Below are 57,671 nucleotides of genomic sequence, written 5' to 3'. Positions count from 1 at the left end.
CGTATCCTGAACCCTTCCGGAGTGGCGCGTATGGCCATGTCGGCAAGCCTTCCCCGGATCGTCTTCTCAGGATCATCCACGATAAGTTCAGCGATAAACTTATCCACTGTCTCAAGATCGGCAGCAACCTCGATAATGTTCCGTTCTGGCTGTATAACGTTCTGCCTTCCAAACTGTTCCCAGAGCCTGTCCAGAAACTGAGGAATGGTCTTCTCATCCCTGACAGTGATGACCACCTTTGCGTGTTCCCTGTCGAACTCAGTATCCGAGATCTCACCTGCCTTAATAGGAGGAAGACCCCTGCGAAGAAGTATGACCATCATGAACAACGAATCTTCCGGCCTTATCCTCACTTTTATCCTGCCTATGGTTCGGGAGAATGCGAGCTCGGAGATGATATCCTTAAGGATGCTCTCATAAGATGCAGCCTCGGAAGGTTCCGTAGTTTCAACAGTGAATATCTCAAGAGGTTCCATGAGGATCACTCCGACACATAGCCTGATGCGAGGAGGGCTGCACCCACAGCACCAATAAGCTGTGAATGCGGTGGCACTATGACATCTATTTTCAGGAGGTCACCAAGGGCCTTTGGAACCCCTGCGATTAGGGATGAACCTCCGACGAGGATAAGAGGCTCCTTTACCTCTACCTCCTGCAGCTGTTGTTCGAATATCTGCTCGACAACACTATGACAAGCTGCCGCTGCAACATCTTCCGGCGAGGAACCTTTTGCAAGCGAATTGACCAGTGACTGAATACCGAAAACGATACAGTAACTGTTCATTTCAACGTTCTCACCCATGCCTTTTATAGCAAGATCCCCAAGGTCCGTGATCTCCACACCGAGACGTTTAGCGGTCATTTCAAGGAAACGACCTGATGCTCCGGCACAGATACCGCCCATGGTGAACATTCCGGGAATACCGTCCTGTACGGAAATAGCTTTATTGTCCATTCCGCCAATATCAATAACAGTAGCAGGTCCTTTTTGTTGATCTGCAAGATAGACAGCCCCTTTTGAGTTCATTGTGATCTCTTCCTGGACCAGATCTGCCTTGAAATGTTCACCTATCAGGAAACGACCATACCCGGTAGTACCGATCGCTTGGATGTCCTCCGTTTTGAGACCCGACTGATCAAGTGCCTGCTGTAATGCAGTCTCTGCACTTTCAAGGACCTTTATGGTAGGCACCCAGCCCTCACCAACGATCTCGTTGTCCTTCATAACGACCGCTTTGGTAGTGGTCGAACCGGAATCTATACCTGCAGTGATACCGGTTTGTTTCGTTCTTGCAAGCAGGTGTTTCCTTCTCGCAATGGTAGTCAGAGCTTCCAGACGAGTAAGCAGTGTCGCAGCAGTGGTACGCTCAGTGAAAGAATAGCTTATCACAGGCAGACCGGATTCCTCGAAGATATACCTCCTCAACTCATTCCTCACTATAGCAGCTTCAGCACAACGGAAACATGATGTCACGAAAACACCATCCACTTTTGCAACGCCTTCAACAACCGCTTTAGCTCTTGCCATCATAAGCCTAAGGTCAGGACTTGCCACTTCCAACCCGAACTCCATCCCTATGGTATCGAGGGTCGCAACATCCATTTCAGGATAGACAAGTTTAGCATTCAATGTACTTGCAGCTTTTTCCAGCTCGCTCTGGACACCAGCATACTCACTTCCACAGGAAACAAGAGCTATCAGTACCGGATCTCCTTTATCGCTCATTTTTCATCACTCCCGGATGGCAGGGACTTCAAGAACTCTGCTATCTTGTAAACGAAATCCTGCCCTTCTTCCTCGGTATGAGGATACTTGATCTCAAGTATGGGAATGCCCTTTTCCCTGATAAGGAACTTTGTAAGTTCATTGGTACGGGCGCAGCCCATACATCCAAAACTGATAGATGAATCGCCAACGATGATGCCAGCTTCTGCAAGCTCGATCATGGGACCGATAAGGGCCATCCTTCCGCGAACCCCTGCAGGCACTTCCACCGCAGCATATTTCAAACCGCGTTTGGGCTCTTCAGGAGTAATGTTCAAAGGAGGAGAATCAACCCCAACAGTGTTTATTATCTTTTTGATCTTCTCCATCATAGCAAGAGGTTCATGTCCGAACCTTTCCACCATATCTGAAAGGATCAGGCTGTTAGTAGGATAAATGATAACTTTTGCCAATGTAACACCTCATAATTCTGAATCAATTATCTTCTTCAATTTCGATATATCAAGTTTTTTCGGAGCCTCATGCTCTTCAAAGGGTTCGCCAGCCTCATATTTGTCCAGTGCTCTGCCGATCATGGGAAGCATATTCACCTCTTCCCTCAGGAAATGGAAGCCTGGTCTTGGACCGCCTCCTCTTCCCGCACGGCACCGAACCTCTGCACCCGGCTTAAAGCCCCTTTCCTTTACAAATATATGATTACGGTCCATTGAACGAAGAGTTTTTACCACCTTGAGCACAGCCTCTCTCGGACCATTCACCATCGTACCAAAACAGGTCTCTTTGATGGTGATGGAATCTTCCGATTCGTAAACCTTCATTGCTGCGTCCGTGGGCAGGATGCTGTCCGAACTTATGACAACTATCTTCGTGATGTTATCCTCAGTTTCTTCAGCCATCAATTATCACTCCCCTTACTTTCAATAACGTACATAATATCCCCATCCTTAAGCCCTTTAAGTTTCTCAGGTTCAAGGATATGACCAATGATATTTGTGCTCAGGAACTTCTCACCCGTAGGACCGAACATATCATCATCGTCCAGTTTCACACCAACCATACCATGCCTTTTAGCCGCCTGGTTGGTGACACCGATATCACCTGCATTTACCTTGCCTTCGGGAACGTTCTCAGGCATGATCTCCTTATATTTTTCCGCAGCCTTTTCGGCCTTGAATATATACGTGTTCTCGTAGGTCATCATGACCGGCAATGCCCCAACGGGTTTGAACTGGAGATCGATAGCATGTCTGAAGAAATCAAGCGTTTTTGGAGCCAGATCATCATAAAGTTCAATGCTAACAAGCTTTGAATCAGGAACACCGATAACTTCCACAGAACCCTGTCGCATAACATCGATGCTGTGCGGAGGATCCTGTTTCACAACAACAGCATCCTCTTCAACGTAGCCTTTCTTAACAAGCTCGATGCCAAGTGCAGAGAGCTTTTTCTCTGCGGCCTTGAAGGACAGACCTAATAGCCATATAGGTTCCGGATCGGTACTTACCATCAATTTCTGACCGGCTTCCGCCATCTGCACAAGCTCGATACCATGCGACAAATGCCCTATAACGGAATGCATGATACTTGCCGGACGGTCATCGCGGGCAATGAAGACCTTGCCGGAACCATAGCCTACCGTCCTTACCCATACTGAACCTTTGTCCCGCGGGTCAAAGCCTTCATACTTGCACATCTCCCCGTGCAAGGAACTATCCGAAATAAAAGAACTGGAAACAGAGTCCACATCGAAGGTCCCATCCCGGATCAAAGCAAAAAAGTGTTCTGCCCCCTCAGGGGTTTCCATATTAAGTTCCACTTCAACATAAGTGAATATACGGTATCCGTCCTCAAGTACTGTGGAGAGATCGGAAGTACAGATATGCTCCCCTGTCTCTTCCCACTCCAGGACAGGTTCGATGGAAAGGATACTATCCCCGCTTCCAAATTCTTTCAGGACATTGATACCACTGATCACCTTTCCAAAGGAACCGTCTTCAGGTGCACCGTATTCCGAGGAGTGATCATCCAATGCGATGATCAAATGAGTATTACCGGGATCAAGACCACCCGCACCGAAGATCACATCATATTTCTCAAGTGATACTGAGCCTTTACCAGGAACGATATCCGCCTCGAAAGGACCAAAAGCTATTGCATCCCTGGAATCCCAGCGTACACTGACACCTTCATAATCTTTAAAACGGTCTGCCCATATCCCCGAGGACACAGACCCACCATTGAGTTCTATTTTAAATTCACCTTTAGAGGTCTTAACGACATAATCGATGATAGCACCGCTTCTACCGCCCTCATCTTTCTTGAGGATACCTATGGCAGAACCTTCCCTATAAGGAGTTTCAGATGCTTGTATAGCATCCCCCAATGTAGAATTAGGGGACAGTGCTATGCGATGATCATTGACCTCTACACTAATCTCGCCGCTCAGGCCTATCGCCTCCATTACATAATATAGGAAGCTAAATGTTAAACTTATGCTTCCTGACCAACAAGCAAGCGTTCTTCTTCAGTAAGTTGAGAAAGCACCTCTGCCGGCTCACCTATAGATACGATCTTAGCGTCCCTCATCAGTGCAACGCGGTCACATATCTCATGAAGGAAGTCCATGTCGTGAGATACTATAACGAAGGTATCACCCATTTCTTCACGTGCTTTGAGTATAGACCTTGTGACCTCTATCTTTGTGATAGGGTCCATGGTACCGGTAGGTTCGTCCATGATAATGATGTTAGGTTCCTTCATCAATATCTGAGCAAGAGCAACCCTGTGCCTTTCACCTTCACTGATATCATCTGCCATCTTTGGAAGAATGGATTTTGCCTTCTCCTCGCTAAAACCAGTAGTTACAAGCGTCTTAATGGCCTTGCGTACTGCAAGCTCATAAGGCAGGTCGATACCTAGTGATTCCGTCAGGTTGTCAATGATCGTCCTGTGAGTATAAAGCCCATATTCCTGATGCAGAATACCCATATATTTAGTGGCACGTCCCCTGTTATCAGGACCCGGTTTGGTCATGTCCACCCATTCATCGCCCACACGGACCTGAATATCTCCTTTTGTAGGTGCAACGATTCCCATGAGTATCTCGGAGGTAGTTGTCTTTCCTGCACCACTTGTGCCTGCAAGACCAAATATCTCACCTTCCTTCACATTAAAAGAGATATCATTTACCGCATGTATAACGCCCCTTGTTACAGAGATATATTTCTTGACAAGGTTCTTGACATCGATTATCGGAGCACCAAGAGGAACTTTGACATTCTTCTCAATGCTGGACACCATGCCCATGAACTCTTTAGCAACCTTGCAAGGCTCACCTTCACTGATTATCGCACCATCTTCAAGGATGATAGCCTTATCTGCAAGCTTCTCGATGACCTCAGACCAGTGAGATGTGATGACCATGGTCATATTATAATCTTTCACCGCATTTTCAATAACATCATGGACGATATCGGCAGTCCTTGGATCGAGCGTACCGGTAGGTTCATCCGCAAGCAAAAGCATTGGATTTCTCACAAGCTGCCTTGCAAGAACCACCCTTTGTTTCTCCCCACCACTCAGATCACGCGCAACGTGCATCAACCTGTGAGACATACGTACATCTTCAAGAAGTTTCATAGCCCTTGACATCGCATCAGGGCCTGTATATCCGATCTCTTTCAGAGAGTTCATCACATTTGCAACTACCTGATCATCGCCATAAAGGGCGAATGTACGCTGCAACATGATGGCAATTCTCTTGGAAACGCTCCTACGCTCATGATCATGCTGGGACAAAGCTACAAAATCCGCATCAAATGCCTTCATATCCTCATGATTACAGAGACGGCAAAGCTCGCCTACTTTACTTGGCGGGTCGATATGACCACATTTATCGCATCTCGCAAGATGATAAATGATGGAACCGGAAATATTCTCGTATTCTTCAGCACCTCGCAGAGCGTGCATCAAAATTGTTTTTCCAGCACCACTGCGCCCCAGAATTCCAATAACCTCACCTTCATTGATGTTAAGATTGATATTCTTCAGAACATTAACGCCGTCGTAAGTGATAGTTAGATCTTTGACCTCGATGAACAATGACATTTGCTTTCCTCCGATATGGTTAGCGTAAGTATCCATTTTTATATATAGATATATTGATTTTCAATATTACTTAATGGTTTTGTATATAAATATCAAAACCAAATTAACTTCATTTTGTGCATAACATCACTAAGAAATAATCCCTAGTAGATACACAGAGTTACATAATGCAGTACATAAATATAACGTATTGCCGTATCAGCGTTAACATTAAAAAACAGATACCATCGACTCAAAAGGTGATCAACCGCCAGATGATCGGGATTCAATCCCCGTCAATGAGGTCAACTACTTCTTTAATATAATTGATAATAACGTTTGCAGACTTCATCAACTTTTCCGGGCGTTCATCCCCCTGTTGCATGGTCATCACCCCGACATCAGCTGCCCTGAGAGCAAGAATATCATTCATCCCATCGCCCACCATGAGAACTTTTTCATACTTGCCCTTCAGCTCAAGGATGATCCGCTCTTTTTCACGGGTGGTGGCAATATCAAATACCCTATCCATAGGAATAGCAAGACATTTTGCAAGCTGCTTGAGATTGCGCATACTGTCACCCGAAGCAATATAGATATCAGCCCCGCGCTCTTCAAGTTTTTCGATGGTATCTTTTGTATCGTGGAACAAACGTCCCCCCGTACTCAATACATAAGGGACCGAATAATCGTTCCTGTCCACTATGATCCCGGCTGCGACATAGAAGATATTCGGACAACGTGTTTTTACCCTGTCAACGACCTGAAGTATATCAGATATCCTCAGTTCGCTTCCTTTGATGATATCATAAGCTTCATCAACAGAGAACGGATCGCTGGCACAACTGATAGCAATAGTTACACCATACTCATCGATAAAGTCACTAACACGCATGCTATGATCGGCACCCATTACCACGCTGGGCTCGGTATGAAGAACGATAAGTGCCCGTCCCTTTCGTTGTGCAACAAGTCCGGTACTATCTATGCCCGTAATGATCTGACCGGACCCCATATCCTTTGCAACGCGATACATATGCAATAGAGTTCCAGCACTATCGAAGACCACAGCTACGTTCTTTTGCATATGATATGATTCAGCGTGCCAGATTATTAAACTTGTGTTCTCTAAAAAAGAAGAGGAAGAAGGCTGAAGAACGAAGAACGAAAGGAGCTTTCATTGGACTATAACTATCTGGGAAGGGCCTTCAACGACGATCTCAGGACTTCCTTTGTACTCGATCACCTTTCCGGTCACTAACACGTGTTTTCCCTCATACAGTATATCAGGGTCCTGTGAAAAACGATCCCAATCATCGCTCCAGATCACCACAGTGAAATAACCCTCATAAGGATTATGAAAATTAAGGAATACTATCCCCGAATCATCTTTTTTTGTGGTCCGTACTATCGTGCCTTCAACTGTAACGACCTGGTCGATGTAGCGTCCTGCTTCCAGATATGAGATAGTGACAGTATCACTTGTCATGGCAGGAACCGACCAGAGCCCGACACCATTCTCTTTTGCCATTATCTCCGCACTGTCAAAAATGTCCTGATAATAAATATCCGGCCTATAGGCCTTTGAGAAAGCAAGTCCTGAAAGGACAAGTTCTTTGTTCACCATTTCACCCTCCACCCAGACATACCTCAAAAGTCTGCCATAATGATCGGTCTCACTGACATCCTTTTCGAGCCCGACGACCTTGCCAAGGACCCTTTGCACCATATATTGCTTTGCTTCGGAATAATAAGGTTCTCCGACCTCAGGAGTATCAACTCCTATAAGCCTGACTCTTTCACCTGAAGAGATCACGATCGTATCACCATCTATAACTTCTGTCACATTCACGAACTCAAGGGCATGAGATGATGAATCCGTCCCATACTCCACACAACCTGAAGATCCGACAAGACATACAATGACCAAAAACAGAGCCATACATTTATTCATGAAGTGAAGATTATAACAGAACATTATAAAATTTTCTGAATAACATCCTATAAATGAATAAAAATATGGGACATTTTATATAGAAGAGTATCAAGATGAATGTGATAGATAATATTTGTCTTCAAACCAGTCAATTTTCGAATGGATGGGATTCAGATTGCAGGATAATGCTTTACCAAGAATTTTGGTCGTGGATGATGACCGGAAAAATGTAGAACTGATGGAAGCGTTCCTCTCGCCCGACTATGAGATGATCCCTGCATACCGGGGAAAAGAAGCACTTGATATCCTTGAAAAAGAGGAGATCGATCTTGTTCTACTTGATGTGATGATGCCGGATATGAAAGGTTATGAAGTGTGTGTTAAACTCAAAGAAAATGAGAATACTCAATTCATACCCATCATCATTGTTTCAGCCCTTTCCAGAAGAAAGGACCGCATCCAGGGAATTGAAGCCGGAGCAGATGAATTCCTGACAAAGCCGATCGATCAGATCGAACTGAAAACAAGGGTCAAATCCCTGTTGAGACTCAAAGAACTTTACGATAAGAACATCGCGGAAAAGGATCTTGCCAAAAAATATCTTGAAACCGCCGAGGTCATGCTCACAGTGATAGACCCTGACCATAAGCTCAAGCTGATCAACAAGAAAGGTTGTAAGGTCATAGGTTGCGGGGAAGTGGACCTTATAGGAACTGATTTCTTCAAAACGCTTATACCGGAAAGATTTAGAGAAAAAGAGATCTCAGACTTTGATACCTTTATCTCTGGAAAAGTGGACGGCCTTGATAATTTTGAATCCCCACTGCTAAGACCGGATGGAGAAGAAAGGATCATAAATTGGCACAACACCCTGTTAAAAGACAAGAATAGAAAAATAACAGGGATGTTATCTTCCGGGGAAGATATTACTGAGAAAAAGAGAGCAGAAGAAGCACTTGCGAAGGCTGAAGAGACACATGAAAAAGAGATACACCATCGTATAAAGAACAATCTTCAGATAATCGCCAGTCTGCTGGACCTTGAGGCCAGCAATTTCACAGACCCCCGGGTGATAGATGCGTTTGAAGAAAGCAGGAACCGCGTCCATTCGATATCCATTGCACATGAAGAACTGTACCGTTCAAGAGATATGACAAACGTTGCTTTCCGGGATTATGTGAATGACGTTACAAATTATCTGTACCAGATGAATGACCTGCAGGGAAAAGATATTGAACTAAATATGGATATCGATGATATCCTTTTGAACGTTGACAGAGCCATCCACCTTGGGCTTATTCTTAATGAACTTATTGTGAACTCTTTCAAATATGCATTCCCGGAAGGAAAAGGGAACATATCCATTGCATTCCACAAAAAGGAAGAGCAGTTCACCTTCATTGTTGCCGATGATGGGATAGGTGTCCCGAAAGGGATAGAGATAGGCAAAACAAATACATTAGGCATGCAACTGGTGAACGAACTGGTGGACCAGATCGGTGGAAATGTACATCTTAACAGAAGTAATGGAACAGAAATAACTATCACATTCAAAGATAGATAAAATGCCCAAGTGAGATGAAATGAAGCTCAAATTTACGATAATCAGCATTCTTCTGATATGCACCCTTGTGTCTCCTGCATTCGGAGCTCTTGGAGAAAAGGAGTATCCGAGATTCTTTGACGAACCGTGGGACCATTCACCAATAACAGTGTATATAGATGATGTGAATACCCCCCCCCACTACAGCCATACATATCGAACAGCAATTGTGGATGCAACGAAATATTGGGAAAACGGCGGGAACGGTAAACTGTATTATAACCCCGATTTCGAGATAGTTGATAACCCTAATGCAGATATTTACGTCATGTGGGTCGAGACCATGGAAGAGGTCACCGGTGCAGCGGATGGTGTTGCAGGATACTGCAGACCGGAGATAGCTGCCGGCAGATTCGTTCGTGCCAGTATCGTTCTGGAAGTTGGCGATAAAAGAGGATTTTCCTGGCAGCAATATGGAAATGCGAACATGGAACAGATCGCCATACATGAGTTCGGACATGCCCTTGGGCTTGACCATAGCAATGACAAAAAGGACATAATGTATCCCTCGTATGAACAGAGGGAGAATGTGAATCCCTTGCTTCTGGAAAAGACGTATCCCATAATAATTGCAATTGTATTGATAGCCATAGGTGTTCTGGGATATTTGGGAACAGGCTGGCTGCGCTATCACAACAAAGCAAAGATCCTTGAGGATAAACACTTTAAAAAGTGATTGCAGAACATTGGAATATATCCGTAGGATATGCATTTAAATAGTTTTGAAACGTCCATGTCCATGAATTTCTTTGTTCGTAAGATTGATATATAGAATAAAGATTTATAACCACACATTCATCCATTAATAAAAAACATTACGTTTTTACGATTACAGGAGGATTATAAATGAAACAGCAGGTAGAGGTTAAAGAACTTAAAGAAGGTAAATACGTCCTTGCCGATGATGAACCATGTGTCATCAAGAGCATACAAAAATCAAAGCCAGGTAAGCACGGATCAGCAAAAGCAAGGATCGAGGCAGTTGGCATATTCGATGGCCAGAAACGTTCCATCATAAGCTCAGTTTCCGCTAAGACCTACGTACCTATCGTCGAGCGTAAGAGTGCACAGGTATTATCCATTTCCGGCAACATCGCACAGCTCATGGATATGGAAACCTACACTACATTCGAACTTACCATCGCTGATGAATACAAGGAAAGAGTAGCTGAAGGTAAAGATATCACATACATTGAAGCTATGGGCAAGATGAAGATAGACCTTAGATAAACCTTCAGGGATATTATGTTTTACCAGCCTGGCATGATGGATGCACTGGCAGATTACGATTCTGCCAGTTATGTCATATTTGGAGTACCATTTGACCGCACATCATCGTTCAGGGCTGGAAGCAGATGGGCTCCTGATGCAATAAGGAGCGCCACTGCAAATTTTGAAAGTTATAACTCTTTTTTTGATATTGATATTTCAGAGGTTCATGCCCACGATGCAGGAAATTTCGAAGCAGGAGCTCTTGTGGACGATGTCCTTGATGAGCTTTATCTCGATGTCCTTAACATCGTTGATGATGGAAAGATCCCGATAATGATGGGAGGGGAACACTCACTGACATTGCCATGTGTGAAAGCCTGTGCAAAACATGCAGGAGAGGATCTCGGAATCGTTGTACTGGATGCACATTTTGACCTTCGGGATGAGTTCGAGGGAATGAAGTACAATCATGCATGTATTTCCCGCCATATTCTCGAAGAGGTCACTGAGAACTATGTCAGCATAGGCATTCGAAGCGGTCCAAAGGAAGAATGGGACTATGCCAAAGAGAACAACGTCCGTTATTATACTCCCGAAGATGTTACAGAGAAGGGGATAAAGGGACTCACTGAGGAGATCAAGGAATATCTTGATTGTGAGAATATCTACATCTCCCTTGACATGGATGCACTTGACCCCGCGTTTGCACCTGGACTGGGAACACCTGAACCATTTGGACTTTCATCGGTACAAGTGAGGGACATCATAAGGAAATTAGCACCCATTGCCAGAGGTTTTGATGTGGTGGAGATATCTCCGGAATATGATAATGGGCAGACTGCAATACTTGGCGCAAAATATATTCGCGAATTCATCGCCGCACATGCTGCCTCAATGAGATGAAACGTTCATGGTTAAGTTTATACACACGTCTAACAATCATATGCTCAGATACCATGAACGAAGAAGTAATAGTCGAATGTCCTGTATGCTCACCTGAAGAGCCAGTAGAGCACGAGATAATGAGACCGGGACAGAATCCCGTTGTACAATGCCAGGAATGTGGAGCAGTCCACTCAACTATAATTGAAGAGAAAAAGCCTATCGTTACAAAAGTAATTGTTAGTAAGGATGATATTTCATTTACACTTCACACAGCTATCGACTCAGAGGATATGCTATATATCGATGATGAACTTGTGGTCGATGATGAGAACTCTGACGAAGTATATCCCATAATTGTCACTGCAATTGAATCCGAAGGTCGCCGTGTGGACCGCCAGGAAGTCGAGAAGATCGATGTAGTCTGGGGACGTGCCACAGATGAGGTTACTGCAAAGATATCATTGAAGGTAAGGAACGGCTCAACATCTCTGGAAAAGAAAGTCCCGGGAGAATTTGAGTTCGCTGTAGGTGGAGACTATAACGCCGGCGGAAAGAATTTCCACATCACCAGGATAAAGATAAGAGATGGTGGATTCCGATCCAGAAAGGGAGATAGTGTTGCTGCCAAGTATATCAAACGCATCTATTCAATAGAAAAGCGCAGGACAGGATGGGGAGAAGGGAAAACCTCATGGAGCCAAAGGGACAAGAGATATTAATAAGAGCACTGGAATTGAACGGGACTGGCGAGAGAGTGCGAAATGCCATGAGAAAGGTCCCTCGACACCTTTTTGTTTCTGAGGATATGCAAAGTGTTGCTTATGCAGACACTCCATTACCCATCGGACATGATCAGACGATCTCCGCACCTCATATGGTTGCCATAATGTGCGATCTTCTGGAAATTACCGAAGGTATGACCATTCTGGAGATTGGAAGCGGATCTGGATATAATGCTGCTGTGATGGCTGAACTTGTAGGTAAGAACGGGAAGATCTACACAATAGAGCGAATTCCGGAACTTGCCGAGCTTGCCAGAAGCAATCTTGAAAGAGCAGGATATTCAAACGTCACTGTAATACATGATGACGGTTCCTGCGGCCTACCTGAACACGCCCCATACGAACGCATCACAGTGACTTCTGCGGCCCCCGAGGTACCACAGCCGCTCAGGGAACAGTTATCGAAGAATGGGATAATGGTGGCCCCAGTAGGAACACGGCATCAAAACCTTGTCATCGTAAGGAAAGACAACGAAGGCAACATCAGTTATAGAACATGGGGGGAGGTCATATTTGTACCCCTTATTGGAAAATACGGCTTTTGAACTATGGATAATGCAGCCCCACATAATATTTCTTGAATAAAAATATATACACCCTCCTTCGTATATAGCACTATATAGAAAGGTGTGGAAAGGAGAGATAGATATAGAAACACGAAAGGTACAGCAGACAGGCGGGTCCACATACATCGTATCACTCCCAAAAAAATGGGCTGAAAGGGCTGGAATAAAGACCGGGTCACAGGTGACACTTCTACCACGATCGGACGGTTCACTTACGATTGCACCTATGGAAGATGGAACGCCCGTCCAGAAAAAGAATGTGATAGATGTTAGCAACCACGCTGGAGACGAGCTTATACGTACCCTTATTGCTGCATACCTGTCCGGATCTGATCTTATTGAACTTCGTGCAAACAGGATACATGCGGAACAGAAGAAAACCATCCGAAATGTTTGTTATAAGCTGATCGGACCTGAGATAATCGAAGAAACCGCTAAAACGGTACTAATTCAGGACCTTTTGAACCCGAACGAAGTATCCATTAAAAAGAGTGTTCGCCGAATATTCCTCATCTCCAATTCCATGCTAAAGGATGCCATACAGGCATTAAAGACACATGACCACGACCTCGCCATTGATGTGGTAGAGCGTGATGATGAAGTTGACCGTTTATTCCTGTTGATATCAAAGCAGTTCAGAGCAGTGCTACGTGGAAAGCGCGTCCCTGATGCATCCGAGACAACGATCGATGAGTATCACGATCTGAGACTCGCTGCAAGTTCTCTTGAGCGTATTGCTGACCACGCTGCAAAGATAGCAGCGATAGTACCGACATTGGAGATCCAGATCCCTGCTGAAACAATGGACCTTATAGAGACCTCAACAGAAGCCTCAAGTAAAATGGTAGAGGATGCTATCGAGGCATTGTACACCCAGAACACGGAACTTGCAAATATGGTCATCTCAAGGGCAGATGATACAAAGGTAAAGATCAATGCGCTTGATGCATCCCTTTTAACTCTTGAGTCACCTGAATCCATTGTTGCACTTGGTACTGTGGCAGACAGTCTTGACAGGATAGGGGATTATGGATCCAATATTGCAGAACTTGCAATCAATCTATCAATGGCACTAATTCAAAACAAATAAAATCCAGAATGATTATTTATTATGACATATTTAATAATCCATAATTAGAATAATGATACTCAGGCTATTATTTATAAGACATGAGTAATATCAAACCGTATATATTTGAATGGAATTCCCGTATCACATCGGAGGGAACTTATGGGCGTAATGGGATCATTTAAGAAATTCTTCAAAAGGCTGTTTAACAAAAAGAATGCACGAATCGGTATTTATGGTCCGCCCAATGCAGGAAAGACCACACTTGCAAACCGGATACTCAGAGACTGGACAGGCGATGCCATGGGCTCAGTATCCCACATTGCCCACGAAACCCGCCGTGCAAGACGACGAGAAGGAGTTACCATCCAATCAAACGGTGGATCGATAAGTCTTGACATCATTGATACACCCGGACTTGCAACAAAGATCGATTTCCATGAGTTCATGGAACTTGGAATGAATGAAGCAGAATCCAAAAGAAGAGCAAAGGAAGCGACCGAAGGGGTCATCGAAGCAGTAAAGTGGCTGGAGAACCTTGACGGGGTCATACTGGTAATGGATGCAACTGAAGACCCATATACCCAGGTCAATGTTACGGTCATTGGGAATATGGAAGCAAGGAACTTACCATTACTTATCGTTGCCAACAAGACAGACCTTCCGGAATCCTCAGCCACTTCAATAAGAGAGGCATTTCCGCAACATCCAATGGTAGCCATATCTGCCCTTGAGGGAAAGAACATCGATACTTTCTACGATGAAGTTGCAAAAAGGTTTGGGTGATCGATATGCAGGGAATTCAAATGGACCTGGTCTCAGAGGACAGACTCGCAAAAATGCAACCTGTGGAAAAGATTAGATTTATCATTGATGAAATTAAGGATGGGAAGATCCTCGTTCTTGAAAAGGGGCTTACCCCTGAAGAAGAAGCAACGCTTATCGAAATGACGATGACACAGATCGAGCCTGATGATTTTTCAGGGATCGAGATGGAAAGTTATCCAAGCCAATCAGATACATCATTTCTTGGAAAGCTGCTCAAGAAGAACGTAGTTCGAACCCGACTTACTGTCATAGGGCCTGCCAACAAGCTGAAGACCTTGAAGAAGGACCGTGACATGATAAGTGCACTCGTCTCAAGCAAATAATCATAAGTGGGACACCTAATGGATAACGCTGAAAAAAAACAAAAAGCAATAGAAGCCACTCATTCATTGTCTTCTTATGCCATGGGGACAGATGGGGTCAACATTGTCTGCACCTATGGAAAGATATCCATCTGGTACGGACGCCAGACACCCGCTGTCATTGTAGGGCAAACCCTCATCAGCATCTCAAAGATAGACAAAACAGCAGTCCATGAAACTGAGCTCGTATGTGACTTCGATAAGATCACTGAATATGAAAGTAGTGGCTATATCCTGGTATCCTATGCGAAGACACATAATGGATATCGTGCCATGTTCAACATCCCATTTTACAGTGACAAAGCACTCTACCATCTGGCAGAGTCCATCATCGAAGATTTGAAGAAGGATGAGGTCCACCTTGACATCTACTGGAACGGTGACGATTCAGACATCGCTCGATTATCTGAGGAATTCAAGAATATCGAGGGGTGGAAAGTAAAGGATATTACATATAAAGACGAGGGCAAGCACAGAGATAGCCCTAAGATATGAAAGGAATGAATATTTATGAAAGACGTATCTTCAATAAAATGTGAGCATTTGATATCATCCATGCAACTTATGGCACACCATATCGAAAGTGTTGCCAGCGATCTTGACAAGGAAAGTATCAGAGATCTGATATCAACCCTCCTTGATGCGGACGGTATATTCGTGATGGGTGCGGGAAGATCAGGTCTTGTAGGAAAGGCATTTGCAATGCGCCTGATGCACCTTGGTTTAAAGTCATACGTGGTCGGAGAATCCACCACCCCTGCAGTTCGCCCAGAAGATGTAGTTGTCACAATATCGGGATCAGGAGAAACCAGATCGATATCCAATCTTGGAAAGATAACAAAGGATATCGGAGCAAAGCTCATAACAATCACATCCAACAGCGATTCCACACTCGGCAATCTTTCAGATGTCACCATGGAAATAAAGGGAAGGACAAAGGATGATACTGGCGGATACCTTGAAAGACATATGCGTGGAGACTATTCTAATCTCACGCCCCTGGGAACTTCTTTTGAGATATCATCCCTCGTATTCCTTGATGCTGTTATCGCAGAGCTTATCTCCATTACCGGAGCATCCGAGGAAGATCTTAAGTCACGTCATGCCAAACTTGAGTAAGGGGAATATATCATGAGCGGCAGAGGATTTGCACAACGTGTTCTGGATGTTGATATTTCAGGCATCAGAAAGATGTTCGAGGCTGCCGGTTCAGATGCGGTTAATCTGGGACTTGGACAGCCGGATTTTGACACACCCGACCACATCAGGCAGGCAGCTATCGATGCTATTAACGAAAGATTTACCGGATACACATACGGTGCCGGGATCATTGAGCTAAGGGAAGCATTAAGCCAGAAGTTCAGGGAAGAGAATGGTTTTGAGGTAAGTACTGATGGTATTATCGTCACCTCTGGCGCTTCCGAAGCGCTGGAAATAGCCATCGCAGCACTCGTTGACCCGGGAGATGAGATAATAATCTCCGACCCGGGATTCGTATCCTATAATGCTCTTGCAGGCTTCATGGGTGGAAAGGTAGTTGGAGTCCCATTGGGAGAAGGTCTTACCATGAGACCGGAAGATGTCCTGGAGAAGATAACTCCAAAAACAAAAGCGGTCATCGTGAACTCCCCTTGCAATCCCACAGGAGGAGTGCTTTCAAAAAGCGACATCAAGGCCTATGCCGAGATAGCAGACGATAATGACATCACGCTGATCTCCGATGAGGTCTACGAGCATTTCCTTTACGAAGGAGAGCACGTCAGCCCTGCAAAGTTCACTGACAATGTCATAACGGTCAATGCGGTCTCAAAGACATATGCTATGACCGGATGGCGTGTCGGCTATACCGCTGCGAACAAAGAATATACCGAGCAGATGCTAAAGGTCCATCAATACGTGCAGGCATGCGCGAACTCCATTGCACAAAAAGCAGCCCTTGCCGCCATTACCGGCCCGCAGGACTGTGTTTATACAATGAGGGATGAGTTCAAAAGACGCAGGGATTTCCTTGTTGAAGGCGTCAATGCACTGGGAATAGAATGTGAACCCCCAAAAGGCGCATTCTATATTTTCCCAAAAGTGGAGAACAGCACCGAAGTTGCCAATAAGCTGGTAGCTAACGGAGTAGTTGTCGTACCAGGAACAGCCTTTGGTGAGAACGGAGATGGCTACATACGAATGTCTTATGCAACATCAATGGATGAGATTAAAAGAGCTTTACAGATAATGGAAAAAGTACTCTGAACAGTCCTATAAAGGACCTGTTCATTTTTATTAGATCTTGAAGTTCATTCAAGATCGGCTTTATCGAGTTCTTCACCTAATTCTTCGCTTAATTTAGCTGCTTCTTCAGCCATTTCTTCGCTTAGTTCTCTAGCCGCTTCTTCAGCTGCTTCTTTTGCTTCCTTTTCATTATTGGTCTCATCGATCATCTCGACAAGTCTGTCGACGATAGAATCGAGATTCTCACCTGTTGCGGTTGACATCTTTACATCAACGAAATCAGGTATTTTGAAGAGATCATGGTCACACTTGTTCGCAACAACATAGACCGGTATTTCAAAGTTTGCCACGACTTCATCAAGAAGACGTTTCTGATCAGCGATCTCGTAACCGCATGTCTCACTTGCATCGAGAATGAAAAGGACAACTGCATCAAGATGTTTTATCGCACTGATCGCCTGAAGTTCCACTTCGTTCCTTTCAGACATCGGCCTGTCAAGAAGACCAGGAGTATCGATTACCTGATACCTATCATGATTCCTCTCGAAATGCCCGATAAGGACACCCTTTGTTGTAAAAGGATAGGAAGCTACTTCCGGCTTTGCACCGGTGACCATTGCAACAAAGCTTGATTTCCCAACGTTAGGATAACCTGCGACTACAATTGTAGGTTCCTCCCGTATATCCGGGAACTTCCTCATGATATTACGGGCTTCGTTCAGGAAAACAAGATGTTTATTGATAGAACCTATCACAGAAGCCATACGGCCAAATGCCTCTTTTCGGGTCTTTACCGGGTCCTTGCTTTTTCGGATCTTACCCACATATTCCCTTGAGATCTCATGTAACTTGGCACTTGCCCAGTCAGCAGACCCAAGAGCGATACGAAGATCATCGATACCTACTACGACATCAGTAAGTTCATAATAAAAATCTGAAAGATCATCAAAGTTTGGAAAACGCCTGACAGTATTTGCAAGATTGTCAGATAGGATATTCCCAGAGGTCATTATCATAGACTCATGTGCTTTCATTGCACCGTCTTTATCCCTTACCGTCTTTCCTGCCTTTGCACGCGCTGCTCTCCGAAATGCTTTATCAATAAGCTCGTCCGAAGTCGGAACCGTGTGAATCTTCTCAAATATCATGATCTTTTACCTATAATTAGCTATAATCAGCTTCAAACTCGCATAAGCTATATATTAGTGTTCCTCGAAGTGTAGCCCCCTAAATAAAAAGATTATTAATTATCATTCATTGCAATTCTTACAACATGTATATATAGCCCTATTCAGATAAATCCAGTAGGAGATAACGGTGAGCTTATGGAATTAACCCCCATTCAAAAAGAGATAATCATTGAATTGATCAACCTTCAACGTCAGAAGGCATCAGCAGTTAAAGGTGAGGAGATCGCCGAGTTAATAGACAGGAATCCGGGGACTGTCAGGAATCAGATGCAATCACTTAAAATGCTGGGACTTGTAGAGGGAGTACCTGGTCCAAAAGGAGGATACAGAGCAACCGGTGATGCATACGAAGCCCTGAACGTCACTGCAATGGACAAGGAAGCGGAAGTTCCCATCTACAAGAATGAAGAGGTAGTAAAAGGTGCCACTGTTGCAGAGATCAGTTTTACAACAGTGAGACATCCAGACTTGTGCAATGGCAGGATAAAAGTGCTTGGGAACATCAAAGCATTCAACAGTGGAGACCAAGTACAAGTAGGACCAACCCCTGTGAACCGACTTATAGTAAGGGGAGAGGTAGTTGGCCGGGATGATACTGAGAACTTACTTCTTTTTGAAATAACGGAAATGGTATCCCTACCAAAGAAATCCATCAAACATTATATTAAAAAAGACACTGTTTCTGTAGAACCGAATTCCACTATACAAGAAGCTGCCCGGATCTTTATTACGAACAATATACACGGCGCCCCAGTGGAAGATAATGGAAAGATAGTTGGAATAGTAACTTTCATGGACATAGGAAAAACCCTTGCAAGCGGGAAGATGACCCTGAAAATAAAGGATATAATGACAAAGAATGTCATTACAATAGATGGCGAATCATCCCTTAGTGATGCAGTTCATATGTTCGATGAACACAACATCGGAAGGCTTATCGTAACCATTGATGGAGTTCCAAGAGGAATGATATCAAGAACAGATGTATTGCATGAACTGGTCATATACTGATATGACCTTAATGCCTTCTTTTTTTCATTTCTTCAGCAATATCCTCAAGAGTTATGCCAGTAGCTGCAAGCATTACCAGCAGATGGAATAACAGATCAGAGGTCTCATAGATTATCTCGGCCCGGTCATTATCCTTGACAGCAAGGATCGTTTCAGCAGTTTCCTCACCTACTTTTTCGAGCACTTTGTTTATACCTTTCCTGTGGTCAAGAAGAGAACAAACATAAGAACCCTCCACAGGATTGTTCTTGCGGTCCATTATCACATCGAATACTTCGTTCAGAACAGACATATCTGCATCAGTCATTGGAAAACCTCCATATTGAACATAAATATTAGGATCGTAAGATCCAGTATATTTAGCTAATAGGATTACATCATTAAAAAGGATTTCAATGATATTTACGCATATCATCCCCTCCCACATAGAATATTCCCCAATATGCCATTGAAGACATTATGCAACTATCCGATGTTTATTTATAGCTAAACTCTCAAAATAAATATGGTAGTATTTTTGAAGCCATCCGTATTGGCAGACAGAACGTTTTTAGACACAAGGGAGGAAGATATCTTGATAGCAGAAAGTATGCAGGTTAAAGATGTAATGACAAGGGGAGTAGTGACAGTACCTTTTGAGTCGAATGCGGTGGAGATAGCAAAGGTGATGGCTGACCAGAACGTATCCACAGTTGCGGCCATAGAGGATGGCGGTGAGACTTTTGGGATCATATCTGATATTGACATCTTAGGACGGATGAAGGATAAGAACTGGGAACTATCATCTGTGGAAGACCTGATGTCAGATTCGGTTGAAACCGTCAGTCCAAGTGCAACCGTTCACGATGTTGCTGACATGATGGCCGATAAAAGAGTACACCGCCTGATAGTCATGTCAGAAGAGACTGTTGGAGCATCCTACAGGCCAATAGGCATCATCAGCTCCAGTGACATTATAAAAGAGCTGTTCCGGAAATAAAAGAAACAGCTCACTAAAATAATGAAGAAATAAAATAAGGTGTATTGACGTTGGTGTGTAATCCGAACACAATATGACGGAATTGTTGTTGGTTTATACCAACGTCGACCCCCAATGATCAATATTCTAATATATCTTTTTTGGTCAACTTCTAAAAAAGAACTGAGAGATATCTCAGATCTTTCTCGGGTCAGTGATCTCACCGGTCAGTGCAGATGCTGCAGCTGTTGCAGGTGAGCTAAGATATACGAATGATTCAGGGCTGCCTTCCCTTCCCTTGAAGTTACGGTTGGAGGTTGCAAGTCCCACTTCACCGTCACCAAGCAGACCAAAGGAACCGCCCATACAGGGTCCACAGCATGGTGCTTCCACGATTGCACCGGCTTCCATGAACTGCTCCACGTATCCTGCACGCAGCACTTTCATGTACTCGGTCCTTGATGCAGGGATGATCAAAAGACGTACATCCTTTGCAACAGGCTCGTCACCCATCATCTCAGCCACGATCTTGATGTCCTCAAAGCGACCGTTGGTACATGAACCTACGAATACCTGATCGACCTTTGTACCTTCCACTTCAGAGACCGGTTTTACATTGTCAACGTTGTGAGGACATGCCACCTGTGGCTCAAGATCGGAAACATCATAATCATGGAACTCAGCATATTCTGCATCCTCATCGGACTTCCAGTATGGATCGAACTCATAGTCAGGAATACGCTCCTTAAGATATGCCTCTGTGGTCTTGTCAGCTTCAATGATACCTGCTTTACCACCCATTTCAATTGCCATATTGGAAATGGTCATACGCTCGGACATCGTAAGGCCTTCAATGGTGGAACCCGCATACTCAGCAGCCATATATCTTGCACCTTCTGCACCGACATCACCTATCATGTGCAGTATAAGGTCCTTTGAATAGACGTGTTTTGGAAGCTTTCCATTGGCTTCGAACCTGATGGTCTCAGGTACCCTGAACCAAAGCTTACCTGATGCGAACACTGCTGCCATATCAGTAGAACCGACACCGGTAGAGAATGCACCAAGAGACCCGTATGCGCAAGTATGGGAATCAGACCCCACAATAAGGTCACCAGGCCTTACATGACCCATTTCAGGCATGACCTGATGGCATACGCCCTCATAGACATCATAGTTCAGAATTCCCTGTTCCTTTGCAAACTTCCTGAGCATGATATGGTTTGCAGAAGCATTGAGAGAATCAGCAGGAACCTGATGGTCAAAGACTATCACGATCTTGCTTGGGTCCCACACCTTTTTCTCGTCCTTGTCACGCATGATGTCATAAAAACCATCTACTGCAAGGGGACCAGTGATATCGTGAGTCATTGCACGGTCGATGTTCGCAAGTACGAAATCCCCGGCTTCAACCGTTTTTCCTGAAGCTTTTGAAAAGATCTTCTCAGAGATCGTCATTGGATGATCATTAGTATTGGACATGGTAATCACTGCATTTATGAGTACCTTATAAATAAAACAATCGATGAGAGGGATTACTGATTTAATTTAATTGCAAACTCCGAATTACCATTATGGTCATGTACAACAAAAATAACTTCATCGACATCTGAAGAGCTCTTAGAGGAAGGGATATTAGGAGAAGAGCCATCATTTGCCTCGAATTTCTCATAAAGGAGAACAGTATCTTTCAGCTCAGTAACATACCTGTCCAGCAGGCCCTTTGCGAGCAAAACAGCATCCTCATCGGAAATAGGCTTTCCCAGACCTTCACATTCAGAGGTCAGCAACTTGCCACACTCGATATAGAAAGGATAGGTCCCACAAAGCATAGGTCTGCTACCATAGATGCCACACCTGTTGCTACCATCCTCACCAATAAAAGAACAATTGCCATTCGCCTTCCTTTTCAACATCCATCCAAACGTATGATACCTGCCCTGAGAATCCACTTCTAACTCCCGGGCATACTCATGCAAAGCATCTGCAAAAGAAACATCAGGCATATCAGGCATATCAGGCAACATTGGGATGACCGCATCGTCAAGGGAGCAGTCCTGCAATGAACGAATGTCAGAAGATGTCAAAAAAACGCGATTGTCCCCGCAGGAACGCCTACAGCATTTACCACACATGGAACAGGTAAAACCGATACTCCGTATCTGTGATGCCAGATCTTCACAAGAAATATTTACGGCAGCTTCAAGCTCTTCTTTGAGCTCATTGACAAGACGCTGCCTATAATCCGAGAACATGATCAGCCTACAAATTATTCAAGCTCATTCCGTATTCTCATCAACACCGACCGCATTAAGGAATTTCTTAACAACTGCCTCATTGACAAGTCTGAGAAGTGTCTGCCTATCCTTTATATCACTGAAAACCCCAAGCGGGATCTGTGCCCCTGCTGCATTGGAGTGACCACCAGCGATATCTTCTCCGAAAGCCCGTCTAAGGACCTCACCGAGATTTACCCTGATATCATTACTTCGCCCTGAGATGAAGATACGGTCCTCGGAAACGCCGAAAACAATAGACGTGGAGATCCCTTCAAGGCTTAACAAATAATCCGCTGCCTGTGGAAGGGCATCGCGGTCCCTTATGATACCAACGTTCGACAACAGATAGCTACCAATGACCTGCCTGTTAAGTATAGCCTCTCCCAGAATATCAAGCGTCTCGATCGACATTGAAGGGCGTTCGAGCTGATCAAGTATATCATGGTCTGCCAATGGGTAAAGGTAAGCAGCTGCAGAAAGATCTGCAGAATCAGTATTCCTCTTGAAATCCAATGTATCGGTCCTGATCCCATAAAGCAAAGCAGTTGCAAGAACCTGCTCGATCTCGATGTTCAATTCCTGCAGGTATTTGGTAAGGATAGTTGCAGATGCCCCCACATTAGGACGAATATCCACAAAATCAGCATCTATCTCAGCATCACCCAATGGATGATGGTCCAAAACGATACCGAGATGCATTCCAGGGGATAACATATTATTAGCTCCCGGAACCGCACAATCCACCATTGCGATATCAGAAAAATCAGAAAGGCTATGCTCTTCCATTCTATTAAGGTCGATACCCAGTAGATTCACGAATGCCTTGTTCTCCTGATGTCCGATATCACCATGATACAATATAGAGGACTTAACATCAAATGAATCCGCGATCTTTTGTAGTGCAAGTGCACTGGAAATAGCATCCGGATCGGGATTGTCATGAACTACGATAGCAAGTGCATTGCCGGACATATCCTTGAACCATTGGGACAACTTGTTCCCACGGTGAACCACCTCTGCACGTCCAAGCGATCTTGCAAGCGATTTTGCAACCAATCTAGATGGCATCAACACAAGGTCTGCACCGAGAGCTTCCATCTCCTGCAGATTGATGGCACCAGATGCCCTTGCCACACAATAAGCATCATTTATGCCCAAAGTGGGTATTATCTTAAGTGCCTTTTTGTTGGCCTCATTGTCAGAACTAAGAACAAGAATGCCTGTAAGCTCTTTGAGGTTCAATTGTTTGTAGACCTCAGGGTCAGAAATATCCCCTGCAATAGCCTGATACGCATCTTCGCGTAATGTTTCAACTTTTTGCGAATCCTTATCAACGATTATAAGGTCTTTATCGAGCTCACGGAGCTCCTTTGCGACAGCAAAACCGATACTGCCACTTCCCAAGATCAGATAAGTGGGGTTTTGCCACTTTTTGTCTGGGACATCTATTTCTTTCAAAGTGGGTATATTGATACCTCCTCGTAAGCTATAATTCATTGTTCGCTATTAAGCGTCTTTCGGAAAATGTATATATACTTGAACGCATCCACCGGAAATGAAGACATGTCCGATCCGCACTCTTAGAAGTCAAAAGAACCAGATTGATAGAACTAAATATGATGCAAACAGAAGAATATATGAGGAACATGAAGGGGATTACATCTTCAAGGATGAAAGCGATCGATGAGAATTGTGAGCACTTGGGATTAAAAGGACTCCAGCTTATGGAAAATGCCGGAGCTGCCATTGCCCATGAAGTGAAGGAACGCATTCAAAAAGGAAATGTGCTCATCGTTGCAGGAAGGGGGAATAACGGAGGCGATGCTTTTGTTGCTGCCAGACATCTGGCATACGACCCTGCGATTACAGTCAATATTGCACTCATTGGATCGGCTTCGGGAATAAGGACCCAGAATTCAATGCACAATTTCACTCTTCTTGAACATTGTAGAATTGAGGGGTTCATTGAGATAACAGATCCCCAAAAGCTTAAAGCAACTGGATGGCTTGACGACGCAGACATGATCGTGGATGCATTACTGGGAACAGGCATCACCGGAAAGGTAAGGGAAACTGAAGCAACAGTGATAGACCTTATCAACGATTCAAAGGCCCCGGTAGTTGCTGTTGATGTGCCTTCAGGTTTCGATCCCGAGGGAGGGGAATTCGATAGATCGGTCCGTGCGGATGTTACCCTCACTTTTCACAGGATGAAAAAGGGACTGGCATCAGACCATGCTAAAGAATACACATCCGAGGTCAAGGTCATCAACATAGGAGTTTGTGAGGATGCTGAGATCTACGTTGGAAAAGGAGATATCGCTGCATTCCAAACAAGACGTAGAGATAGCCACAAAGGGCAACATGGAAGGATGCTCATTATCGGAGGCGGTCCTTATTCCGGTGCTCCTGCACTCACTGCCATGGCAGCATTGCGTACAGGTGCAGACATAGTGACAGTGGCAGCTCCTGCAAATGTTGCAGACATCATCGCTTCATTCTCACCGAACATCATTGTGAAAGCCCTTTCTTCCAATATCCTGTGTGAGAAGGATATTGACACCGTTGCCAAGCTTATAGAAGGCCATGACGTAGTGGTCATGGGAATGGGACTTGGAAGGGACGAGCGGACGAAAGATACTGTCTCGAAGATCGTTCCCCTTTGCAAAAAAGTGGTTGTCGATGCAGACGGACTTTACGGGATAGCTCTTCCTGTGCCGGAAGACATTGAGATGGTCATCACACCACATGCAAGAGAATTTACTGCATTGGGCGGAAATGGTAAAGAGGATGCACTTGAGTTCTCAAAGAAGAACAATGTAACTGTACTGCTTAAGGGTAGAGAGGACCACATCAGCAACGGAGAGCGAATTGCCATCAATCATACCGGAAATCCGGGAATGACGGTCGGCGGCACAGGAGATGTCCTTGCCGGAATTGCAGGAGCACTTTTTGCAATTGCGCCTGCGATGGATGCGGCATGTGGTGCAGCTTATATCAATGGAGCAGCTGGAGACCTTGCTTTTGAAAGGCGGGGGCATGGGTTGCTAGCAACAGATATTATTGATATGATAACAGAAGTAATGAAATAAAGGGAGTGGGAATATGGATACAGAAAGAAAAATAATAGTCGATATTGAAAGGAACCGGGTTCGTGTAGTAGTAAGTCATGGAGAGGACGAGGAAATTGTCAAGCTCTCGATCCCTGAAGCACGGGAACTCATGTCAAAAATGCAGGATGCAATTCTTGATTATGACCAGAGGAAACAGGTGCGTATCGATTAAATATTGGAGAAATGGTAATGCAGGAATTCAGTCACATTAAAGATGACCGTGCTTACATGGTCGACATAAGTAACAAAGACACGGTTGTCAGGTATGCAATAGCTTCCGGAAAGATAAAACTTCACGACGAAACTGTCGAGAAGATACGCAGTGGAAGTGTGGAAAAAGGAAACGTCCTTGCCACAGCGAGGACCGCTGCCATACTTGCAGTAAAGAGAACGCCGGACCTGATCCCGATGTGCCACCAGATACCGATAACTTTTGTGGACGTGGAATTTGAGATCGGTGAAAGTGATGTTACTGCTAACGTTGAAGTAAGGTCCGTGGGCAGAACAGGTGTTGAAATGGAAGCACTTACAGGGGTTTCAGTTGCACTTCTTACGGTATGGGACATGGTAAAGTCTGCTGAAAAGGACAATACCGGCAATTACCCATCAACTGCCATTGAGAATATCCATGTTGTAAGAAAAGTGAAAGAGATCATTACAAACCAATGACTTTTAATGGTTCAATGTAGATAGGAAAGTTCATTGGCTGATAATTCGATTACTACAAAACGAGACAAGAGAGGTACATCACTTGAAGATCATAGCAGGACCAGCATCACAGTTACTTGCATCACGTGTGGCAAGAGAACTAAATATGGAACCAACACTTTGCGAATTCAACCGTTTCCCCGACGGAGAGGTCTATACAAGGATACTCGAAGATATTGTCGATGATGTGACCATTATACAGAGCACACCCACCGACGCAGACCTTGTATCCCTGTTACAGCTTATCGATGCCTGTGAGGATGCACCCACTATCACAGTGGTAATACCTTACATGGGCTATGCAAGACAGGATAAATCATTCCGGTCCGGAGAAGCTATCAGTGCACGTGCAATTGCACGGACCATCCATGCTGACAGGGTCATCACGGTCAATATTCATGAGAAGAGCGTGCTCGAACACTTCAATGCAGATTCTTATGACCTTGACGCATCCCATTTGATAGGGAATTACATCCGATCACTGGGTCTGGAAGACCCCCTTATCATCGCGCCTGACAAAGGAGCTATTGCCCTTGCAGAAAGTGCCGCAGCAGATGTGGGGATCGAGTACGATTACCTTGAGAAGACCAGACATTCCGGGGACACTGTCACCATCAAGACGAAGAATATCGATGTCACAGGGAAGGAGATCATTCTCATCGACGATATGATCGCCACGGGAGGCACTATGGCAGAGTCCATAAAGCTGCTTCGCAGCCAGGGCGCCAAAGATGTTTACATCGCATGCGTGCATCCTGTGCTTACCAAGAACGGAGTATTAAGGCTTTACAATGCTGGCGTCCATGAGATCATCGCATCGGACACTCTTGAAAAAGCACAAAGCACCATCAGTGTTGCTCCGCTTATTGCTGATTTCCTGAAGAACCTCTGAGAAATATAAACATACCGAAGTGGTTTACCATGGCGTTACCCGATATATGCCCACAGGACAACGAACATCGATGTAAGAAAGAACAATGCTACCTCTACCATATAGACTGGCGTACAGGAGAGGAGAACTGTTCCATCGGATACCGCGGGACTCACACACAAAGCGATCCGATAGGAACTACTCACGACACCTACGCTGAAGAGACTCGCAAAAGACTTGGACATAGCGAGGCAACTATCGAGATGCATACGCCAGAAATTTTCACTATAGAAAAAGAGACCATCGAAGAAAAGAGAGAGATGGTCCCCCATATTAGTGAGATAATAGAAACCATTGTGATGGAATCAAAGGATACCACTGTGATAGAATCACATGTGTCAGACCCCAAAACAGAAATGGCCGATGAGGCCACTCCTTCGAAAGAAGATGCCGACAAAAAGGACAAGTTAGCCAAGATGATGGACCTTGAAAATATTTCCGAGGATTATGAGAAGGACTTTTGGAAATAAACATCATTCACTCTAATTTTTTTCTTGATTGATACAACTTGCTTGCAGAGACCATTTGCCCATTAGACCTTCATGGATGAGGACTTTAATGGTTATATAATAAGAGAACATCCATTTAAAGAGATGAAAAACGAACATGTCTGCGATATCTACGAGGCACTCCTCGAAAAGATAGGACATCTTCAATGGTGGCCTGCAGATACTCCTTTTGAAGTTGTGATAGGCACAATACTGACACAGCAGACAAAATGGACCAATGTCGAGAAGGCCATAAAAGGTCTGAAGAAGTATGATCTGATAGAACCTGGTAAACTTGCGAGAGCTGACCTGGGACTCATTGAAGGACTTGTCAGAGGTTGTGGTTTTTACCGACAGAAAGCAAAACGTCTGAAAGATATTGCAGGCTTCTTTGCAAGGGAAGGAACTGATAATATCCTTTCCATGCCAACACCCCAGTTACGCAACCTCATGCTTTCCCTCAATGGCGTGGGAAATGAGACTGCCGATAGTATTGTCCTTTACGCTGCTGACAAACCGAAGTTCGTGATAGATGCTTATACAACACGGATCATGAAATGTATCGGCATTGAAGGCAATTATATGCAACTTCAGGAGATGTTCGAAAAGAACCTTCCGGAAGATGTGCCGCTCTATAAAGAATACCACGCATTGATAGTGGAATATGCTAAGAAATACTGCGGAAAGAAACAGTGCGACGACTGCGTATTGACCAAAAGATCAAAAGGAGAGGACTAAAAATGGAAAAAGAGACCTACCTCCAGATATATCAGCAGGTAAACACGCTTGAAGATATAGATATATTAGCGATTGAATTTGAAGAAAGCACAGGGGTCATTGCAGCTATCCTCAATCAGAAAACGGTCTCAAAGGTCAAAAGGAAGATGGGGCAGCTTCAGAATAAAGCAAAGAACTTCCGATACCTCTGGGAAAAGGGCATGACCATCAATACGCTGGCACAGAATAATGATGTCCCAGCTACTTTAATGGCAAGTGTGATCATCAAGGAATTGGGTTACTCTAAAAAGCATGTCCTCAAGAATCTGGACACACTGGACAACAGAAGACTTGCGATCGAAATAGAAGATGCGACCAACTCGGACCTTTTCTTCTCCCCCAAAGCCCATGCACTTCAGGTTGTAAAGGGAAAGATGGGAGAGGACATTATAAGCAAATGGCTTGACCACCACAAGTTAGGTTACAGCACTGAAGAAGACCTGAGAGAACTGGGAATGCAGAAGACACCTGATTTTTTTCTTGACAAGACCCTCTATGTTGATGGAACTGAGATCGAGTGGATAGAAAGCAAAGCAATGTTCGGGGATGAAAAGGAGCACACCTACTATTTTAAAAAGCAGTTCCAGCATTATGAAAGGGACTATGGCACAGGAATGGTGATCTACTGGTACGGCCACCTTGACACCATAGAATTTGAAGGCAACCTTATACGTGACCACACTTTTTATATGGACCTGGATGCAAAAATAGATGCAGAAATAGACGAACTTCTGAGTTCAACCCTTTGAACAAAATAACTCACTTTCTTTTTATGTCCATGATGCTCAGTGTATGAACGTGGGAAACCTCTTCTTCCTCATATGACACTGCGCCATCCATTATTGAGGCATGCGTACCTATCATCTCAAGCATGTCAGAGACTTCATTGAAACCCGGCGCACGCAGGTTGCTCATCTCGAAAATATCCATCAGAGCGGTTATTGCAGGCCTTTCTGTATTTGCTTTGATACGGGTCATATAGATAAGTTTGTTTAGTACTATTAAAACCTGCCGAGATAGAAATATTATAGGTACATTGGATAAATCGAGATTTAAAGGTTCATTCCGATCATATTTATTAGTGCACCGATGACCAGTGCCAGTGTGATCGTGAAAAGAGATATAGCAGTGGTGTCTTTCCATCCAAGCTCGTGCTTTAGTATTGCAATGGTTGCAACACATGGGATATAGATGGTGGTAATAACCGCGAAAGAGTACATTTGCAAAGGTGTGAGCACCAGGGCAAAGTTTGCAGTTCCGGCAAGCACCGCCAGTATCTGCAACGCCATTTCTTTCCTGAGAATACCGAAGACAAGGGCAGTTGCTGCAAATGCCGGCAATCCAAAGATCCCCACTGTGATTGGCTCCACTGCATTCTGGAACACATCCAGAACACCAAGGGAATCGACCAGGCCAAGTAATGCACTTCCAGCCACTAACAACGGGAAGGCAATATACATGAACTCACGGACACGCAACCAGGTCTTCTGGAAAGTAGCCCTTCGGTCCGGCTTCCGTAATGGGGCCATTTCCATAATAAGACCGGTCCTTTCTCCCGGAAGCCCCTTGCCGAGCACCCAGCCGGTGGCAAAGATGATCACAAGCTCAAGCACGTAGATGGAAATAGCTGCCCAGTATCCCACAAAGGTACCCACCAGTCCGATTATTATCACAGTCCTTGCAGAACATGGAGTCAGTGCGATCAGCACAGATGCAATCCTTTTCTCACGGACCGTATTCAGGGTGCGGGTAGACATTATTGCCGGGACACTACACCCCATACCAAGTACCAGAGGAATGATAGCCCTCCCGTGAAGCCCCACCTTGTGGGTCCAGTTATCAAGCAGGAAGGATGCCCTTGTCAGATAACCGGAATCCTCGAACAGTGACAGTATCACGTAGAACACCGCAATGTAGGGAATAGCGATAGCGAAACCTGCCTCAACTCCCAGAAGAGAATAGATGATAACGTTCCTGAGAACAGGGTTTGAACCTGCAAGCAGACTTTCTGCCGGAGAGATAAGAAAGGTCTCAAACAGAGAAACTATGCCCTCTTCGAGAAAACCGCCCACAGCAAAAACTACAAAGAAAGTCAATAGCAGTGCAGCAACAAGTCCGGTAATGCCCACATATTCCGAAGTGAGCACTGAATCGATCTTTTCTTTAAATGTGACCTTATGTTCGACCTGAGTGGTCACCCTGTCAACGATATAACCGGCCTCGCCGTAAAGGTCACGCACGATAGTATCCGAAATGGACATACCATGTGCTTTTTCAATATCATCAGTAATGGATTTGGAGGTAATTAACAAAAGGTCGGCATCATGCGGGCGACAGCTCAATTTGACGAACTCTTCATCCCTTTCCAGTGCCCTGACCTTGATACCATATCCAATCTCAGGAAAATCCTCATCAAGCGTCTTAATTGCACGAAGAATATGATTATCATAAAGTACCCTATGTCTGTCCTTAATGGAAAGATTCTCATCGATGGACACAAGGACAGCCTCTTGCAGCCCGACACCTTTGGTGGCGATGGTAGGCACCACAGGCACCCCAAGGGTCTCGGAGAGCTTTTCGATATCTATCTCTATACCCATTTCCTTTGCAGCATCCATCTGGTTAAGTGCTACCACCATGGGGATGTTGAGCTCAAGCAATTGCAGTGTAAGGAAAAGATTGCGTTCAAGGCGGGTAGCATCCACCACATTGATGATGACATCCGGATATTCATGCAAAAGATAGCGTTTTGCGACCTTCTCGTCCTCAGTTGATGCTCCCAGAGAATAGATACCCGGAAGATCGACGATATCGAGCTTCTTGGAACCTACATTGACACTGCCATGTGTAAGTTCCACAGTAGTTCCGGGATAGTTCGCCACTACAACTCCCACACCGGTAAGACGGGAGAAGAATGCGCTTTTACCGACACTGGGATTGCCCACAAAGGCTATGGTCATGTCGAAATCAGGTGACCTCGACTTACGTATATTCGCAGCAGGTCCATCATTAATTTCTGTCGTTTCCACGTGGATACCTCTTCCTCACACCCAAACGTACGAATATCTTCTTAGCTATCTCATTTCCAAGAGCTATCTCGGTCCCACGGGTCAGTATAGAAGTTGAACCTTGCTTTTGCTTGCGTTTGACCTCTAGATCCTCACCGGTTATCATCCCAAGTGAGCTCAGACGCTCTTTTGAGGGATCTGATAATGTCATCATAACGACAGTACCGCAGTCGCCTTCCTTAAGATCGGCCAGAGAAACATAGCTCTCCTTGAAAGGACAATTTTCATTCCCATCTGCGGGTTTACAATCGATATTGTTGTTACCAAGGTAATTGCACATGCTTTCCACTAAAAGGTCAGATAACGTATGTTCAAGCCCACAGGCTTCATTATGTGCAACCTCAGGTTCGAGGGCCAGTACATCAGAAAGGAATTTCTCAATAACATGGTGTTTCCGGCGAATACTGTTCACCTGAAGGATACCTCGATTTGTAAGCTCAGTGCCATGATAAGGTTCGTGTTTCACAAGCCCTTCATCCGCCAGCTTTTGCACCATTTCAGAAACTGAAGCTTGAGAAAAACCAAGCTCTTCAGCAATATCCTTGTTCTTGACGGGAGTCCCACGGCTCTTGCCAAGGGAGTCTATCGTTTCAAGATATTCTTCTATACGGTCGCCGGTCATTTTGTTCACACTATAGTAATATGTGTGGCTATAATCCCTGTTCTAAATATATAAATTGTGGTTAGCCATGCCGAAAATTATTCGGATACATACCAATTCAAAGAACAAATACTATGGAAACAACTACCGTTGTCCACAGCCCGTTTTCATCCCCTTTTGCACACCGGCAATAGTGAACGGTATCGAATATATGGCCGCTCGCCTTATACACCCTTTCCCTTTCCCCCCATGCAGAATCAGCATCGAACTCGATGCCAAGGGTTGTGGCGAGCATTGTAGCCGCAAGGTCTTCTGCATAGACCCCTGCGGTCCTTTCATCCTCTCCGAAAGAATGATGTTCGGAAATGTAACCATAATCATTGCTATCAGCAGGCACTGCATTCCCAATGGCCGCTGCGATCATGCGTCCCTGCTCATTGGTCTGGTTCTTTGCCATGACACAATATACTATCTGTCCCGGAGCGAGTTCTTCAAGGCCTTCGTCCCTTGGAACGATAACACAGTTAGGTGGTAGTATACTTGAAACGGTCACAAGATTGAACTTTTCAATTCCCGCATCCCTTAACGCAAGCTCGAAAGATGCCAGTTTATCCTTGTGCACGCCTGTGCCTTTTACCACGAATGCTTTCCGGGGGATCATAGGGAAGGCTATTGAGAAGATACTTAAATATGTTTCGCTGGCAGAATAGCTTAAGAGCAGACCAACATTTATATATGATTCAAAGATTCCATCAACCTCATACTTAAATGGTGATCTTTAATGGTAAAAGTAAAGGACCTTAAATGGAAGCAGGACATGAAAGTTTCGGAGCTTGTCGATTCCTATGAGTTCATAGGATTCCAGAGCGTAGAGCTTCAGCGAGCATCCGATGTGATCGTGAAGATGAAAAAGGATTCTGCAAAGGTCTTCCTTACATTTACCTCGAACATGGTCACTTCCGGGCTTCGCGGATTCTTTGCACAGCTCATCGACCTTGGTATTGCCGATGTCATCGTCACCACCGTAGGCGGTCTTGAAGAGGATATAATGAAAGCCACCGGAGAGGATTTCCAGATAGGCTCTTTCCAGACTGATGATGTGGAACTTCATGAACAGGGGATCAACCGTGTCGGGAACCTGCTCATCAAAACAGAGAGTTACATGAACTTCGAGAGCCTCGTCGATAAGATCCTCAAAGAGCTTTACGAAAAGCAAAACCGCTGGGCAGTTTCGGATATGCTCAGGGAGATAGGACTTATGCTTGATGATGAGAGTTCCATACTCTATCAGGCTGCAAAGAACAACGTACCTATATTCTGTCCTGCCATTACCGATGGAGCGTTCGGTTTCCACCTATATCTGTTCCAGCAGGAACACCCGGATTTCATAGTGGATGTCGTGAAAGACTTCGGGAACATCCTTTTTGCCAGCAGTCATGATGACCGTAAGGGTGTCATAGCCCTTGGCGGCTCCATCTCGAAACATCATGCCATATTGAGCACCCTCTTGAACGGAGGTGCTGAATATGCAGTATATATGACAACTGCTCACCGCACCTCAGGAAGCATGTCGGGAGCTAACACCAATGAAGCAAAATCATGGGGAAAGGTCAAGGACGAAAGTGATGTTGCCACGGTAATAGGAGATGTGAGCATAACCTTCCCTCTGGCAATGATAAGAGCACTTGATGAACTGGCAGCCGATGGTCTGCTTAAAGGGCTGCAGGAGAACAGGACCACAGGAGTAGTAAAATGAACATCATCGCACCTGCACCCAGATTCACCCTTTCAAAGAAGATAATACTCGAGCAATACCGCAAGGTCAAGGAAGTAGCGGATATTGTAGCATTCAGCTCAAAGACGAACCCGAAGGTCAGCCCGTTGATCGAAGCTGAGACCGATGGACTCCTGAGTGTCCACATGCCAAACGAGCTGAAACACACAAAGGACATGTCAAGGGTATTGTTCCTGGCACAGGCATGGACACCTGAGATGATAAGGGAGCTTTACGAAAAAGGCATCCGTTCCTTTGCAGTTGATAACGAGTTCGACCTCGATACATTGCTTTCTACAGTCGATGATACTGACTGGATGATCACATTATTGTTACGCCTCAAGCTCAAGGAACACTCCATACGCACTGAACGTTACTTCGTTTTCGGAATGAGCTCGGACACCATCAACAAAAGGATAGCTCAGCTTAAAGGTAACAAGAACATCGAAAAGCTTGGGGTTCACTTCCACAGGAAAACACAGAACGTGAACGAATGGAAGATCCAGCCTGAGATAGAGGACGCACTCACTGAAGGAACACTGGAAGCCATCGACATACTGAACATCGGAGGGGGGCTGCCTTCAGAATATGCCAACACCAATGTCGATGTCATAAACGGAATATTCAGACGCATATCCGAACTTAGGGAATGGCTTCATGAAAAGAACATCAAGCTCATGATAGAACCAGGAAGGTTCATCTCTGCACCTGCAGGGAAACTTGTGAGCCACATAACAGGAGTATATGATAACAACATAATAGTGAACGCATCCGTATACAACAGCGACATGGACGCGATCCTGGTTCCCGTGAAACTTCGAATTGAAGGAGAGGTCGGCAACGATAGTGGAGAACCCTATGTTGTAAAAGGGTGCACACCCTGTTCCATGGACCTGTTCAGGTATCGTGTTTACTTAAAGGATGAACCAAAGATCGGTGACGAACTGGTGTTCATCAATGCAGGAGCCTACAATTTCTGGTCGAACTTCTGTGACCTTGAAGAGATCGTAACGGAAATCATCGACTAAAAACCAAACCTTATAATATTGAAATCCAATCTGTACATCAATTATCTTATTATCGGTGATCAAAATGACTGAAATTACACACTGGGCAGATGTTATTGCTGAAGAAGCAGCAAAAAATGGCAATAAACATCTGGTATCCACCGGAATTACCCCCTCCGGTCACATCCATATAGGGAATATGAGAGAGGTTGTAACAGCTGATGCAGCTTACAGGGCAATGAACGATGCAGGACTCGAATCTGAGTTCATATACATTGCAGATAATTACGACCCTTTACGTAAGGTATACCCGTTCCTGCCTGAAAGCTATGCAGAACATGTGGGAAAACCTATTTCCGAGATCCCTTGCCCATGCGGAGAATGTAAGAGCTACGCAGAGCACTTCCTCACACCTTTCCTTGAAGGTCTTGAGAAACTGGGAATTCATCCGAAGGTCTATCGTGCAGATGAGCTTTACAAGAGCGGAAGGTTTGTCGAAGCTATCAAGGCAGCCCTCATCAAAAGAGATGATATCGCAAAGATCCTGAAAGAAGTATCAGGAAAGGATGTACTTCCTGAGTGGAGCCCTTTCAATCCTATATGCCAGGAATGTAAGAAGATCAATACCGCAACGGTCACCGGATTCGATGCAGATGCAGAGACCGTTGACTACGAATGTTCCTGCGGACACTCCGGTACGGTCTCAATGATAGGCGGCGGAAAGCTCACATGGCGTGTGGACTGGCCTGCAAAATGGAAGATGCTGAATGTAACAGTCGAACCCTTCGGAAAGGACCATGCTTCAAGAGGCGGTTCATACGATACCGGAAAGAGGATCGTGAGGGAGATATTTGACCACGAACCACCTCAGCCTATAGTATATGAGTGGATCATGCTCGGAGAAAAGGGAGCAATGTCATCATCCAGCGGCGTTGTCGTATCGATCTCCGACATGCTTAAAGTGGTGCCACCGGAAGTATTGCGTTACCTCATCATGCGCACAAAGCCTGAAAAACACATCAAGTTCGACCCTGCACAGCCATTGCTGACACTTGTGGATGAATATGAACGCCTCAACTCGAACGCTGAGATCGAAGGCCTTAACAAGCGCGTACTGGAGCTATCCCACGCAAAGGGTATCTGCCACACCGATATCCCGTTCAAGCATATGACCACCATTGCCCAGGTCGCACATGGTGACTTCGACAAGATCATGCAGATCATTGGACGTGCCGGCTACGATATCACCAACGAGAAGTGTATCAGGGAACTTGTGAACAATGTCGCTAACTGGCTCGAGATGTACGCACCTCCATTTGCAAAGTTCAGCGTGAAGGATGTACTGCCTGAAGAGACAGCTAGCCTCACAGATGAACAGAAAGCATTCCTCGGTGCAGTATCAGAGATCATAGGGAACAGTGGAGAACTGACAGGCGAAGATTATCATAACCTCGTTTATTCTTCAAAGGAAGCAGGTTCGCAACTTAACAGTAAGATAGCTGCAAAACTGGGCGTTGATCAGGTGGAGATAAACCCCAAGGATATGTTCAAGGCCATCTATACATCAGTACTTGGCCAGCAGTCGGGCCCAAAGGCAGGATGGTTCCTTTCATCCATCGACCAGGAATTCCTTGCAAAGCGCTTCAGTGAAGCAGCCTTGTACCGACCCTGAATATGACAGAAGGTAGAACGACCATACCTCATTTCACAGCATGGGAGAACGAATACTCCCATGTGAAATGGGGCGGAGCAGCACCCATCGATGCGATACGCTCACGAATACCTGAAAAGGGACGGATCCTTGATGCCGGTTCAGGAAATGGTCGCCACCTTCTACCCTTATCTAATTTTTACAATTGTGTGGGGATCGATGTATCCACAAAGGCATTGACAGCTTCAAGAGAGTATCTTGCAAAAAGGGATAGAGAAGCACATCACTCCACAGCTTCGATCACCCATCTTCCGTTCCAGGACAACAGTTTTGATGCCATTGTCTGTTTTGGAGTGCTGCAGCACCTTCTCAGAAAGGAAAGAGAAACAGCGGTCTGTGAATTTGAACGTGTCTTAAATCCCAGGGGTATGATATTCCTCGAGGTCTTCGGCATAGAGGACATGAGATATGGCGGAGAAGAGGTCGAAGAACACACATTCGTTCGCCAGAGCGGCATAATCTACCACTATTTTACAAAAGAAGAGCTTCAAACCCTTTTCAGTGGATTCGCCACGAACAGCATTGATGATGTGATCACAAAAAAAAGATTCAAAGGCGAGTCTTATACCCGCCACATGCTTAAAGGCCTCATTCAAAAGGTATCAGAAAGTGATACCAAGATAAGCTAAAAGCACTAAAAGCAAGGCACCGACAGCACCCGCCAGTGCACACACGAGTATAGTTACCCATGTGAATGCAATGTTTATCCCCAGCACGAACTTTGCCACAAGAAGGATAACGATGCCAATAGCCGTGTTTACAACCATATTCTTGAGGGTCTTAAGCACTTTGTACAATATAATGGCTGCAATTATTGCAACCAGTACTATAATCAGTTCCATTACCATATTGATCACCATAAAATATATATTAAAGGTATTTAATTTTTGCTTTTAAAAGAACTCAAAAACCCATTAAGAATGAGTTCCAGTTCAGAATCATCCCCATATTCATTTACAGAAATATCAGCATAAGTATTCCCGAGCAACATTGCAGAAACATTGGAATCCGGCATGTGTACACACATTACAGGAATACCTTTTTTGATCGCAGAACATACCTCATAACCAACACCAATGGAGGGCATGCTGACCTCTGCGATCATGCATTCGCTTTCCTGCAAAAAGGACATATCCCTTTCATATATCTGAGTCTCCGTCAAAAGGGATTCCTTACCTTCGACCTCACTATCCGCAACATGCCAGCTCAATACCTCATGCCCCTTATCCCTCAGAGACCTGCAAATGAACTGGTAAGTGGGAAGCATCTGCCGCCCCCCACGAATCGAGCCGGACAGAAATACCTTCATACCACACCTCGCAGATAATGCCCTGCAGTATAGCCATCTGTGATATCCTTACAGCGACCGGCCTTTTTACCGTCCAGAACTCCACGATAGCGGTGGGTCACCTTCTTCACCAGATCCACATCCATTGTCCTTGCCTCGATCCTTATAGCTGCAACCCCTGCCCGAAGGATGATGTCCATGTTCTCGAGCATACAAAGTTCCCTGGAATTAAGCACATGCATCCTGCAATCCGAATCCACAAGCAAAGGGAAATAATAACCCATCTCATCGACCAGTTCGAAATCCTCTTCTTCACAGACCTTAATGCATCCATCCTTCTTCCCGAAAAGATCACCAAGCATACAATAGCGTGAAACCATGACATCCTGGCGACCATGCACGATACATTCCACAGGACCGCATTCTGCGACCTCTTCGACCTGTGCGATCGACATCTCAGGAGACAGGACCACCGAAGCCGCACCAAGCTTCTTCATGGCAGCATAAGACCTTACATTAAAGACATTCATGGGACTGTCCGCAACCACAGGAAGACCAAGGCCCATGGCAAGATGATAGGTACCATAATTGGAAACGACAACGCCATCGACTTCAAGCTTCTTTGCCATTCCGAACAGTTCCCTCACAGCACCCATATCGTCTTCCGACACTATCCTGGAACTGTTCACATAAACCCTGCGACCATTATCCTTGCAGATGGTGACCGCTTCTTCCAGATCGATATACTTACGTCCCCTGAAGAATTCCCCTCCGACATAAAGAACATCAGCACCGCCCTCAATAGCTGCATTCAGCCTCTTGAGAGTGTCAACACTAACAACGAGCAACGGCTTTTCAGAGCTCTTCTCCTCACAGGGCACATCAGGCAAAACACATTTGCCATGCTCCGAGCGATGCCATTTCTCCATCCTTGCAGCACCCAGAAGGGAAACAGCATTGTTTCTCACATCATTGAGCTGTTTTATGGGAATGAACACCTCGCCGGTAATGTTCACATCGATCGAGGAAGCCTCGAAAACGGAATTTCCCAGTTTTAGAAGCTGTTTATCTATCTGCTCTTTATCTGTAGGTCTCTTTTGTGCAACCTCGACCACATAATCCGAGAGAACAGAAACATGGTTACCATCCCCATCTTCCATTTCAAGGGCAATGCTCGAGCCTGCAACCACATCTGCTTTAATATTTACTGGAACCTTCCTGACAGGTTTTGATGATGTGAACGTACGTTTGAGAGAGTCCATAAGAGCCCTGTCCATCGTCCTGAAGATCATTGAACCTTCAGGAAGTTCCCTTCCAAATGATATCTCTACAACATCCCCTGCCTGAGCTGAAGTTACCTGCTCCCCGTCCATGGCCATTTGAGTGATGTTCTCTCCTGCACCTTCCATACCCTCGAGACCAATACCATCTCCAAGCTCCAGTTTTGCGGAAAGCTTCGCAATTATACGCCTATCCTCTTCATTGTAGCCCATGACACTGCCTGCAACCAATCCACGACTGTATGGCTGTTCCCGGCTCATCATACCGATACTGGAGCCTTTCAAATAAGCATCAGTGAATTCCCTATTGAAAAGCTGTTCAAGCACAAGCGACTCGTCCGGAGAGACAAAATATGATTCCGGATCATCAAAATAACGATCTATCAATGTCCTGTATATGCCAACGACACCCGCAACGTATTCGGGTCTTTTCATTCGCCCTTCGATCTTGAAAGAAGAAACGCCCGCTTCAATAAGCTTAGGAAGAACGTCCGTGCTGTTCAGGTCCCTGGGACTTAAAAGATAAGGACCTTCTGTGCTCACAGCACCCTCATACCCCAGCAGCTCATAGGATTTTCTGCAGGGCTGGGCACATTGCCCGCGGTTTCCACTCCTGCCCCCAATGACACTGCTCAAAAGGCACTGTCCTGAATAGGATATGCAAAGAGCACCATGAATGAAAGTTTCAAGCTCAACGTTGGTCTTTTGCCTTACCTGCCTGATCTCATCGATCGACATCTCCCTTGCAAGTACTACCCTCTTGACACCAAGCTCTTCAAGAAAAAGAACACCCTCACTATTGTGAACGGTCATCTGTGTGCTTGCGTGTATGGGTAGATCAGGAACGATATCCTTTGCCAGATGAAGCAGACCGATATCCTGAACAATGACAGCATCAGCCCCGCATTCACTAAGGAAGCACAACATATCCGCTGCTTTTTTCATCTGCATATCTTTAACAAGGGTATTGACGGTCACAAAGACCTTGACACCACGAAGATGGGCATAATCCACAGCCTCGCCTATCTCTTCAAGAGTGAAATTTCCGGCAAAAGCCCTCGCACCCAGCGCCTTCGCTCCGAGATAGACAGCATCAGCCCCGTTCTCTACAGCAGCCACAAAGGAGTCCCATGTTCCTGCTGGAGCCAAAAGTTCAGGTTTTTCGTTCATTGTATCCACAGCATATCCGATAAAGTTTCAATGATCAAGACTTATATACCTGATATCAAACAACTGAACATATATAAGCGTGATTAGACAAGGCAAAGCACAAAGAACAGAAGGATGGAAATTGAAAAATGAGGGAGAAGAACTCACTCATTTGTTCACAAAATAGAGCCTTATTATGTAGACGCTAAGGCCCAGTACTGCAAGATTTACCAGTGATTTGACTATCGGAACATACTGATGCTCAAACCAGGTATAAATGATACCTTCTATGGAAATATAGAGCTGAAATGCTGACAAGATCAAAAAGATCATTGCAAGTCCAAAAACGCCTAACCTGAAATAGTATTCCGTATTTGGTTTTTCATTTGGGATATTCTCATCCATTATAATCTCCTCCTATGTATGAATGCAACACCTAATATCGAAGCAAGCGCGAACAATATGGTAAAACCGGGAGTTTCAGATTTAGGAGACTCCTCGGAATCTTCATCTACGAACCGTTCCTCAAAGTCCTCTGCATTGATCACTCTTTTCTGAACAACCGTGTCCTTTTCAAGAACGGTTTCAGGACTTAGCTGGATTTCACTCTCACCACGCTTTATAATAGTATCATTGCCCCAGATGATCACATCAACAATGTAATTGTAATCTTTAGGAACTGTCAGACCCACTGAAACGATCTTTGTTGTCTCAGGAAGGATAGAACCAGTAGTTGTCCAAACTTTATCCGCAAGCAGGCTGGCATCCATTTCCCGTGCCTTGATGAGTACTCTGTAATCATCACTCAGAGCTCTTCCTTCATTTGAAAGATAGATGTCCGCCTGCAGCTCAACCTTGTTATCGACAACACCCTTTACGATAAAATCAACATCTCCGATCTCGATCCCAATATCAGCCACATCGGGAGTTAAAGAATCCAGATTTGAGATATCCAAACGACGAGACCTTTTTAGCTGGTCATCTTCAAGAAGCTGTACTTCCATTCGATAACCACCTTCTTTCAAAACTGAGATATCTATGGGAGTGAATACCGTTTCACCATTTTCCAAAGAGCCTATAAAAACCTCTCTCTGCATATCAAGAAAACCAGTTTCTTTATCATACACCTTCAGAAGAAGGGATATATTGTCACTATCTGCGAAATTACTCTTAATTTCGGTCGTAATATTGAGATCTACATAGCTACTTCTTATTTTTTCTGAAGAGATATCCACGTTTGAGATCTCAAGCTGGCTATTATCTTCAAAATCCCGAAGACAGCCAGCGGACATCACTGATGCGAACATAACAAGTAATAGTAATGCACATCCCACTATTTTTTGGGATTTATCCATAAATATTCACCAATGATATAGAAGAAAGATTGCATAAATAACTTCCTCCATTATTTTTACATATCATGTTTTTGTTTTCAATGTATATAGAGGAATTTTGATCTAAAAAATAAAAGGAGGAAAAAGAAGGACAAAAATAAATAAGAAAATAAGACAGACCTAAAAAATAGGTCTCAAATATCAATCAGTACATATACACGGATTCTTCCTGCAGGTCGGGCATACGAGCGGATATTTTTCAAGAAATGCTTTTTCAAGATCAATGTCATAGAGATTCGCCAATGCTCCGATCCACGCAAAACAGTCAGCAAGCTCTTCCCTTAGATTCTCCATATCATTCCTTCGAATAGCCTCTGCGAGCTCTCCGACCTCTTCGACCAACCAGAGTGTAGTGGCAGGTCCACCCCTGCGTTTGTCGTTATGAGCATAAAGGTCATACATGAATTTCTGAAATTCGGATATTTCCATGATATTGTCCCCTGAAATTAAAGGCGCACTGGAATGTTCTTTGCCTTGAGGGCTTCCTTTACATCGCGCACAGTATATTCTCCGAAGTGGAAGATACTTGCAGCAAGTCCTGCATCGGCTTTGCCGTCAACGAATCCCTTGTACATGTGTTCAGGATTACCCACGCCACCGGAAGCTATTATAGGAATATCAAGCTCTTCTGAGAGCTTCTTTGTGATAGGAATATCAAAACCATCATAAGTGCCGTCACGGTTCATACTTGTTAGAAGGATCTCGCCTGAACCGAGCCCTTCCACCTTCTTCGCCCACTGGACAGTATCCAGTCCGGTAGGTTCTCTGCCACCATAAATAACAACTTCATACCATGCAAGAGTACCATCCTCAAGCTCAAGTATTGTCTTGTCCTGATTGTTCTCGACATCGAGGTTACGCCTGCAATCGATAGCTGTTACAATACATTGTGAACCGAAGATAGTAGAAGCCTCGCGAATTAATTCCGGATTCTTCACTGCTGCTGTATTGACAGATACCTTGTCAGCACCTGCCCGGAGGATCTGCCTGACATCCTCGACAGAATTGATACCTCCGCCGACCGTCAGAGGAATGAATACCTCATCGGCGGTCCGCTCGATGACATCTATCATTGTGGAACGGCCTTCGTGAGAAGCTGTGATATCAAGGAAGACAAGCTCATCTGCACCCTGCTCATTATAGCGCTTCGCAAGGTCCACAGGGTCACCTGCTTTTTTCAGGTCAACGAATTCAACGCCCTTGACCACGGTCCCACCTGATGCATCAAGAGTGACATCGAGACAAGGTATTATCCTTTTTGTTAGCATAGTTTACGTAATGAATGTTCTATAATTAAATGTTATTGAATGATAAAACAGGCAAACCAGTATAAAAGTATAGGAATAAAAACGGCATATTTAAACGGTATGAAGTACATAAAAAGCCTGATGCATTTGAACCGCGCTTTCCTCGCAGGCATTATGGTCCTCTTGTTAATGTGTACGACAGCTTCTGCCTTCGAGTTCCAGTACGAAGAGATCTGGGTCCATCAGGGAGTCTTTGAACTTTCAAATAATGATAAAGCATCTGCTGAAAAGTACACTGTAAAACTGCAGGAGATACGATCAGGAGACTATGGGTATTCAGCGAACGTTCTCCTATACGTTGACGGAGAATTCAAAGAAGCTTTCTTTGCAGATGCAGAATTGAACAATGAGTTCCTCTATGACAAAGATCTCAAGGTCAGAACACTCTCAATTGATGAGACCGGAATATCCCTTGAGATGTACATCCATGAATACGAGCTTGTATGGATACCTGGAAATACCATTGTTCTCGGAGTTGGAGAAAGTTATGACCTGAATGGCATCAACATTGGAGCCGTTGAAATTAACGATGATGTTGCATCCATAGAGATCTCAAAGGATGGAAGGACCCTCGGTGACGAGTACATTACAGGCAATCATCATCGCTACTTCGATGAAGTACTCATTCGTCTAACCTACATTGATAAAATAGAACAGACGATCACAATACTACCTTACCAGCCTGGCAAACCGGTACTTGCCCTTGAGATACAGGATATTGAGGATAGATACTTTCCAAATGAAGAACCTGTCTTTAACATTCTTATAAAAAATGAGGGAACCATACCTGCCAGAGGAATTACGATCACACCTTCCGCAATTAATGCACAGGTAGATTTTGACAGCTTAGAGGTACCGATACTGGACACTTCAGACAGACAGAGCATCCCGGTCACCCTCAAGCTCCCGGAAACACCCATCGGAGAAGATCTCGAAATAAGTGTTATCGTTGAAGGATATGATTACAAAGGAAACAGCTACCAGACATCAGCAAGCGCAGTTACCTTTGTCGACCCATATATAGCGATCTCAAGATCATATGATGCCAGCCAGCTACAAGAAGGAATAGATGATCCGGAGATAATTTTTACCCTAGTTATACACAACAATGCCAGCATTGGACATGAAGTAACTGTGAATGATCCGATACCTCCTTCATTCATGCCTGTGGACATAGCTTCTACCCAATGGAATTTATTTATCGATTCCGAAAAGTCAAAAGCGATAACATACAGTGCCATACCCACTGCTGCCGGCACCTTTAAGATGATGCCAGCCGTTGCAAACTGGTATTCACAGGGAGAGACATATAGCGTGGATTCAGGAAAGAGTAGCACGATCGTTACTAGTGGTACACTGCTGGAAGTTGAAAAGGCGGTCAGTTCGACCGATATCCAGACAGGTGAAGAAGTAGATGTCATCATAAACATACGTAACATCGGCACCAGAGATGCGACCGTATCCTATACAGAGAACATCCCGAAAGGATTTGAATTTGTCAGCGGACAGAAAAACTGGGTAGGGTATATTGGCGTAGGTGAAGAAGAACGGATCGTCTATACAATGGTTGCAAAGGAAGAAGCGATCTATGAACTACCTTCCACAAAAGTAACATTTGACGATGAAAGTGGTACACAGGGAACGTTTGAATCAAACACGATCAGATTATATACATATTCAGCTGAACCGATCGATGATGATAGCAAAGATGAGGAAGTTAATTACCAACCACTTACAATGAAAGGAAGAATATTCTTCCTGTTATCCTCATTCATCACAATTCTGGGTGTGCTTTCCACCATACCATTTATTGCATATTTATATATTAGCAGAAAACAATCAGATCAAAGGAAAAGGATACGATGAAGCCATTTATTAATGAGATCCAAAGAAGAAAGGAGAGGGTTTGAACGGACATCATTGGAGTAGCATTGGCAGTTATAATATTCGGGCTTCTTTCCGCCATTGTACTATACCTGCTCGTTAACTACTCTTCTTTGATAGCGGGTGTCGTACTTCTTGGAATTCCACTGGCAATCATGCTGGTCATCCCTAATGCAGCCATTGAGTTTTTGAACCACGAACATGTACGTCTTGCAGGAGGGATCGTGCCGATCAACAATTATCATCTGCTATTGTTCACGTGGTCCACGATAATCGGCATAATACTCTATACCGAATTCCTTACATGGTACCTTTCGAGGAAAAAAAAATAATTAAATAATGAAAATAAAAAGGATGAGATATTCACTCATCCACCTTGTAGTAATAATATTCGCCTTTTGCTTTCTGTTCTCTGTCAAGACGTGAATCTTTTTTATTGACCCTTGGTCTTATGGTCTCTTCATCCCTTCTGAAAGTTATACCAAGGTCGGAGAGGAATTTGTTCATTCCAACCTGCATTGAAGAAGGAGGATGTGCTATACCAAAGACTGCCGGTTCACCTTCGAAAACGATCAGGCGTTCACTGAGCATATCGATCATGTAGATGTCATGGTCTACGACCATTGCGGTCTTACCATTATTTTCTGCAAATCTCTTTATAGCCTTCGTTGCGAGGGAACGCTGCTCTACATCAAGGTGCGCACTTGGTTCATCGAGAATATACAGATCAGCATCCTTTGAAAGACAAGCTGCGATGGCAACCCTCTGCAACTCACCGCCACTCAGATCGTTCAGCATTTTATCAAAGAGGGTCTCAAGCTGAAGTGGCTTGATTATCTCAGCTTCATAATAGCTGGTATCGAATCTGCGGGTGATGCTCCTTAAGAACTGTCGTACCTGCATGAAAGAATCCACTTTGATGTACTGAGGTTTATAGGAGATGGATACTTCCGATTCCAGGTCACCCTCATCGGGTTTAACCTCTCCTGCAAGGATCTTTACAAAAGTGGATTTACCGATACCATTAGGACCGACAATTCCGATCACTTCACCTTCTTTTAAAGAACCGCCATCGCTCTTGAGTGAGAAGCCATCACCGTACTTTTTGGAGAAAGCATTGTAATCCAGAAGAGTGGCAATGTCAGTTGCAACACGGGGAGGATGCATTTCAAAAGTAATGGCATCCGGCCTGACACGTACGTTCTCTTCAGGAAGATAACCTTTGAGATATTGGTTGATAGCGATCCTGACACCCTTTGGATGTGTGATCACACCATACCCGCTTGGCATACCGTATGCTATCTGAACAACATCAGAGAGCATGTCCAGAATTGCAAGGTCGTGTTCAACGACAAGAACAGCTTTGTCCTTTGCCAGCTCCTGTATAAGCTTTGAGGAATTGATACGCTGGTAGATATCCAGATATGGACTTATCTCATCAAAGAAGTAAAAGTCTGCATCCCTTGCTGCACATGCAGCAATGGCTACCCTCTGCAATTCTCCGCCACTGAGTTCACTGATATTTCGGTTGATTATGTGACTTAGGTCAAGCTTTTCCACAAGTTCATCCATTACACCGCGCTCGTCGGTACCTTCAAGAAGATCACGGGTCTTGCCGTTGAAGGCTTTAGGGATCATATCCACATACTGCGGTTTCTGGGATACTTTGATCTTGCCATCGATGACATTCTTGAAATAGTCATACATTCCAGTACCGGCATAGTGTTCCAATACTGTGTCCCAGTCACCGGTCTCTTCCCCGAAGTTTGGAACAAGGGCACCTGAGAGTATCTGTACTGAAGTACTCTTACCAATACCGTTCGGACCAAGAATACCGGTTACCTTACCCACCTGAGGGGTTGGCAATCCATAAAGGGCAAAACCGTTCTGACCATACCTGTGGGTCGGCTTGTCAAGAGCCTCAGGCAGACCGATTATCATAATACAGCTAAAAGGACATTTGTTGACACAGATACCACAACCGACACATAGTTCCTCAGATATAATGGCTTTACCATCATCTCCGAACGTGATCGTTTCGTATCCTGTCCTGACCCTAGGGCAATATTTCTCACATTCGTGACTACATCGCCTTGGCTGGCACTTATCCTTATTCAATATTGCAATTCGCATGATAGATCACTGAGGTTGTTAATGGAATATTTAATAAGCTGATTATGCAAGAAAAAAAGAGGCATGAATACTGTCAATTCAACAGCAATACCCATGTCACAAGGCAGAAGTCAATAACGATGAATTCTACATAGAACCAATCCTTTGGTCCGAATTCTTTCGTATTTATATTGATAGCGGGATAGATCAAGCGCTGAGCATAATATGCCAACACACCGACAATGACCAGTACTGCATACCATTTGGTATCGGTACCTGCACCGAACTGGAGGAATGCACCAAGACCGGCTACCATACCAAGGAATGCTGCAACCGCAGTCTTGATTATACCCTGTATATGTGCTACCTTGCGCTCTTCCGGAGTTTTTACTTTGATCGCAGCGGGTTTTTTGGACACTGCAGGAGCGTCAGTCTGAACTACCTTTTTGGTGCCATCCGACTTCACTTTGCTTTCCTTTTTCAATTGGCATCTTCTCCTGAGTTAATTATTAAGATTGGTTGTTATAATCATTAGAACATATATAAACGTTTATTCCTGAAAAGAGCAAGGTCAAAGAAGCTCATTACTCAGCACATTGCTGACCTGATCAAGGGATACAGCTTCCCTGCCGACACTATTTAGATAAGAAGCGAACTTTTCCGGCCTATCTCCTGAAGGATGATACACAATTGTCAGCTCAGGATCTATATCCTCCACCATTTTAGCAAGCCCATTAGCGTCAAGATGGTCACTTACCTGCAGAGCGGGATAGCTATAATCCAGCCTTCCTGTCAGCACATATTTTTTCATCGAATGAGGCAACTTCTTAAGGTCCCAAGGCGGTACGATGCAGACCTCGTCCTCATCACATTCCCCGATAGCCACTATATCCCCGGCATTATCCACAAGGTTGCGTGTCAGAAGCAATGACTTCTCTTCCATTGCGATCGTTCCATGATAACCAATACCACGCAAAAGCTCCACCGCACGCTGTGCCTTTCCAAATGCATAAGCACCGAAAGCAACCTGGGAACCACATCCCATGACATTTCTAAATCCTTCAAGATCATCCTCGAAATGACAGGATGGGTCAGAATGATCGCCATAGTTCGCTTCAGTTATCAGTACGTCACATTTTGGCAGTGCAGAAGCATCCTTAACATCCCCGGTGACAAGAATACGAGTACCCACATCGTTCACCCAATAGAAGCCAACCGCTCCTACAGTATGTCCTGTCAGATAGGTCTTTACTGTCACACCATTGATGCCGATGGAATCCCCGCATGCTAACGTACGCCCCTTGAACTCACGATCATGCCGGATCTCAAGGGCTTTAGCGGTCTTTTCAGTGGAAACTGAGAGGTCCGAGAGCATTGCAGACTTGCCGTTATGGTCAGAATGAGCATGAGTGACAAGGTAAGCATCCGGTTGCGGCTGTTTATTAGGGACACGGGTGGAATCGATTGAAAAAGTGCAAAGGTTCCCATCATCTGCCCGAAATTTTACGGCAAGGTGGGGTTTGAACGTTCCTCGCGAATTCGTCTGGCGGAATGCCAGAACTCCCATGTCTGCAAATCTGTTCAAATGATACCTCTGGCCAATGGACGAGTTCAAGTTATTTACATGTTGTCAGAAGAAGAAATAATAAAAAAAATAGAGGAAGAATGAATGAAAAGAAAGTTCAGATAAGAGTATTCAACTCTGCACGAAGGACGTCAGCGCTGGTAACACCTGTATAACGCTTTACAATTTCGCCATTTTTCTCAATGATGAGAGTAGGTACTGCACTGACCCCATACTTGCCTGCAAGGGCATTGTTCTGGTCAACATCTATCATCTTGAACTCGACCTTTTCCCCCAGTTCACCCTCGAGCTGTTCAAGGATAGGTTTCTGTATCTGGCAAGGTCCACACCACGTTGCTGTAAAATCCATTACTACTACATTGCTCATTGAAGATCACCTTTGTAAATGAAAAATATAAAGTAAGCGGTATTGCACGCTTTATACAAAACCATTGGTTGCATTCTATAAATAACTTTTGATTGCCAACCTGAGATCAATTATGATGCTCGCTAACAGGGAAACTGCAAGAGAGATATATTTTAAATACCAGGCTCAGAAGAGCCAATGGAAGAGTAGAAAAATAAAAACAGTGGAAAGAGCAAAAGGAATTCTCAAGTCCTTCTGATATTACTGTAATACATGCACTCTTCAGGTGTGAACAGGGGCATCTCCTCAGACCCTTCACACATTTCCACAGGAGCTCCGCGAATAAGCACACAAGGGATGCATTCATCTGCCTCGCCCATCAAAAGCTGAGCGGCAGATACCAGATTATCCGCAACCGCCTTGCGTGTTATATGAAGAGGTTTCCCAAAAAGGTCATGTGAACCTCGTGCATCTTCAACCGGAACCATACCGGAAGTCCCAAGTGCAACTCCCATACACCCCAGACGCAAAGGCTGGGTGCGGCTATCGCCAATGATAACACCCACATGGCAGGAAGAGTACTCCTCAACGCCTTTCCTGATATAAGCAGCACTTTTCTGAGCATCCTTGGGCAAAAGCACAACATGTCCTTCCGGTGCGTTGGAAGCGTCAATACCTGCATTGGGGGACAAGGTCCCGTTGGTCAAAGTAAGAGCAGCCCCCGGCACGCCCCCGATGACCTCATCGCATTCACAAAGAACGAGCTCCATCTCCCGAGGATCAAGACAGTACTTACCCGCAAGTTCCTCTGCAATTTTCCCCGGCACTACGGTAGATAGCTTCACCAACCTGCCTTCTGCAGTAGCTACTGCAGATTCGGCAAGGACCAGGATATCGCGATCTTCCAGAAATACCCCATGCTTCTCGAACGCTTCACATAGTACTTCCACCATATCGTCACCTACCCCGATGAGAGAAGTTCGGATACCAACCATCTGTATAGAGGGGAGCTCTGATACCAATTCAGACACCTTCTGACAGATAATCAGCCATTATCTTGATGGCACAATATTCGCCACACATGGAACAAGGCCCTGTCATAGGACACATCCCCTTTGGTTTATCAGGATCAAGTGCCAGTTCCATCTGTCCATCCCAATCGAAATTGGCACGCCTGTCAGCAAGCAATTTATCCCGCTCATCGAGACCGTATTTCATGGAATCGCCTATATGTGCCGCGATCTTAAAAGCAATAAGGCCTTCACGCACCTGTTCAGGTGTTGGAAGGGATAGATGTTCTGCCGGAGTTATGTAACAAAGATAATCAGCACCATTGCCACTTGCAATGCTCGCACCGACTGCCCCGGAGATGTGGTCATATCCCATACCGACATCAGTTGGCAACGGACCAGCCACAAAGAGAGGGTAATTGGAAAGGGCGCGGTGAGCCTGAATGTGGGGAACAATATCATTTGCCTGCACATGACCGCCCATACCTTCAATGATCACCTGAACACCAGCCTCATTAGCCTGCTTTGCAAGTTTTGCATTCTTCCTGATCTCCATCATCTGCGGATTATCACACACATCATGAACGCAACCGCTACGCATGGTGTTCCCAAGGGAGAGTACGACATCGTTCTTCTTCAATATCGAAAGGACCTCATCGAAGTTCTCAAGATAGGGGTTCTCACAGCCGTCCTTCAGCATCAGAACACTGGTGAAGGAACCGCCCTTTGAGACCATGCCCATGATACGCCCTGTGCCTTTGAGCTTCTCAAGCATCTGCTTTTCCACGCAATGGACCACAACAGAACTGACACCTTCATCGACCTGCTTCTTAAGATAGGAAAGCACATCTACACCGGTTGTATCCTTCATACCGCACTCAACGACCGCCTGGTAGACAGGCACGGTTGTGATAGGTAAAGTGGTGTTATCAAAGACCATTTTTCTGATAGCAGAGATATCGCCACCCATTGACAGGTCCGTTATCGTATCAGCACCGTATTTTTCTGCGACCTTCACTTTTTCCAGTTCGGCATCAGGGTCGATGCTAGCAGAAGAGGTTCCGAGATTGACATTTATCTTCGTCTTGGCTCCTTTTCCAATAGCCACCGGAGGACAGCCATCGCGAACCATTATCACAAGGCTGCCATCTGCAACCCTTGACATTACAGTTTCCACATAAATGGACTCGTGTTCGGCCACATACTCCATTTCCGGGGTCAGCGTACCGTTCTTTGCGTATTCTACCTGTGTGGGTCTCATAGTATTCGACTCTTAAAATCGTTTTTATGTATTATCTATTATAGAGGCCTGCCATCTCAAGAAGCCTTTGTGTATTGCCATGACCGCCGATGGGCATAAGATGAATGCCCCTGCACATATCCCGAAGTTCAAGGATACTTTCTGCAGCTATCTCAAGCCCTTCTTGTATCGGATCCCTTGCATTTTCCATGCGCTTTATAAGTTCATCCCCGACCCGTATTCCAGGAATGTTATTGTTCATAAAATGTGCCATTGCGGCAGACCTGAGAGGGATTATACCGGCCATGATCGGAACGTTAGGACCTATTTGATCCATAAGAACACTAAAATCCTTAAAACTTTCAACGTCATAGACTGCCTGTGTCTGAATAAATTGTGCACCGACATTTATCTTTTTCTTAAGCTTGAGCATCTGCATCCGTTTTGTCACATCGGTGTTGGACACCGCACCAACAGTAAAGGACGGAGCACCTGCAAGCTCATTACCTGCCATATCAGACCCACCCATCATCTTAGTGATAAGGGAGAGAAGCTGCACAGAATCCAGATCATAAACAGCCTTTGCACCCACATGGTCACCTTTGGTGGTATGGTCCCCGGTCATCACACAAATATTCTCAATTCCCAGAGCCGATGCCGCCAGAAGATCCGATTGCAATGCCAGACGATTGCGGTCACGACAGGTAAGCTGCACTATCACCTCATGTCCTTCATCCATCAGCAGTTTGCCGACAGCGATAGGACTCATGCGCATTACAGCACGCTGATTATCCGTGATATTGATTGCATCCACCAAATCCCTGATAAGTTCTGCATCCTCAAGTATCGCCGAGATATCAGTACCCTTTGGGGGTGCCACCTCTGCAGTCACAATGAAGCGGTCTGAGTTGAGTGCATCGTTAAAAGTTGAAAGCATCGTGGGATGAATATGGGGGATTTGTTTTTAAAGGCATCGAGACAGGGAAGGGAGATGATCAAACTATTAGTTCTTCTTCATCAAGTGAATAATAGAAACCATCTATTGGAAATTCGATCTCCGTTCCAACCGCTTGCTGATATATCTCTTCTGTTGCACTAACATATTTTTCGGCAGGATTTCCACAACTATCAGTTCCTTTAAAGACCCATACTGGATAGTAAAATTCCTGATCTGCACCGGATATATCCGAAAAGTATCCGACCTGTCTCTCATCCACATTATGGACCCTATAAACATTTGCAGAACTTAGAACACCGTTTCCATCGTTCAACCTTTTAATAGCCACCTCAACAGGAACTATCGCCACATCTCCCGACCTCTCTAACTCCCTCCAGGTCTTGAAGAAGGACAGAACTTCCCCATCATCACCAAAACACACGGTAATCGAATCTCCCGGACCCACCACCTGATAGCCATCAATGAGACGACTGTATGAGACTTTCATAAACATAGGTTCAGCTCTTTCTGGATCAACTGAACCGGTTTCATGATCGAGATATTCTATCTGACATGCATCCACACCATCGATATAAGAATCATTAGGCAATTCATCGATCGAGATCAAATAGGCATTTGCCAGTTCTTTTGCTTCTTCTTCATCTGGGACTGAACTTCGAATACGATAAAGATTAGAGTTCTCTTCATGGATAACACCCTCATTCAGCACCCTATAGACAGGGTATTTATCTAAAACATCCGGAGCATGAGCTTCAATGAACAGATTTTCAGAACCCAGATCTGCAAGAGGTGGTTCCTGAAGACCAAAATTATGGAAATCGACCAATGAAGCAAAGCCCGCAAGAATTACCAGCACCAAAAGGGAGAGTAATACTAAAATAATATTTTTGTTTATTTTAACACCACTTTAAAGTATACGAATAACAGGTTATCACTCCTTATCCCAATTCAGAACTGCCCATACGAAAGATACACACAGAGCAAAGATCACAATAATATTACACTTTAGATGATACTTACTTTATTTTGATTCCTGTGAAATTGGTCTTTTTTTAATGATTGGATCTATTAAACCAACTACTACCACAAGTATCAATGTGAGGTATGCCAGCGTTAAGCTCAGATTATCATAAAACCATGCTTGATAAGCATTATATAGTGCCAGTATGAGTGGTACTGTACGATATATTTATCTAAATCTTTTCATGATTACCTTCTCCAATGTTAATTATTTACTTTTCTAAATAATAATAGAATAACAGCTATCAAAATAATTATTGCCAACCCAAAAAGGACACTACCAATGATCTGTCCTGTAAGCATGAAGAACATGTCATATTTATTTGGATAAAAATACTCCAGGCAATAGTATAAAATTGTAACAAGTGATAGCAACCCAAATAACACCCTTGCATATCTGCGAGAAATATATTTTGAGATATTGTGCATTAAATCCTGAACTTCTGAGATCATAATTATTCACCATCCAGACCCTGCAGCCTGACCAGATAATAATATAGTACCGCACCTATGAAATTCAGAAAAATTAGAACAAGCGACCAGATCAGTTTATCAGTATCTCCTTTGCTGGGAAAATCCTCTGTGTTCCTTTGAAGACAGTCACATAACATGAAGAGCCAAAAAACAATCGCTATTGCAATGATTCCCCATAATAGCTGCCCTATGTGATATGTAAAAACAAGTATAGTAAAGAATAAGAGAAGTCCAACGATCGTCCATTCTGATTTGATTTTGCTCACGTTAATAGTTCCACCCATACATTACTAAACAAATTGATACTGCCACAATAATATTTAAAATGTGTGCGTGAAAAACAGAAGTCCCGTGGTACAATAATGAATCACATCGACAGGACAAGAAACAAAGCTCACTTCACCAAATGGCCCTTAGCATCCCGAACCTCTTCCAAAAGGTCCAGCCTGCCTATCCTCTCAAGACGCTCATATATCAATTCCCACACGCAATCCTTTTCGGGATCGACCTCGCACTTGCCCTCCATTGAACCGCCACAAGGACCATTTAGCAATTCTTTCGGGCACTGTGCTGTGGGACAGATGCCACCAAAATCGGCGATCGTACACTGACCACACATGGCACACAGATGATGGATGACCTTATCCCCCGTCATTGCACCCAGCGAGTCGGTATTGTTGGCAGGATAAACATCCACATCTACAAAGCGTGCAATGTTGGAAGTACCGCTGCCACATGCCATTACCAGAACAGCGGTGGCATCACCGATGTTCGGGGCAAGCTCCATAAGATACTCACAGGAACGGACACTACATGCAGCTTTTGCCACAACTCCCCCAATAATATTTACTCCGGCATCAGAGAGAAGAGACACCATCTCTGCGACCTCGGGTTCGCCGCCTACGTGCTGTTTGGCAGCACAGACGCTGCAACCGATGATGTAAACGGCATCCTTGTCCATGAGCATTTCAAGGACCTCGCTAAAGGGTTTAGAAGATGAGATTATCATGATTGCCTCAAATAACGGTATTCAATGTCCGATTCCTGCTCCAGTGCATCCTTTATCATCTTTGAGATAAGGGGAAGGTTCCTTGCCTGACACTCAAGCTTGTCTGCAAGTTTTTTTACCTGTAGCAATGTACCAATGACAATGACATCGGTCTTTTCGGTCTCATGGGAAACCGCATCCCTTTCCAGTGCTGCATCCCCACCCCTTGCCAGGATCTCCTGTTTGATTATCAACGCCTCTGTGGTCGTAATATTACTGATACGCAGCACACGGGATACCGTCTTGTTCTTCATTATCTTGGAACCTGTGCCTGTAACACCTATATTTCGCATGGAAAGGGCCGCATCATCGGGATAGGGAATATCCAGAACACTGACCTCGAAACCGTTCTCTTCCACAACAGGCTGTCTGCTTCGTACAGCGGCCGCAATTTGAACCACATCGAATGTCTCTGCGACATCGTGAGTACGGATGATGTGAGCCCCTTTTTGTACAACGATGGCAGCTGCAGCCAGACTTCCATACAGGCGCTCAGTTGCGGGTTTGTTGAGCAGATCACCAATGAAGGATTTGCGTGAAATGGCTGCAAGAAGAGGTTTCTCGAAGACTTTCAGGCGTTCGAACTGGTCGATGGTCTCAAGATCGTACATCGCTGATTTTTCCGGCACCCATTTACCGATGGCAGGGTCCAGTATGAGCTGATCGGTATCTATACCCCGTTCTTCAGAGCGAATGAGAATATCATCAAGGGACTGCATGATGGCATCCATACCCAGCGGATCACCGGGAAGTTTTCCCGCTGCCATCACGACTGCAGGACAGCCATGCTCAGCGACCACATCAAGCATACCGCCATCAGTTGCAAAACCTGCGACGTCGTTCACCACATCCGCACCGCTTTCAATGGCCTTTTCCGCAATGTCTGCGAATACGGTATCCACTGAGATCACAGCATCGACGTTGTCCTTCAAAAGTTCCAGTGCAGGAAGAAGGCGAGCATATTCCACTTCCTTTGTGATGGGAACGGCAAGCGGCCAGGTTGACCGTGCACCAAGATCGATTATCGTTGCACCATCATCTATCATCTTATGAGCAACATCAAGAAGGGAATCCGTATCAACTACGGAGCCCTTGTAAAAGGATTCGCGGCTTAGGTTTATAACACCCATTAAGCGTACGGGATGCTCATCACCTACCTTCAAGCCACATATGTCAACATCAACGACCATTGTATAACCAACAATTATGAGTTTTCATGGATTATATATAATTCGATTGAAAAAGAGAAAAGAAAATACAGACTGCATTTTAGGCAGTCTTCTGGGCGGACATAAGGACATGCTGCATCAATGTTGCAATGGTCACCGGTCCGACACCACCCGGAACAGGGGTGACACGGGATGCCTTGTTGATGACATTCTCGAAATCAACATCTCCGTAGACCTTACCATTCTCTTCGGTAATACCCACATCGAAGATCACAGAACCTTCCTTGACCATATCCTCTTTGATGAGATGTTTGACACCTGTGGCGACAACGAGAATATCTGCATCTCTGGTGAACTTCGTGACATCCTCGGTGAACACATGGCAGATGCTCACGGTCGCATTCCTGTTCACAAGCATTGCTGCCATGGGTTTACCCACAACATTGCTGTGACCGACAATGACCGCATGCTTGCCCTGTATCTCGACACCGTATTCCTCAAGGGCACGGATAATTCCCTTGGGAGTGCATGGCACAAGTCCTTCGATACCAATGAGCAACTGCCCCATGTTGAAGGGGTGGAAGCCATCCGCATCCTTTGCAGGATCGATGGCGTTCATTGCTTCCTGCTCATTGAGATGTTTAGGCAATGGCAGTTGCAGGAGGATACCGTGGATATCTTTCCTTGCGTTCAGGGAACTGATAGCCTCAAGAAGTTCCTCCTGAGTGATATCCTCAGGAAGATGCTGATCCTCTGCGAAGATACCGACACGCTCACAGGCTTTGTGTTTCAGCCTCACGTACATCTTTGATGCAGGGTCCTCACCCACAAGTATGGCCGATAAGCCAGGAGTTACCCCCTTTTCACTTATGAGCTTCTCGACATCAGCTTTCACTTCAGCTTCCACTTTCTTTGCGATGGCCCGTCCATCAATGATCTTTGTATTATCAGTATCAGGCATTGAAGATCACCTTCTATTATCCAATAAATTATCCGAGGTGCTCGTATATAGGGAAGCGGCTGCAAAGTTCCTGAACATCCGCATTGACAGTCTCAAGGACTGCATCGTTCTCCCTGTTGTCAATAATGGTCTTGAAGAAGTCTGCGATCTCTTCCATTGCTGATTCCTTCATACCACGTGTAGTACAAGCAGGTGTACCTGCCCTGAGACCACTTGTAATGAAAGGTCCTCTTGTCTCGAATGGGATGGTATTCTTGTTGATAACAATACCAGCTTTGCTCATAATGACCTCAGCATCCTTTCCTGTAAGGTCGTACTTGTTAAGGTTGATAAGCATAAGATGGTTGTCAGTTCCATCAGAGACTATATCGAATTCCCTGTCCTGAAGCGCTGCACAAAGTGCTTTTGCGTTCTTGACGGTTTGTTCCTGGTCCTTTTTGAAACTGTCACTCAATGCTTCCTTGAATGCAACTGCCTTTGCAGCAATGATGTGCATGAGAGGACCGCCCTGAATTCCCGGGAAGACGGACTTGTTGATAGCTTTTGCGTACT

General features: G+C 44.8%; 66 protein-coding genes (2 of these 66 running past the window's edge). 28 read left to right on the top strand and 38 right to left on the bottom strand.

The genetic code is table 11. The features are described from left to right. From PBV53_RS03335 to PBV53_RS03300, 8 genes are all read right to left on the bottom strand, one after another. Positions 1–476: the 5' portion of a methanogenesis marker 17 protein gene (locus tag PBV53_RS03335; RefSeq protein WP_270095736.1), read on the bottom strand. Its footprint begins 118 nt before the window's first position; 476 of the gene's 594 nt are visible here — the first part of the coding sequence; the start codon lies at positions 474–476; its stop codon lies beyond the left edge, outside the window. Between the two features lie 5 nt (positions 477–481). Continuing rightward, positions 482–1,726 (bottom strand): methanogenesis marker 15 protein, encoded by a 1,245-nt coding sequence (locus tag PBV53_RS03330; RefSeq protein WP_270095735.1) that lies wholly within the window; start codon positions 1,724–1,726, stop codon positions 482–484. After that, complete coding sequence (locus PBV53_RS03325; protein ID WP_270095734.1) at positions 1,723–2,178, bottom strand: methanogenesis marker 5 protein; 456 nt, start codon at positions 2,176–2,178, stop codon at positions 1,723–1,725. The genes PBV53_RS03330 and PBV53_RS03325 overlap by 4 nt, the downstream gene beginning before the upstream one ends. A 9-nt stretch (positions 2,179–2,187) precedes the next feature. After that, positions 2,188–2,622: a methanogenesis marker 6 protein gene (locus PBV53_RS03320; RefSeq protein ID WP_270095733.1), complete on the bottom strand. Its 435-nt coding sequence runs from the start codon at positions 2,620–2,622 to the stop codon at positions 2,188–2,190. Further along, on the bottom strand, positions 2,622–4,187 hold the full coding sequence (mmp3, locus tag PBV53_RS03315; RefSeq protein WP_270095732.1) for a methyl-coenzyme M reductase-associated protein Mmp3: 1,566 nt from the start codon (positions 4,185–4,187) through the stop codon (positions 2,622–2,624). The genes PBV53_RS03320 and mmp3 overlap by 1 nt, the downstream gene beginning before the upstream one ends. Before the next feature lie 29 nt (positions 4,188–4,216). Next, on the bottom strand, positions 4,217–5,833 hold the full coding sequence (atwA, locus tag PBV53_RS03310; RefSeq protein ID WP_270095731.1) for a methyl coenzyme M reductase system, component A2: 1,617 nt from the start codon (positions 5,831–5,833) through the stop codon (positions 4,217–4,219). Between the two features lie 265 nt (positions 5,834–6,098). After that, entirely contained in the window at positions 6,099–6,899 is an 801-nt protein-coding gene (locus PBV53_RS03305) for an HAD family hydrolase (protein ID WP_270095730.1), read from the bottom strand. A gap of 90 nt (positions 6,900–6,989) precedes the next feature. Then, positions 6,990–7,766 (bottom strand): thermonuclease family protein, encoded by a 777-nt coding sequence (locus PBV53_RS03300; RefSeq protein WP_270095729.1) that lies wholly within the window; start codon positions 7,764–7,766, stop codon positions 6,990–6,992. A 145-nt stretch (positions 7,767–7,911) separates the two neighbouring features. On the opposite strand from PBV53_RS03300, the gene PBV53_RS03295 reads away from it, so the two are divergent. From PBV53_RS03295 to PBV53_RS03240, 12 genes are all read left to right on the top strand, one after another. Beyond that, on the top strand, positions 7,912–9,312 hold the full coding sequence (locus tag PBV53_RS03295; RefSeq protein ID WP_270095728.1) for a sensor histidine kinase: 1,401 nt from the start codon (positions 7,912–7,914) through the stop codon (positions 9,310–9,312). 19 nt (positions 9,313–9,331) lie between these two features. Then, positions 9,332–10,027, top strand: coding sequence for a matrixin family metalloprotease (locus tag PBV53_RS03290; RefSeq protein WP_270095727.1), 696 nt, complete (start codon positions 9,332–9,334; stop codon positions 10,025–10,027). Positions 10,028–10,197: 170 nt separating this feature from the next. Then, positions 10,198–10,581 (top strand): translation initiation factor IF-5A, encoded by a 384-nt coding sequence (locus PBV53_RS03285; RefSeq protein WP_270095726.1) that lies wholly within the window; start codon positions 10,198–10,200, stop codon positions 10,579–10,581. Between the two features lie 15 nt (positions 10,582–10,596). Continuing rightward, positions 10,597–11,466 (top strand): agmatinase, encoded by an 870-nt coding sequence (speB, locus tag PBV53_RS03280; RefSeq protein ID WP_270095725.1) that lies wholly within the window; start codon positions 10,597–10,599, stop codon positions 11,464–11,466. Between the two features lie 53 nt (positions 11,467–11,519). Further along, entirely contained in the window at positions 11,520–12,167 is a 648-nt protein-coding gene (locus PBV53_RS03275; protein ID WP_270095724.1) for an HVO_0476 family zinc finger protein, read from the top strand. Continuing rightward, positions 12,140–12,775 (top strand): protein-L-isoaspartate O-methyltransferase, encoded by a 636-nt coding sequence (locus PBV53_RS03270; protein WP_270095723.1) that lies wholly within the window; start codon positions 12,140–12,142, stop codon positions 12,773–12,775. Before PBV53_RS03275 ends, PBV53_RS03270 begins: the two co-directional genes overlap by 28 nt. 82 nt (positions 12,776–12,857) lie before the next feature. Next, positions 12,858–13,886 (top strand): PhoU domain-containing protein, encoded by a 1,029-nt coding sequence (locus PBV53_RS03265; protein WP_270095722.1) that lies wholly within the window; start codon positions 12,858–12,860, stop codon positions 13,884–13,886. A 141-nt stretch (positions 13,887–14,027) separates the two neighbouring features. Continuing rightward, entirely contained in the window at positions 14,028–14,651 is a 624-nt protein-coding gene (locus tag PBV53_RS03260) for an Era-like GTP-binding protein (RefSeq protein ID WP_011499918.1), read from the top strand. A 5-nt stretch (positions 14,652–14,656) separates the two neighbouring features. After that, positions 14,657–15,016, top strand: coding sequence for a DUF2073 domain-containing protein (locus PBV53_RS03255; RefSeq protein ID WP_270095721.1), 360 nt, complete (start codon positions 14,657–14,659; stop codon positions 15,014–15,016). 18 nt (positions 15,017–15,034) lie between these two features. Beyond that, complete coding sequence (locus PBV53_RS03250) at positions 15,035–15,550, top strand: hypothetical protein (protein ID WP_270095720.1); 516 nt, start codon at positions 15,035–15,037, stop codon at positions 15,548–15,550. Positions 15,551–15,565: 15 nt separating this feature from the next. Continuing rightward, positions 15,566–16,174, top strand: a complete 609-nt coding sequence (gene hxlB / locus PBV53_RS03245) for a 6-phospho-3-hexuloisomerase (protein WP_270095719.1) — start codon at positions 15,566–15,568, stop codon at positions 16,172–16,174. Positions 16,175–16,186: 12 nt separating this feature from the next. Further along, complete coding sequence (locus PBV53_RS03240; protein WP_270095718.1) at positions 16,187–17,299, top strand: pyridoxal phosphate-dependent aminotransferase; 1,113 nt, start codon at positions 16,187–16,189, stop codon at positions 17,297–17,299. Positions 17,300–17,343: 44 nt separating this feature from the next. Here the strand turns inward: PBV53_RS03240 and PBV53_RS03235 are convergent, their stop codons facing one another. Next, a complete protein-coding gene (locus PBV53_RS03235) occupies positions 17,344–18,426 on the bottom strand; it encodes an NOG1 family protein (protein ID WP_270095717.1) in 1,083 nt (360 codons plus the stop codon). Between the two features lie 177 nt (positions 18,427–18,603). On the opposite strand from PBV53_RS03235, the gene PBV53_RS03230 reads away from it, so the two are divergent. Beyond that, a complete protein-coding gene (locus tag PBV53_RS03230) occupies positions 18,604–19,479 on the top strand; it encodes a CBS domain-containing protein (RefSeq protein WP_270095716.1) in 876 nt (291 codons plus the stop codon). Positions 19,480–19,486: 7 nt separating this feature from the next. Here PBV53_RS03230 and hisE read toward each other — a convergent pair whose 3' ends face one another. Further along, positions 19,487–19,786, bottom strand: a complete 300-nt coding sequence (hisE, locus tag PBV53_RS03225) for a phosphoribosyl-ATP diphosphatase (RefSeq protein WP_270095715.1) — start codon at positions 19,784–19,786, stop codon at positions 19,487–19,489. Positions 19,787–20,011: 225 nt separating this feature from the next. Between hisE and PBV53_RS03220 the strand changes: the two genes are divergently transcribed. Beyond that, positions 20,012–20,458, top strand: a complete 447-nt coding sequence (locus PBV53_RS03220) for a CBS domain-containing protein (protein ID WP_270095714.1) — start codon at positions 20,012–20,014, stop codon at positions 20,456–20,458. A gap of 174 nt (positions 20,459–20,632) precedes the next feature. Here the strand turns inward: PBV53_RS03220 and PBV53_RS03215 are convergent, their stop codons facing one another. Genes PBV53_RS03215 through PBV53_RS03205 form a run of 3 tightly spaced genes read right to left on the bottom strand, consistent with a single transcriptional unit; the run spans position 20,633 to position 24,213 of the window. Further along, positions 20,633–21,919, bottom strand: coding sequence for a 3-isopropylmalate dehydratase large subunit (locus PBV53_RS03215; protein ID WP_270095713.1), 1,287 nt, complete (start codon positions 21,917–21,919; stop codon positions 20,633–20,635). Positions 21,920–21,972: 53 nt separating this feature from the next. After that, positions 21,973–22,692, bottom strand: coding sequence for a YkgJ family cysteine cluster protein (locus tag PBV53_RS03210; RefSeq protein ID WP_270095712.1), 720 nt, complete (start codon positions 22,690–22,692; stop codon positions 21,973–21,975). A gap of 24 nt (positions 22,693–22,716) precedes the next feature. Then, entirely contained in the window at positions 22,717–24,213 is a 1,497-nt protein-coding gene (locus tag PBV53_RS03205) for a DHH family phosphoesterase (RefSeq protein ID WP_270095711.1), read from the bottom strand. Positions 24,214–24,362: 149 nt separating this feature from the next. On the opposite strand from PBV53_RS03205, the gene PBV53_RS03200 reads away from it, so the two are divergent. From PBV53_RS03200 to PBV53_RS03170, 7 genes are all read left to right on the top strand, one after another. Continuing rightward, positions 24,363–25,808 carry an NAD(P)H-hydrate dehydratase gene (locus tag PBV53_RS03200; RefSeq protein WP_270095710.1) on the top strand — a complete coding sequence of 482 codons (1,446 nt, stop codon included), beginning with the start codon at positions 24,363–24,365 and terminating at the stop codon, positions 25,806–25,808. 13 nt (positions 25,809–25,821) lie between these two features. After that, on the top strand, positions 25,822–26,001 hold the full coding sequence (locus PBV53_RS03195) for a hypothetical protein (protein ID WP_270095709.1): 180 nt from the start codon (positions 25,822–25,824) through the stop codon (positions 25,999–26,001). A 17-nt stretch (positions 26,002–26,018) separates the two neighbouring features. Then, positions 26,019–26,498 (top strand): cyclic pyranopterin monophosphate synthase MoaC, encoded by a 480-nt coding sequence (gene moaC, locus PBV53_RS03190; protein ID WP_374708519.1) that lies wholly within the window; start codon positions 26,019–26,021, stop codon positions 26,496–26,498. Positions 26,499–26,580: 82 nt separating this feature from the next. Next, positions 26,581–27,429: a ribose-phosphate diphosphokinase gene (locus PBV53_RS03185; RefSeq protein WP_270095707.1), complete on the top strand. Its 849-nt coding sequence runs from the start codon at positions 26,581–26,583 to the stop codon at positions 27,427–27,429. A 29-nt stretch (positions 27,430–27,458) separates the two neighbouring features. Next, entirely contained in the window at positions 27,459–27,938 is a 480-nt protein-coding gene (locus tag PBV53_RS03180) for a hypothetical protein (protein ID WP_270095706.1), read from the top strand. Between the two features lie 123 nt (positions 27,939–28,061). After that, positions 28,062–28,694: an endonuclease III domain-containing protein gene (locus PBV53_RS03175; RefSeq protein WP_270095705.1), complete on the top strand. Its 633-nt coding sequence runs from the start codon at positions 28,062–28,064 to the stop codon at positions 28,692–28,694. Positions 28,695–28,696: 2 nt separating this feature from the next. Further along, the gene (locus tag PBV53_RS03170) at positions 28,697–29,482 is read left to right on the top strand and encodes a C15orf41 family protein (RefSeq protein ID WP_270095704.1); all 786 of its coding nucleotides are present in this window, start codon (positions 28,697–28,699) and stop codon (positions 29,480–29,482) included. Positions 29,483–29,492: 10 nt separating this feature from the next. Here the strand turns inward: PBV53_RS03170 and PBV53_RS03165 are convergent, their stop codons facing one another. The 4 genes from PBV53_RS03165 to PBV53_RS03150 form a co-directional block, all read right to left on the bottom strand. After that, the gene (locus tag PBV53_RS03165) at positions 29,493–29,711 is read right to left on the bottom strand and encodes a hypothetical protein (RefSeq protein ID WP_270095703.1); all 219 of its coding nucleotides are present in this window, start codon (positions 29,709–29,711) and stop codon (positions 29,493–29,495) included. A gap of 74 nt (positions 29,712–29,785) precedes the next feature. Further along, positions 29,786–31,762 (bottom strand): ferrous iron transport protein B, encoded by a 1,977-nt coding sequence (gene feoB / locus PBV53_RS03160; RefSeq protein WP_270095702.1) that lies wholly within the window; start codon positions 31,760–31,762, stop codon positions 29,786–29,788. After that, complete coding sequence (locus PBV53_RS03155) at positions 31,743–32,423, bottom strand: metal-dependent transcriptional regulator (RefSeq protein ID WP_270095772.1); 681 nt, start codon at positions 32,421–32,423, stop codon at positions 31,743–31,745. The genes feoB and PBV53_RS03155 overlap by 20 nt, the downstream gene beginning before the upstream one ends. Before the next feature lie 97 nt (positions 32,424–32,520). Then, positions 32,521–33,063 carry a pyruvoyl-dependent arginine decarboxylase gene (locus PBV53_RS03150; protein ID WP_270095701.1) on the bottom strand — a complete coding sequence of 181 codons (543 nt, stop codon included), beginning with the start codon at positions 33,061–33,063 and terminating at the stop codon, positions 32,521–32,523. Between the two features lie 120 nt (positions 33,064–33,183). On the opposite strand from PBV53_RS03150, the gene PBV53_RS03145 reads away from it, so the two are divergent. From PBV53_RS03145 to PBV53_RS03130, 4 genes are all read left to right on the top strand, one after another. Then, entirely contained in the window at positions 33,184–34,158 is a 975-nt protein-coding gene (locus PBV53_RS03145) for a deoxyhypusine synthase family protein (RefSeq protein ID WP_270095700.1), read from the top strand. After that, the gene (locus PBV53_RS03140) at positions 34,155–35,204 is read left to right on the top strand and encodes a decarboxylase (RefSeq protein WP_270095699.1); all 1,050 of its coding nucleotides are present in this window, start codon (positions 34,155–34,157) and stop codon (positions 35,202–35,204) included. Before PBV53_RS03145 ends, PBV53_RS03140 begins: the two co-directional genes overlap by 4 nt. Before the next feature lie 64 nt (positions 35,205–35,268). Then, positions 35,269–36,855, top strand: a complete 1,587-nt coding sequence (lysS, locus tag PBV53_RS03135) for a lysine--tRNA ligase (RefSeq protein ID WP_270095698.1) — start codon at positions 35,269–35,271, stop codon at positions 36,853–36,855. A 2-nt stretch (positions 36,856–36,857) separates the two neighbouring features. Beyond that, positions 36,858–37,523: a class I SAM-dependent methyltransferase gene (locus PBV53_RS03130; protein WP_270095697.1), complete on the top strand. Its 666-nt coding sequence runs from the start codon at positions 36,858–36,860 to the stop codon at positions 37,521–37,523. On the opposite strand, the gene PBV53_RS03125 is transcribed toward PBV53_RS03130, so the two are convergent. The 7 genes from PBV53_RS03125 to hisF all read right to left on the bottom strand — a co-directional run bounded on the left by PBV53_RS03125 (position 37,497) and on the right by hisF (position 43,273). Beyond that, the gene (locus PBV53_RS03125; protein WP_270095696.1) at positions 37,497–37,742 is read right to left on the bottom strand and encodes a pro-sigmaK processing inhibitor BofA family protein; all 246 of its coding nucleotides are present in this window, start codon (positions 37,740–37,742) and stop codon (positions 37,497–37,499) included. The two genes, PBV53_RS03130 and PBV53_RS03125, sit on opposite strands and share 27 nt — an antisense overlap. Before the next feature lie 32 nt (positions 37,743–37,774). Continuing rightward, positions 37,775–38,203 (bottom strand): nucleoside 2-deoxyribosyltransferase, encoded by a 429-nt coding sequence (locus PBV53_RS03120; RefSeq protein ID WP_270095695.1) that lies wholly within the window; start codon positions 38,201–38,203, stop codon positions 37,775–37,777. Further along, on the bottom strand, positions 38,200–40,632 hold the full coding sequence (locus PBV53_RS03115) for a U32 family peptidase (protein WP_270095694.1): 2,433 nt from the start codon (positions 40,630–40,632) through the stop codon (positions 38,200–38,202). The genes PBV53_RS03120 and PBV53_RS03115 overlap by 4 nt, the downstream gene beginning before the upstream one ends. Positions 40,633–40,779: 147 nt before the next feature. After that, the gene (locus PBV53_RS03110; RefSeq protein WP_270095693.1) at positions 40,780–41,016 is read right to left on the bottom strand and encodes a DUF8060 family membrane protein; all 237 of its coding nucleotides are present in this window, start codon (positions 41,014–41,016) and stop codon (positions 40,780–40,782) included. Further along, the gene (locus PBV53_RS03105; RefSeq protein ID WP_270095692.1) at positions 41,016–41,966 is read right to left on the bottom strand and encodes a DUF7490 domain-containing protein; all 951 of its coding nucleotides are present in this window, start codon (positions 41,964–41,966) and stop codon (positions 41,016–41,018) included. Before PBV53_RS03105 ends, PBV53_RS03110 begins: the two co-directional genes overlap by 1 nt. 180 nt (positions 41,967–42,146) lie before the next feature. Beyond that, entirely contained in the window at positions 42,147–42,434 is a 288-nt protein-coding gene (locus PBV53_RS03100) for a MazG nucleotide pyrophosphohydrolase domain-containing protein (protein ID WP_250869257.1), read from the bottom strand. A gap of 17 nt (positions 42,435–42,451) precedes the next feature. Next, positions 42,452–43,273 (bottom strand): imidazole glycerol phosphate synthase subunit HisF, encoded by an 822-nt coding sequence (gene hisF, locus PBV53_RS03095; RefSeq protein ID WP_270095691.1) that lies wholly within the window; start codon positions 43,271–43,273, stop codon positions 42,452–42,454. 120 nt (positions 43,274–43,393) lie between these two features. On the opposite strand from hisF, the gene PBV53_RS03090 reads away from it, so the two are divergent. Both PBV53_RS03090 and PBV53_RS03085 read left to right on the top strand, forming a co-directional pair. Further along, a complete protein-coding gene (locus PBV53_RS03090) occupies positions 43,394–45,178 on the top strand; it encodes a COG1361 family protein (protein ID WP_270095690.1) in 1,785 nt (594 codons plus the stop codon). Positions 45,179–45,243: 65 nt separating this feature from the next. Further along, positions 45,244–45,528 carry a hypothetical protein gene (locus PBV53_RS03085; protein WP_270095689.1) on the top strand — a complete coding sequence of 95 codons (285 nt, stop codon included), beginning with the start codon at positions 45,244–45,246 and terminating at the stop codon, positions 45,526–45,528. Between the two features lie 31 nt (positions 45,529–45,559). Here PBV53_RS03085 and PBV53_RS03080 read toward each other — a convergent pair whose 3' ends face one another. The 4 genes from PBV53_RS03080 to PBV53_RS03065 form a co-directional block, all read right to left on the bottom strand. Next, positions 45,560–47,329: a ribosome biogenesis/translation initiation ATPase RLI gene (locus PBV53_RS03080; RefSeq protein ID WP_270095688.1), complete on the bottom strand. Its 1,770-nt coding sequence runs from the start codon at positions 47,327–47,329 to the stop codon at positions 45,560–45,562. 73 nt (positions 47,330–47,402) lie between these two features. Then, positions 47,403–47,792 (bottom strand): EMC6-like membrane protein, encoded by a 390-nt coding sequence (locus tag PBV53_RS03075; RefSeq protein WP_270095687.1) that lies wholly within the window; start codon positions 47,790–47,792, stop codon positions 47,403–47,405. 87 nt (positions 47,793–47,879) lie between these two features. Next, positions 47,880–48,893 carry an MBL fold metallo-hydrolase gene (locus tag PBV53_RS03070; protein ID WP_374708518.1) on the bottom strand — a complete coding sequence of 338 codons (1,014 nt, stop codon included), beginning with the start codon at positions 48,891–48,893 and terminating at the stop codon, positions 47,880–47,882. A gap of 97 nt (positions 48,894–48,990) precedes the next feature. Further along, positions 48,991–49,260 carry a thioredoxin family protein gene (locus PBV53_RS03065; protein ID WP_270095686.1) on the bottom strand — a complete coding sequence of 90 codons (270 nt, stop codon included), beginning with the start codon at positions 49,258–49,260 and terminating at the stop codon, positions 48,991–48,993. 112 nt (positions 49,261–49,372) lie between these two features. On the opposite strand from PBV53_RS03065, the gene PBV53_RS03060 reads away from it, so the two are divergent. Further along, positions 49,373–49,498 carry a hypothetical protein gene (locus PBV53_RS03060; RefSeq protein ID WP_270095685.1) on the top strand — a complete coding sequence of 42 codons (126 nt, stop codon included), beginning with the start codon at positions 49,373–49,375 and terminating at the stop codon, positions 49,496–49,498. Here the strand turns inward: PBV53_RS03060 and cofE are convergent. The 10 genes from cofE to glyA form a co-directional block, all read right to left on the bottom strand. After that, the gene (gene cofE, locus PBV53_RS03055) at positions 49,485–50,234 is read right to left on the bottom strand and encodes a coenzyme F420-0:L-glutamate ligase (protein WP_270095770.1); all 750 of its coding nucleotides are present in this window, start codon (positions 50,232–50,234) and stop codon (positions 49,485–49,487) included. The genes PBV53_RS03060 and cofE overlap by 14 nt on opposite strands. Positions 50,235–50,262: 28 nt before the next feature. Further along, complete coding sequence (gene thiC / locus PBV53_RS03050; protein WP_270095684.1) at positions 50,263–51,510, bottom strand: phosphomethylpyrimidine synthase ThiC; 1,248 nt, start codon at positions 51,508–51,510, stop codon at positions 50,263–50,265. A gap of 31 nt (positions 51,511–51,541) precedes the next feature. Beyond that, positions 51,542–52,426, bottom strand: a complete 885-nt coding sequence (locus PBV53_RS03045; protein ID WP_270095683.1) for a methylenetetrahydrofolate reductase — start codon at positions 52,424–52,426, stop codon at positions 51,542–51,544. A gap of 58 nt (positions 52,427–52,484) precedes the next feature. Beyond that, positions 52,485–53,303 (bottom strand): hypothetical protein, encoded by an 819-nt coding sequence (locus PBV53_RS03040; RefSeq protein ID WP_270095682.1) that lies wholly within the window; start codon positions 53,301–53,303, stop codon positions 52,485–52,487. 368 nt (positions 53,304–53,671) lie between these two features. Continuing rightward, positions 53,672–53,920 (bottom strand): hypothetical protein, encoded by a 249-nt coding sequence (locus tag PBV53_RS03035; protein WP_270095681.1) that lies wholly within the window; start codon positions 53,918–53,920, stop codon positions 53,672–53,674. Positions 53,921–53,922: 2 nt separating this feature from the next. Next, positions 53,923–54,207 carry a PLDc N-terminal domain-containing protein gene (locus PBV53_RS03030; RefSeq protein WP_270095680.1) on the bottom strand — a complete coding sequence of 95 codons (285 nt, stop codon included), beginning with the start codon at positions 54,205–54,207 and terminating at the stop codon, positions 53,923–53,925. A gap of 128 nt (positions 54,208–54,335) precedes the next feature. Beyond that, complete coding sequence (locus PBV53_RS03025) at positions 54,336–54,950, bottom strand: methylenetetrahydrofolate reductase C-terminal domain-containing protein (RefSeq protein ID WP_270095679.1); 615 nt, start codon at positions 54,948–54,950, stop codon at positions 54,336–54,338. Further along, entirely contained in the window at positions 54,947–56,179 is a 1,233-nt protein-coding gene (gene folP / locus PBV53_RS03020) for a dihydropteroate synthase (protein WP_270095678.1), read from the bottom strand. Before folP ends, PBV53_RS03025 begins: the two co-directional genes overlap by 4 nt. Positions 56,180–56,258: 79 nt before the next feature. Further along, positions 56,259–57,119, bottom strand: a complete 861-nt coding sequence (locus PBV53_RS03015) for a bifunctional methylenetetrahydrofolate dehydrogenase/methenyltetrahydrofolate cyclohydrolase (RefSeq protein ID WP_270095677.1) — start codon at positions 57,117–57,119, stop codon at positions 56,259–56,261. A gap of 28 nt (positions 57,120–57,147) precedes the next feature. Continuing rightward, a protein-coding gene (gene glyA / locus PBV53_RS03010; RefSeq protein ID WP_270095676.1) for a serine hydroxymethyltransferase crosses the window boundary here: on the bottom strand, positions 57,148–57,671 show its 3' portion. Its footprint extends 721 nt past the window's final position; the window shows 524 of its 1,245 coding nt (coding positions 722–1,245); the start codon falls outside the window, past its right edge; the stop codon is at positions 57,148–57,150.

This window comes from Methanococcoides alaskense (genome assembly GCF_027594145.1).
In the GTDB taxonomy this organism is placed as follows: domain Archaea; phylum Halobacteriota; class Methanosarcinia; order Methanosarcinales; family Methanosarcinaceae; genus Methanococcoides; species Methanococcoides alaskense.
This window is presented reverse-complemented; position numbering and strand designations above follow the sequence as displayed.

Bases quoted from the DNA above. Each gene is read 5' to 3' on its own strand.
- PBV53_RS03330 (WP_270095735.1), bottom strand. From the start codon at position 1,726: ATGAGCGATAAAGGAGATCCGGTACTGATAGCTCTTGTTTCCTGTGGA.
- PBV53_RS03320 (WP_270095733.1), bottom strand. From the start codon at position 2,622: ATGGCTGAAGAAACTGAGGATAACATCACGAAGATAGTTGTCATAAGT.
- mmp3 (WP_270095732.1), bottom strand. From the start codon at position 4,187: ATGGAGGCGATAGGCCTGAGCGGCGAGATTAGTGTAGAGGTCAATGAT.
- atwA (WP_270095731.1), bottom strand. From the start codon at position 5,833: ATGTCATTGTTCATCGAGGTCAAAGATCTAACTATCACTTACGACGGC.
- PBV53_RS03305 (WP_270095730.1), bottom strand. From the start codon at position 6,899: ATGCAAAAGAACGTAGCTGTGGTCTTCGATAGTGCTGGAACTCTATTG.
- PBV53_RS03300 (WP_270095729.1), bottom strand. From the start codon at position 7,766: ATGAATAAATGTATGGCTCTGTTTTTGGTCATTGTATGTCTTGTCGGA.
- PBV53_RS03295 (WP_270095728.1), top strand. From the start codon at position 7,912: ATGGGATTCAGATTGCAGGATAATGCTTTACCAAGAATTTTGGTCGTG.
- PBV53_RS03290 (WP_270095727.1), top strand. From the start codon at position 9,332: ATGAAGCTCAAATTTACGATAATCAGCATTCTTCTGATATGCACCCTT.
- PBV53_RS03285 (WP_270095726.1), top strand. From the start codon at position 10,198: ATGAAACAGCAGGTAGAGGTTAAAGAACTTAAAGAAGGTAAATACGTC.
- speB (WP_270095725.1), top strand. From the start codon at position 10,597: ATGTTTTACCAGCCTGGCATGATGGATGCACTGGCAGATTACGATTCT.
- PBV53_RS03275 (WP_270095724.1), top strand. From the start codon at position 11,520: ATGAACGAAGAAGTAATAGTCGAATGTCCTGTATGCTCACCTGAAGAG.
- PBV53_RS03270 (WP_270095723.1), top strand. From the start codon at position 12,140: ATGGAGCCAAAGGGACAAGAGATATTAATAAGAGCACTGGAATTGAAC.
- PBV53_RS03260 (WP_011499918.1), top strand. From the start codon at position 14,028: ATGGGCGTAATGGGATCATTTAAGAAATTCTTCAAAAGGCTGTTTAAC.
- PBV53_RS03255 (WP_270095721.1), top strand. From the start codon at position 14,657: ATGCAGGGAATTCAAATGGACCTGGTCTCAGAGGACAGACTCGCAAAA.
- PBV53_RS03250 (WP_270095720.1), top strand. From the start codon at position 15,035: ATGGATAACGCTGAAAAAAAACAAAAAGCAATAGAAGCCACTCATTCA.
- hxlB (WP_270095719.1), top strand. From the start codon at position 15,566: ATGAAAGACGTATCTTCAATAAAATGTGAGCATTTGATATCATCCATG.
- PBV53_RS03240 (WP_270095718.1), top strand. From the start codon at position 16,187: ATGAGCGGCAGAGGATTTGCACAACGTGTTCTGGATGTTGATATTTCA.
- PBV53_RS03235 (WP_270095717.1), bottom strand. From the start codon at position 18,426: ATGATATTTGAGAAGATTCACACGGTTCCGACTTCGGACGAGCTTATT.
- PBV53_RS03230 (WP_270095716.1), top strand. From the start codon at position 18,604: ATGGAATTAACCCCCATTCAAAAAGAGATAATCATTGAATTGATCAAC.
- hisE (WP_270095715.1), bottom strand. From the start codon at position 19,786: ATGACTGATGCAGATATGTCTGTTCTGAACGAAGTATTCGATGTGATA.
- PBV53_RS03215 (WP_270095713.1), bottom strand. From the start codon at position 21,919: ATGTCCAATACTAATGATCATCCAATGACGATCTCTGAGAAGATCTTT.
- PBV53_RS03210 (WP_270095712.1), bottom strand. From the start codon at position 22,692: ATGTTCTCGGATTATAGGCAGCGTCTTGTCAATGAGCTCAAAGAAGAG.
- PBV53_RS03205 (WP_270095711.1), bottom strand. From the start codon at position 24,213: ATGAATTATAGCTTACGAGGAGGTATCAATATACCCACTTTGAAAGAA.
- PBV53_RS03200 (WP_270095710.1), top strand. From the start codon at position 24,363: ATGAAGGGGATTACATCTTCAAGGATGAAAGCGATCGATGAGAATTGT.
- PBV53_RS03195 (WP_270095709.1), top strand. From the start codon at position 25,822: ATGGATACAGAAAGAAAAATAATAGTCGATATTGAAAGGAACCGGGTT.
- moaC (WP_374708519.1), top strand. From the start codon at position 26,019: ATGCAGGAATTCAGTCACATTAAAGATGACCGTGCTTACATGGTCGAC.
- PBV53_RS03180 (WP_270095706.1), top strand. From the start codon at position 27,459: ATGGCGTTACCCGATATATGCCCACAGGACAACGAACATCGATGTAAG.
- PBV53_RS03175 (WP_270095705.1), top strand. From the start codon at position 28,062: ATGAAAAACGAACATGTCTGCGATATCTACGAGGCACTCCTCGAAAAG.
- PBV53_RS03170 (WP_270095704.1), top strand. From the start codon at position 28,697: ATGGAAAAAGAGACCTACCTCCAGATATATCAGCAGGTAAACACGCTT.
- PBV53_RS03165 (WP_270095703.1), bottom strand. From the start codon at position 29,711: ATGACCCGTATCAAAGCAAATACAGAAAGGCCTGCAATAACCGCTCTG.
- PBV53_RS03155 (WP_270095772.1), bottom strand. From the start codon at position 32,423: ATGACCGGCGACCGTATAGAAGAATATCTTGAAACGATAGACTCCCTT.
- PBV53_RS03150 (WP_270095701.1), bottom strand. From the start codon at position 33,063: ATGATCCCCCGGAAAGCATTCGTGGTAAAAGGCACAGGCGTGCACAAG.
- PBV53_RS03145 (WP_270095700.1), top strand. From the start codon at position 33,184: ATGGTAAAAGTAAAGGACCTTAAATGGAAGCAGGACATGAAAGTTTCG.
- PBV53_RS03140 (WP_270095699.1), top strand. From the start codon at position 34,155: ATGAACATCATCGCACCTGCACCCAGATTCACCCTTTCAAAGAAGATA.
- lysS (WP_270095698.1), top strand. From the start codon at position 35,269: ATGACTGAAATTACACACTGGGCAGATGTTATTGCTGAAGAAGCAGCA.
- PBV53_RS03130 (WP_270095697.1), top strand. From the start codon at position 36,858: ATGACAGAAGGTAGAACGACCATACCTCATTTCACAGCATGGGAGAAC.
- PBV53_RS03125 (WP_270095696.1), bottom strand. From the start codon at position 37,742: ATGGTAATGGAACTGATTATAGTACTGGTTGCAATAATTGCAGCCATT.
- PBV53_RS03120 (WP_270095695.1), bottom strand. From the start codon at position 38,203: ATGAAGGTATTTCTGTCCGGCTCGATTCGTGGGGGGCGGCAGATGCTT.
- PBV53_RS03115 (WP_270095694.1), bottom strand. From the start codon at position 40,632: ATGAACGAAAAACCTGAACTTTTGGCTCCAGCAGGAACATGGGACTCC.
- PBV53_RS03110 (WP_270095693.1), bottom strand. From the start codon at position 41,016: ATGGATGAGAATATCCCAAATGAAAAACCAAATACGGAATACTATTTC.
- PBV53_RS03105 (WP_270095692.1), bottom strand. From the start codon at position 41,966: ATGGATAAATCCCAAAAAATAGTGGGATGTGCATTACTATTACTTGTT.
- PBV53_RS03100 (WP_250869257.1), bottom strand. From the start codon at position 42,434: ATGGAAATATCCGAATTTCAGAAATTCATGTATGACCTTTATGCTCAT.
- hisF (WP_270095691.1), bottom strand. From the start codon at position 43,273: ATGCTAACAAAAAGGATAATACCTTGTCTCGATGTCACTCTTGATGCA.
- PBV53_RS03090 (WP_270095690.1), top strand. From the start codon at position 43,394: ATGCATTTGAACCGCGCTTTCCTCGCAGGCATTATGGTCCTCTTGTTA.
- PBV53_RS03080 (WP_270095688.1), bottom strand. From the start codon at position 47,329: ATGCGAATTGCAATATTGAATAAGGATAAGTGCCAGCCAAGGCGATGT.
- PBV53_RS03065 (WP_270095686.1), bottom strand. From the start codon at position 49,260: ATGAGCAATGTAGTAGTAATGGATTTTACAGCAACGTGGTGTGGACCT.
- PBV53_RS03060 (WP_270095685.1), top strand. From the start codon at position 49,373: ATGATGCTCGCTAACAGGGAAACTGCAAGAGAGATATATTTTAAATAC.
- cofE (WP_270095770.1), bottom strand. From the start codon at position 50,234: ATGGTTGGTATCCGAACTTCTCTCATCGGGGTAGGTGACGATATGGTG.
- thiC (WP_270095684.1), bottom strand. From the start codon at position 51,510: ATGAGACCCACACAGGTAGAATACGCAAAGAACGGTACGCTGACCCCG.
- PBV53_RS03045 (WP_270095683.1), bottom strand. From the start codon at position 52,426: ATGCTTTCAACTTTTAACGATGCACTCAACTCAGACCGCTTCATTGTG.
- PBV53_RS03035 (WP_270095681.1), bottom strand. From the start codon at position 53,920: ATGATCTCAGAAGTTCAGGATTTAATGCACAATATCTCAAAATATATT.
- PBV53_RS03025 (WP_270095679.1), bottom strand. From the start codon at position 54,950: ATGATAATCTCATCTTCTAAACCCTTTAGCGAGGTCCTTGAAATGCTC.
- folP (WP_270095678.1), bottom strand. From the start codon at position 56,179: ATGGTCGTTGATGTTGACATATGTGGCTTGAAGGTAGGTGATGAGCAT.
- PBV53_RS03015 (WP_270095677.1), bottom strand. From the start codon at position 57,119: ATGCCTGATACTGATAATACAAAGATCATTGATGGACGGGCCATCGCA.